Origin of the sequence: Paenibacillus ottowii (genome assembly GCF_050516475.1) — a bacterium.
Classification (GTDB): Bacteria; Bacillota; Bacilli; order Paenibacillales; family Paenibacillaceae; genus Paenibacillus; species Paenibacillus ottowii.
In genome coordinates this window covers 1,222,247-1,279,917 of sequence record NZ_CP191577.1, presented here as the reverse complement: position 1 = coordinate 1,279,917, position 57,671 = coordinate 1,222,247, and the positions used below count along the sequence as shown (strand labels likewise).

General features: G+C 45.6%; 47 protein-coding genes, 1 tRNA gene and 1 other annotated feature (2 of these 49 running past the window's edge). Of the genes, 31 read left to right on the top strand and 17 right to left on the bottom strand.

From position 1 onward, the window contains the following. The 3 genes in view from ACQQ6X_RS05985 to ACQQ6X_RS05975 are tightly spaced (at most 28 nt apart) and all read left to right on the top strand, a layout consistent with a single transcriptional unit that may run on beyond the window. On the top strand, positions 1 to 863 hold the 3' portion of the coding sequence (locus ACQQ6X_RS05985; protein ID WP_149033604.1) for a carbohydrate ABC transporter permease. Its footprint begins 16 nt before the window's first position; only the last 863 of its 879 coding nucleotides appear in the window; its start codon lies off the left edge, out of view; it ends in the stop codon at positions 861 to 863. 28 nt (positions 864 to 891) lie between these two features. After that, complete coding sequence (locus tag ACQQ6X_RS05980; protein ID WP_305164588.1) at positions 892 to 2,973, top strand: beta-galactosidase; 2,082 nt, start codon at positions 892 to 894, stop codon at positions 2,971 to 2,973. 10 nt (positions 2,974 to 2,983) lie between these two features. Then, positions 2,984 to 4,036, top strand: a complete 1,053-nt coding sequence (locus ACQQ6X_RS05975; RefSeq protein ID WP_305164587.1) for a glycoside hydrolase family 53 protein — start codon at positions 2,984 to 2,986, stop codon at positions 4,034 to 4,036. 93 nt (positions 4,037 to 4,129) lie between these two features. Here ACQQ6X_RS05975 and ACQQ6X_RS05970 read toward each other — a convergent pair whose 3' ends face one another. The 4 genes from ACQQ6X_RS05970 to ACQQ6X_RS05955 all read right to left on the bottom strand — a co-directional run bounded on the left by ACQQ6X_RS05970 (position 4,130) and on the right by ACQQ6X_RS05955 (position 10,584). After that, complete coding sequence (locus tag ACQQ6X_RS05970; RefSeq protein WP_305164586.1) at positions 4,130 to 5,893, bottom strand: methyl-accepting chemotaxis protein; 1,764 nt, start codon at positions 5,891 to 5,893, stop codon at positions 4,130 to 4,132. 364 nt (positions 5,894 to 6,257) lie between these two features. Continuing rightward, positions 6,258 to 7,217 (bottom strand): AEC family transporter, encoded by a 960-nt coding sequence (locus ACQQ6X_RS05965; RefSeq protein ID WP_305164585.1) that lies wholly within the window; start codon positions 7,215 to 7,217, stop codon positions 6,258 to 6,260. Between the two features lie 97 nt (positions 7,218 to 7,314). Continuing rightward, positions 7,315 to 9,033: an NAD-dependent malic enzyme gene (locus ACQQ6X_RS05960; protein ID WP_305164584.1), complete on the bottom strand. Its 1,719-nt coding sequence runs from the start codon at positions 9,031 to 9,033 to the stop codon at positions 7,315 to 7,317. Positions 9,034 to 9,366: 333 nt separating this feature from the next. Beyond that, positions 9,367 to 10,584, bottom strand: coding sequence for a nitrate/nitrite transporter (locus ACQQ6X_RS05955; RefSeq protein ID WP_305164583.1), 1,218 nt, complete (start codon positions 10,582 to 10,584; stop codon positions 9,367 to 9,369). 437 nt (positions 10,585 to 11,021) lie between these two features. Here ACQQ6X_RS05955 and nirB (ACQQ6X_RS05950) point away from each other — a divergent pair, with 437 nt between their 5' ends. Next, entirely contained in the window at positions 11,022 to 13,196 is a 2,175-nt protein-coding gene (nirB, locus tag ACQQ6X_RS05950; RefSeq protein WP_305165061.1) for a nitrite reductase large subunit NirB, read from the top strand. A 106-nt stretch (positions 13,197 to 13,302) separates the two neighbouring features. After that, complete coding sequence (gene nasC / locus ACQQ6X_RS05945) at positions 13,303 to 15,483, top strand: assimilatory nitrate reductase catalytic subunit NasC (RefSeq protein WP_305164582.1); 2,181 nt, start codon at positions 13,303 to 13,305, stop codon at positions 15,481 to 15,483. Between the two features lie 23 nt (positions 15,484 to 15,506). Here nasC and ACQQ6X_RS05940 read toward each other — a convergent pair whose 3' ends face one another. Both ACQQ6X_RS05940 and ACQQ6X_RS05935 read right to left on the bottom strand, forming a co-directional pair. Beyond that, complete coding sequence (locus ACQQ6X_RS05940) at positions 15,507 to 16,580, bottom strand: anthranilate phosphoribosyltransferase (RefSeq protein WP_305164581.1); 1,074 nt, start codon at positions 16,578 to 16,580, stop codon at positions 15,507 to 15,509. A 20-nt stretch (positions 16,581 to 16,600) separates the two neighbouring features. Then, positions 16,601 to 17,203: an ANTAR domain-containing response regulator gene (locus tag ACQQ6X_RS05935; protein ID WP_305164580.1), complete on the bottom strand. Its 603-nt coding sequence runs from the start codon at positions 17,201 to 17,203 to the stop codon at positions 16,601 to 16,603. Positions 17,204 to 17,649: 446 nt separating this feature from the next. Between ACQQ6X_RS05935 and nirB (ACQQ6X_RS05930) the strand changes: the two genes are divergently transcribed. Continuing rightward, positions 17,650 to 20,082 (top strand): nitrite reductase large subunit NirB, encoded by a 2,433-nt coding sequence (gene nirB, locus ACQQ6X_RS05930; RefSeq protein WP_305164579.1) that lies wholly within the window; start codon positions 17,650 to 17,652, stop codon positions 20,080 to 20,082. A 12-nt stretch (positions 20,083 to 20,094) separates the two neighbouring features. Then, on the top strand, positions 20,095 to 20,424 hold the full coding sequence (gene nirD, locus ACQQ6X_RS05925) for a nitrite reductase small subunit NirD (protein WP_305164578.1): 330 nt from the start codon (positions 20,095 to 20,097) through the stop codon (positions 20,422 to 20,424). A 276-nt stretch (positions 20,425 to 20,700) separates the two neighbouring features. Here nirD and ACQQ6X_RS05920 read toward each other — a convergent pair. Beyond that, positions 20,701 to 20,772: transfer RNA gene (locus ACQQ6X_RS05920), tRNA-Val, on the bottom strand. A 141-nt stretch (positions 20,773 to 20,913) separates the two neighbouring features. On the opposite strand from ACQQ6X_RS05920, the gene ACQQ6X_RS05915 reads away from it, so the two are divergent. Both ACQQ6X_RS05915 and ACQQ6X_RS05910 read left to right on the top strand, forming a co-directional pair. After that, positions 20,914 to 21,357: a GNAT family N-acetyltransferase gene (locus tag ACQQ6X_RS05915; protein ID WP_305164577.1), complete on the top strand. Its 444-nt coding sequence runs from the start codon at positions 20,914 to 20,916 to the stop codon at positions 21,355 to 21,357. An 85-nt stretch (positions 21,358 to 21,442) separates the two neighbouring features. Further along, the gene (locus tag ACQQ6X_RS05910; protein ID WP_063213667.1) at positions 21,443 to 21,679 is read left to right on the top strand and encodes a DUF3892 domain-containing protein; all 237 of its coding nucleotides are present in this window, start codon (positions 21,443 to 21,445) and stop codon (positions 21,677 to 21,679) included. Positions 21,680 to 21,794: 115 nt separating this feature from the next. On the opposite strand, the gene ACQQ6X_RS05905 is transcribed toward ACQQ6X_RS05910, so the two are convergent. Then, on the bottom strand, positions 21,795 to 22,553 hold the full coding sequence (locus ACQQ6X_RS05905) for an MBL fold metallo-hydrolase (RefSeq protein ID WP_305164576.1): 759 nt from the start codon (positions 22,551 to 22,553) through the stop codon (positions 21,795 to 21,797). Positions 22,554 to 22,754: 201 nt separating this feature from the next. Between ACQQ6X_RS05905 and ACQQ6X_RS05900 the strand changes: the two genes are divergently transcribed. Together ACQQ6X_RS05900 and ACQQ6X_RS05895 are read left to right on the top strand one after the other, a co-directional pair. After that, entirely contained in the window at positions 22,755 to 23,312 is a 558-nt protein-coding gene (locus ACQQ6X_RS05900) for a copper amine oxidase (RefSeq protein ID WP_149033591.1), read from the top strand. 79 nt (positions 23,313 to 23,391) lie between these two features. Then, positions 23,392 to 23,697, top strand: coding sequence for a DUF1292 domain-containing protein (locus ACQQ6X_RS05895; protein WP_007431055.1), 306 nt, complete (start codon positions 23,392 to 23,394; stop codon positions 23,695 to 23,697). 115 nt (positions 23,698 to 23,812) lie between these two features. Here ACQQ6X_RS05895 and ACQQ6X_RS05890 read toward each other — a convergent pair whose 3' ends face one another. Next, positions 23,813 to 25,288, bottom strand: coding sequence for an aminotransferase class I/II-fold pyridoxal phosphate-dependent enzyme (locus ACQQ6X_RS05890; RefSeq protein WP_063213665.1), 1,476 nt, complete (start codon positions 25,286 to 25,288; stop codon positions 23,813 to 23,815). A gap of 189 nt (positions 25,289 to 25,477) precedes the next feature. Here ACQQ6X_RS05890 and ACQQ6X_RS05885 point away from each other — a divergent pair, with 189 nt between their 5' ends. After that, positions 25,478 to 26,761, top strand: a complete 1,284-nt coding sequence (locus ACQQ6X_RS05885; protein ID WP_305164575.1) for an MFS transporter — start codon at positions 25,478 to 25,480, stop codon at positions 26,759 to 26,761. Between the two features lie 42 nt (positions 26,762 to 26,803). Here the strand turns inward: ACQQ6X_RS05885 and ACQQ6X_RS05880 are convergent, their stop codons facing one another. Continuing rightward, a complete protein-coding gene (locus ACQQ6X_RS05880; RefSeq protein WP_305164574.1) occupies positions 26,804 to 27,436 on the bottom strand; it encodes a YktB family protein in 633 nt (210 codons plus the stop codon). A gap of 278 nt (positions 27,437 to 27,714) precedes the next feature. On the opposite strand from ACQQ6X_RS05880, the gene ACQQ6X_RS05875 reads away from it, so the two are divergent. Next, positions 27,715 to 28,314 carry a hypothetical protein gene (locus ACQQ6X_RS05875; protein ID WP_305164573.1) on the top strand — a complete coding sequence of 200 codons (600 nt, stop codon included), beginning with the start codon at positions 27,715 to 27,717 and terminating at the stop codon, positions 28,312 to 28,314. A gap of 173 nt (positions 28,315 to 28,487) precedes the next feature. After that, positions 28,488 to 29,894, top strand: a complete 1,407-nt coding sequence (gndA, locus tag ACQQ6X_RS05870) for an NADP-dependent phosphogluconate dehydrogenase (RefSeq protein WP_305164572.1) — start codon at positions 28,488 to 28,490, stop codon at positions 29,892 to 29,894. Between the two features lie 239 nt (positions 29,895 to 30,133). Here the strand turns inward: gndA and ACQQ6X_RS05865 are convergent, their stop codons facing one another. Next, positions 30,134 to 30,448: a rhodanese-like domain-containing protein gene (locus tag ACQQ6X_RS05865; protein WP_149033587.1), complete on the bottom strand. Its 315-nt coding sequence runs from the start codon at positions 30,446 to 30,448 to the stop codon at positions 30,134 to 30,136. Positions 30,449 to 30,715: 267 nt separating this feature from the next. Here ACQQ6X_RS05865 and aroA point away from each other — a divergent pair, with 267 nt between their 5' ends. The 4 genes from aroA to ptsP all read left to right on the top strand — a co-directional run bounded on the left by aroA (position 30,716) and on the right by ptsP (position 36,401). After that, on the top strand, positions 30,716 to 32,008 hold the full coding sequence (gene aroA, locus ACQQ6X_RS05860) for a 3-phosphoshikimate 1-carboxyvinyltransferase (protein WP_305164571.1): 1,293 nt from the start codon (positions 30,716 to 30,718) through the stop codon (positions 32,006 to 32,008). 33 nt (positions 32,009 to 32,041) lie between these two features. Next, positions 32,042 to 32,476: a CoA-binding protein gene (locus ACQQ6X_RS05855; protein ID WP_305164570.1), complete on the top strand. Its 435-nt coding sequence runs from the start codon at positions 32,042 to 32,044 to the stop codon at positions 32,474 to 32,476. A 299-nt stretch (positions 32,477 to 32,775) separates the two neighbouring features. Further along, a complete protein-coding gene (locus ACQQ6X_RS05850) occupies positions 32,776 to 34,659 on the top strand; it encodes a glucose PTS transporter subunit IIA (RefSeq protein ID WP_063213658.1) in 1,884 nt (627 codons plus the stop codon). Continuing rightward, positions 34,656 to 36,401 carry a phosphoenolpyruvate--protein phosphotransferase gene (gene ptsP / locus ACQQ6X_RS05845; RefSeq protein WP_305164569.1) on the top strand — a complete coding sequence of 582 codons (1,746 nt, stop codon included), beginning with the start codon at positions 34,656 to 34,658 and terminating at the stop codon, positions 36,399 to 36,401. Before ACQQ6X_RS05850 ends, ptsP begins: the two co-directional genes overlap by 4 nt. A gap of 134 nt (positions 36,402 to 36,535) precedes the next feature. Here the strand turns inward: ptsP and ACQQ6X_RS05840 are convergent, their stop codons facing one another. Continuing rightward, the gene (locus tag ACQQ6X_RS05840; RefSeq protein WP_305164568.1) at positions 36,536 to 37,072 is read right to left on the bottom strand and encodes a type 1 glutamine amidotransferase domain-containing protein; all 537 of its coding nucleotides are present in this window, start codon (positions 37,070 to 37,072) and stop codon (positions 36,536 to 36,538) included. Positions 37,073 to 37,410: 338 nt separating this feature from the next. On the opposite strand from ACQQ6X_RS05840, the gene ACQQ6X_RS05835 reads away from it, so the two are divergent. The 4 genes from ACQQ6X_RS05835 (at position 37,411) to ACQQ6X_RS05820 (ending at position 40,227) form a co-directional block, all read left to right on the top strand. After that, positions 37,411 to 37,857 (top strand): hypothetical protein, encoded by a 447-nt coding sequence (locus tag ACQQ6X_RS05835; RefSeq protein WP_305164567.1) that lies wholly within the window; start codon positions 37,411 to 37,413, stop codon positions 37,855 to 37,857. Between the two features lie 101 nt (positions 37,858 to 37,958). Continuing rightward, positions 37,959 to 38,309 carry a bacillithiol system redox-active protein YtxJ gene (gene ytxJ, locus ACQQ6X_RS05830; RefSeq protein WP_305164566.1) on the top strand — a complete coding sequence of 117 codons (351 nt, stop codon included), beginning with the start codon at positions 37,959 to 37,961 and terminating at the stop codon, positions 38,307 to 38,309. 98 nt (positions 38,310 to 38,407) lie between these two features. Continuing rightward, positions 38,408 to 39,415, top strand: a complete 1,008-nt coding sequence (ccpA, locus tag ACQQ6X_RS05825) for a catabolite control protein A (RefSeq protein ID WP_063213653.1) — start codon at positions 38,408 to 38,410, stop codon at positions 39,413 to 39,415. A gap of 113 nt (positions 39,416 to 39,528) precedes the next feature. Then, positions 39,529 to 40,227, top strand: coding sequence for a 5'-methylthioadenosine/adenosylhomocysteine nucleosidase (locus ACQQ6X_RS05820; protein ID WP_305164565.1), 699 nt, complete (start codon positions 39,529 to 39,531; stop codon positions 40,225 to 40,227). Between the two features lie 12 nt (positions 40,228 to 40,239). On the opposite strand, the gene ACQQ6X_RS05815 is transcribed toward ACQQ6X_RS05820, so the two are convergent. Continuing rightward, entirely contained in the window at positions 40,240 to 40,872 is a 633-nt protein-coding gene (locus ACQQ6X_RS05815; protein WP_305164564.1) for a GNAT family N-acetyltransferase, read from the bottom strand. A gap of 247 nt (positions 40,873 to 41,119) precedes the next feature. Here ACQQ6X_RS05815 and acsA point away from each other — a divergent pair, with 247 nt between their 5' ends. After that, positions 41,120 to 42,835: an acetate--CoA ligase gene (gene acsA / locus ACQQ6X_RS05810; protein ID WP_305164563.1), complete on the top strand. Its 1,716-nt coding sequence runs from the start codon at positions 41,120 to 41,122 to the stop codon at positions 42,833 to 42,835. A 126-nt stretch (positions 42,836 to 42,961) separates the two neighbouring features. Here the strand turns inward: acsA and ACQQ6X_RS05805 are convergent, their stop codons facing one another. Beyond that, the gene (locus ACQQ6X_RS05805) at positions 42,962 to 45,985 is read right to left on the bottom strand and encodes a transglycosylase domain-containing protein (RefSeq protein ID WP_305164562.1); all 3,024 of its coding nucleotides are present in this window, start codon (positions 45,983 to 45,985) and stop codon (positions 42,962 to 42,964) included. A 135-nt stretch (positions 45,986 to 46,120) separates the two neighbouring features. Continuing rightward, positions 46,121 to 46,389: a binding site (T-box leader), on the top strand. 64 nt (positions 46,390 to 46,453) lie between these two features. Between ACQQ6X_RS05805 and tyrS the strand changes: the two genes are divergently transcribed. Together tyrS and ACQQ6X_RS05795 are read left to right on the top strand one after the other, a co-directional pair. After that, complete coding sequence (gene tyrS, locus ACQQ6X_RS05800; protein WP_305164561.1) at positions 46,454 to 47,707, top strand: tyrosine--tRNA ligase; 1,254 nt, start codon at positions 46,454 to 46,456, stop codon at positions 47,705 to 47,707. Between the two features lie 196 nt (positions 47,708 to 47,903). After that, positions 47,904 to 48,770 carry an AraC family transcriptional regulator gene (locus ACQQ6X_RS05795; RefSeq protein ID WP_305164560.1) on the top strand — a complete coding sequence of 289 codons (867 nt, stop codon included), beginning with the start codon at positions 47,904 to 47,906 and terminating at the stop codon, positions 48,768 to 48,770. 78 nt (positions 48,771 to 48,848) lie between these two features. Here the strand turns inward: ACQQ6X_RS05795 and rpsD are convergent, their stop codons facing one another. Further along, complete coding sequence (gene rpsD, locus ACQQ6X_RS05790) at positions 48,849 to 49,448, bottom strand: 30S ribosomal protein S4 (protein WP_013371873.1); 600 nt, start codon at positions 49,446 to 49,448, stop codon at positions 48,849 to 48,851. Between the two features lie 436 nt (positions 49,449 to 49,884). Here rpsD and ACQQ6X_RS05785 point away from each other — a divergent pair, with 436 nt between their 5' ends. From ACQQ6X_RS05785 to ACQQ6X_RS05765, 5 genes are all read left to right on the top strand, one after another. Beyond that, a complete protein-coding gene (locus tag ACQQ6X_RS05785; protein WP_305164559.1) occupies positions 49,885 to 51,870 on the top strand; it encodes a sensor domain-containing diguanylate cyclase in 1,986 nt (661 codons plus the stop codon). Positions 51,871 to 52,040: 170 nt separating this feature from the next. Continuing rightward, on the top strand, positions 52,041 to 52,868 hold the full coding sequence (locus tag ACQQ6X_RS05780; RefSeq protein WP_305165060.1) for a hypothetical protein: 828 nt from the start codon (positions 52,041 to 52,043) through the stop codon (positions 52,866 to 52,868). A 77-nt stretch (positions 52,869 to 52,945) separates the two neighbouring features. Beyond that, positions 52,946 to 54,061 carry an aminopeptidase gene (locus ACQQ6X_RS05775; RefSeq protein WP_064796298.1) on the top strand — a complete coding sequence of 372 codons (1,116 nt, stop codon included), beginning with the start codon at positions 52,946 to 52,948 and terminating at the stop codon, positions 54,059 to 54,061. Between the two features lie 91 nt (positions 54,062 to 54,152). Next, positions 54,153 to 54,395 (top strand): HPr family phosphocarrier protein, encoded by a 243-nt coding sequence (locus ACQQ6X_RS05770; protein WP_063213642.1) that lies wholly within the window; start codon positions 54,153 to 54,155, stop codon positions 54,393 to 54,395. Positions 54,396 to 54,535: 140 nt separating this feature from the next. Further along, on the top strand, positions 54,536 to 54,826 hold the full coding sequence (locus ACQQ6X_RS05765; protein WP_007431028.1) for a YlaN family protein: 291 nt from the start codon (positions 54,536 to 54,538) through the stop codon (positions 54,824 to 54,826). Between the two features lie 192 nt (positions 54,827 to 55,018). On the opposite strand, the gene cax is transcribed toward ACQQ6X_RS05765, so the two are convergent. Further along, positions 55,019 to 56,089 carry a calcium/proton exchanger gene (gene cax / locus ACQQ6X_RS05760; RefSeq protein WP_305164558.1) on the bottom strand — a complete coding sequence of 357 codons (1,071 nt, stop codon included), beginning with the start codon at positions 56,087 to 56,089 and terminating at the stop codon, positions 55,019 to 55,021. Between the two features lie 192 nt (positions 56,090 to 56,281). Between cax and ACQQ6X_RS05755 the strand changes: the two genes are divergently transcribed. Beyond that, entirely contained in the window at positions 56,282 to 56,647 is a 366-nt protein-coding gene (locus tag ACQQ6X_RS05755) for an Asp23/Gls24 family envelope stress response protein (protein WP_013310912.1), read from the top strand. 228 nt (positions 56,648 to 56,875) lie between these two features. Here the strand turns inward: ACQQ6X_RS05755 and ftsW are convergent, their stop codons facing one another. Further along, positions 56,876 to 57,671, bottom strand: the 3' portion of a protein-coding gene (gene ftsW, locus ACQQ6X_RS05750; protein ID WP_305164557.1) for a putative lipid II flippase FtsW. Its footprint extends 467 nt past the window's final position; the window shows 796 of its 1,263 coding nt (coding positions 468-1,263); the start codon falls outside the window, past its right edge; the stop codon is at positions 56,876 to 56,878.

The following is a 57,671-nucleotide window of genomic DNA, read 5'->3' as shown; positions in this document are numbered from 1 at the left end:
CGCCATATCGCATCTTTAATGTATTGAATATTTGCTTGCTTGTGATTTTGTCCATCATGTGTATCGTTCCGCTGATTCATGTGTTGGCAGTATCATTTAGTGCGAAATCCGCAGCAGATGCCAATCTGGTTGGACTGTGGCCAGTGCAGTTTTCATTGGAAGCCTATAAGAAGACGATGAACAATCCGATTTTTTTGCACTCCATCTGGATTTCTGTCTGTCGGACTGTGCTCGGGACCGGCTTGACGCTACTGATTACCTTTTTAGCCGCTTATCCGCTTTCAAAGGAAACAACCGTGTTCCGTAGTCGAAACGTGTATTCATGGCTATTCGTATTCAGCATGATTTTTAACGGTGGACTGGTTCCATTTTATATGGTGATTCAAAAGATCCATCTTATGGACAGTTTCTGGGTACTTGTTTTGCCAGGAGCGGTCAATACATTTCTGGTCATTCTTATGCTGAACTTTTTTAGAGGTATCCCCAAAGAGATGGAAGAGGCTGCATTGATCGACGGGGCAGGGCATTTTCGGACATTGTTTAGTATTTTCTTACCGGTATCCATGCCTTCTATCGCGACGATTGCGCTGTTTAGTATGGTATTTCATTGGAACTCATGGTTTGACGGTCTGCTCTATTTGAGCAACGCAAAGGATTATCCGCTGGCAACGTTCCTGCAAACTGTAATTATACAAAAGGACATGAGTTCGATGAGCATGAGTCCCAAAGAGATGGAATTACTTTCACAAACGACGGTTAACGCAGCACAAATTTTTATTGGTGCAGCGCCTATTCTTATTGTATATCCATTTTTACAAAAGTATTTTGTTAAAGGTATGACGCTAGGTTCCGTCAAAGAGTAATAGAACTAATCAAAGGAGATGATTTGCAATGACATATTCAAACATAACCAAGTATCCTCCCATTAGTGAGCGAGTTCCGCGTATGCTGCATGGAGCGGACTATAATCCGGAGCAATGGCAGCAATATCCAGAAGTGTTAGCGGAGGATATCCGCTTGATGAAATTAGCCAAATGTAACGTAATGTCTGTCGGCATTTTTTCATGGGTTTCATTGGAGCCTGAGGAGGGCGTATTTACGTTTGAATGGCTGGATCGTATTTTGGACTCCTTTGCTGAAAACGGAATCTATGCGTTTTTAGCTACTCCTAGCGGAGCAAGACCAGCCTGGATGTCGCAAAAATATCCTGAGGTGCTGCGAGTAGGGGCTAATCGTGTCCGTAACTTGCACGGTTTTCGGCATAACCACTGTTATACGTCGCCTGTCTATCGGGAAAAAGTACGTATCATGAATACGAAGCTGGCTGAGCGTTACGCTAATCATCCTGCTGTTATTGGCTGGCACATTTCCAATGAATTTGGTGGAGACTGTCACTGCGATCATTGTCAGGAGGCATTTCGCGCTTGGGTGCAGGACAAATATGGTACGCTGGACAAGCTTAACCATGCATGGTGGACGACCTTTTGGAGTCATACAGTTACGGATTGGAGTCAAGTGGAGTCTCCGGCACCTCACGGTGAAACTCAGGTTCATGCCATGAATTTGGACTGGAGACGGTTTGTAACCGATCAGACCGCTGACTTTATCAAACATGAGATTGTGCCGCTCAAGGCTGCAAATCCTGACATTCCAGTCACAACTAATTTAATGGAGTTTTTTGAAGGATTGAATTACTGGAAGTTTGCAGATCTGCTTGATGTAATATCCTGGGATAGTTACCCGACGTGGCATGACCGTGAAGGAGATGACAGCCGTCAGGCTGCGAGAGTGGCTATGATGCATGACATTATTCGTTCCATTAAAGGTGGGAAACCTTGGATGCTCATGGAAAGTACGCCAAGTTTAACGAATTGGCAAGATGTTAGCAAGCTGAAGCGGCCGGGTATGCATCTCCTATCGTCTTTACAGGCTGTAGCGCACGGCTCCGACACCGTTCAATATTTTCAATGGCGGAAAAGCCGCGGTTCGAGTGAAAAGCTGCATGGTGCGGTCGTCGATCATGTCGGTCATGAGCATACGCGGGTATTCGGGGATGTGACAGATGTTGGTCATGCGCTGGAAAAACTGGAGGAGGTGATTGGTACATCCGTACCGGCTGAGGCCGCAGTCATATTTGACTGGGAGAACCGTTGGGGAATCAATGATTCACAAGGGCCGCGGAACAAGGGTGTGAAATACGAGGAGACGGCTGAAGCACATTATTTCGCATTATGGGAGCAGGGAGTGCCGGTAGATGTCATTGATATGGATGCAGATTTCTCCAAATATAAGTTTCTGGTCGCTCCAATGTTGTATATGGTCCGCAGTGGCGTAGGAGAGCGCATACAGAAATTTGTTGAAAACGGGGGCATATTCGTAGCGACCTATTGGTCCGGCATTGTCGATGAACATGATTTGTGCTTCCTTGGAGGTTTTCCAGGTCCGCTTCGTAAGACACTGGGAATCTGGTCGGAAGAGATTGATGGATTGCATGACCATGATCGTAACTACATTATACCGGTTGAAGACAATGAGCTGAATCTACGGGAGGAGTATGAAGCAGTAGAATTGTGTGATCTTATTCATACGGAAGGTGCAGAGGTACTGGCTGAATACGGGACAGACTTTTATGCAGGCCGCCCGGCTTTGACGGTGAATCGTTTGGGGCAGGGAAAAGCTTATTACATCGCATCGCGCAACACTGGATCATTCCATAGTCATTTTTACAGAAGTTTAATTGATGATGCAGGTCTCAGTAAGGCACTCAATGTGCAGCTGCCACATGGAGTGAATACGGCAATTCGTACTGATGGAGTTCATGATTATATTTTTATAATGAATTTTACGCATAAGCCGCAAGAGATTACATTGGATGGACGAACTTATGCAGATATGCTTGAAAATCATGTGATAACAGACAGCAGCGTTCAATTGGGTGCCTATGCTGTTAAGGTTCTAAAGGCAGAGAGATAGGGGATGACTTATGAAAACAGGTAAACGTATGATGGTATTTGCGATGTTGATCTTGTTATCCAGCTTTTTGTACCCATTGGGCTCTGTGGGAGTGGGTGCGGCTTCGGCCGCCCCTGCTTTCGCCAAAGGAGCAGATATAAGCTGGGTTGCAGGGATGGAGGCCCAAGGTATGTCCTGGAAGGATAAAAAAGGGGTTCGCCGTGATGTGCTGCAAATTTTACGGGATGATTATCAGATCAATTCGGTTCGTATTCGTGTATGGGTGAACCCTGACATGAAGGATTATGCAAGCGGATACATGAATGCCGAGAAGGCGGCAGAACTTGCACAGCGAGCCAAAAAGTTAGGCATGAGCGTTATGCTGACCCTGCATTATAGTGATTCCTGGGCTGATCCGGGACAGCAGAATAAACCTTATGCATGGCGTAATTTTACATTTACACAGCTTATGGATGCGGTCTGGTCTCACACCGTCTATGTTATGAATACGATGAAAAGTAAGGGTGTGACACCGGACTGGGTGCAAATTGGCAATGAAACGAACAATGGAATGCTCTGGGATGACGGCAAAGCCTCGGTGAATATGAAAAACTATGCGTGGCTTGTCAATACGGGGAACAATGCTGTTAAATCAGTAAGCAGCAGCACGAGGACGATCGTACATTTAGCTAACGGGGATAACGATTCCGTTTTAAACTGGAATATTGGTGGATTGATTGAAAATGGAGCTCAGTTTGACCTTATTGGACTGTCTCTATATCCGTCTCCTTCTGACTGGCAGGGTAAGGTAGATCAAACGATTACCAATGCCAATAGTCTCATTGCAAAATACGGGAAAGGCATTGTCATTAGCGAAATTGGAATGGATTATAATGAACCTGCTGCTTCCAAGGCATTTATTTCTGCAATCAAAACGAAGGTTCGGAGTATTGGAGGCGGCAAAGGCGTGGGCGTATTTTACTGGGAGCCGGCTGCAACCCCAGGTTATAATCAAGGTTATAACAAAGGTGCTTGGCAGGCTGACGGTAAGCCAACCTCAGCGATGGAAGGCTTCTTAAACTAAAGAAGCATGTAAGAGCATAACAAAGAACCTCTAATGCGCATTCTATGCAGATTAGAGGTTCTTTATTGTTATGAGGATTGAATAATTATACTTTTAAACTTCCCGGTTTACTTTGAAAAATGAAATGAGCTCTTCCAACTCCTCGGACATCGATGTAAGCTTGTCCGAAGCTTGGACAATGGAAGCCATTGACTCCGTTTGTTCTCCAATGGTTTGCTCAATTTGTTTACTGCTGCTGACTGTTCTGCTAACGGTGGAGGACAGCTCGTCAGAGGTAGCTGACATTTCCTGCGTGCTGGCTGAGATTTGCTCAGTTGCGCTGGATACCTCCTGGATTTGTGACGACACTTTATTGGACGCTTCTAAAATCTCAGAGAACATTTGGCCTGTCTGCTTCGTAACTTCCAGTCCAACATGAACTTCTTTTGTGCCGAGACTAATGCCTTTTACGGTTTGTTCAATCTCTTTTTGAATTTCTTCAATAAGCTCTGCAATTTGTTTGGCGGACTCTTGAGACTGCTCAGCCAAATTACGCACTTCTCCCGCCACTACTGCAAAACCCTTGCCTTCTTCACCAACTCTGGCAGCTTCAATTGATGCGTTGAGGGCCAGCAGATTCGTTTGGCTGGCAATGCCGGTAATGATGCTTACAATACTACTGATTTCGTTAGAACGATTCTGCAGTGCATTCACGGAATCAACTGTACTTTCCATTGTAGTTGAGATGGAGTCCATTTGAGTGGATAGCTTTTGCGCTACCTGATTGCCCTCAACGGAGCGTTTTTCCATAGAATAAGCTTGATCCGCTACAGAAGAGGAGCTTTCAGCAATGGTTTGGATCACTGTAGACATTTCATTCATAGCCCTGGAGCTTTCAAGTGCTGCGTGATCTTGAGCTTCAAGTCCCTGAGTTATTTCCCGAATATTGCTGTTAATGATGTTTGTATTCGTACTGTTTTTCTCGCTAATGCTTAACAATTCCTGAGCTGATCCTGTTACTTCTTGCGTCGTATCCTGTACTTTCACCATCGTATCGTTAAGACGTTTAATCATCGAATTAAATTTTTGATTGATAATACCAAGATCGTCTAGGCCTGTCTTGATTTTTACATTCAGATTACCCTCGCTGACTTCCTCAATCCCCTTCATCAAGGAACGAATTGGGGAGAGAGTGCGTTTTACCAGCAAGTATTGAATTGTCAAGAAGATAGCCAGAAACAGAATGAGCAACGAAACACCATATAGAAGCAACTTATGAAGCCCCGCAGGGACAGAGTTCGCATCTACGTCAAAGAAAATTGCACTTGTGACTTTACCGCTTGCATCTGTAATCGGGTACACAATAGTAGTCCATGTGCCATATTCGTCTGTATAAAAGCTGCTCAATGCTGATTCATTGGATTGAAGCATTTTATTTACGGCTTCTACATTTTCGTTAGGAAGAGTGTACATGTCCCCGATATTCATCTTCGAGGTTTGGAAAGCTTGAACCAAATTAGTGGGAACGCCAATAATGGAGGTTTGATTTCCTTCTTTTAGTTCTGTCCCAAATATGTAAGCTTGGGCGACATTAGGATAAAATGTGTGAATAGAATCTAGAAATTTGCGTAATTCCTGTTGAACAGAACCGTTATAATCTTTTTCGCTTAATGCTTGTTCTACTTTTGTTTTGTCGACATCTTCTGCCCATTTTTTGGTCAATACTTTGACCTGGTCTTGCAGCTGCGTGGTGAGAATGTTCTTTTGAAGTATATAGCTAGATGTGATAAGAATAGCACCTATTAATACGATGTTAAGAAAAGATATTAATAGATTTTTACCAAAAAAGGACATAGTGCTCCACTTCAAGTTTTTCACAAGTTTCTTCTCCTTTAAATTTTATTTAATGCGACAGTACAGCTATCCCTTATATATTTCGTCAATTTCCTTTATAAATGTTAGCGATTTATTGCAATTGGGATATACTTACGGATTGATAATGGAAATTTTAATTAGAAACGACAAAATGTATGTAACCCACCAAACATAAAAAAACGGCAACCCACATTCAATAAATGTAGGTCACCGCTGGTTGGTAAAACGGGAAATAATGATGCTTTCGATTCACATTAAATTGCTTTATTGTTGTAACAATATTTAAAAAATAAGATAAATAAGGACGAACGGATGCCCTTCATTCTTTTTATACCAGTCTTTTGCTGAGTGTTAGAACTTTCTGTCATTATACAAGCAGTGAAATGAGCAGAGGAATCGTAATAAGCGATACTACAGAGCTTATAACAAATGCAGATGCTGCTTCGGTTTCCAGTGATTCATAGCGGGTCGCAATCATAGCGGCCACAGCGGAGCCGGGAAATGCGACAAGCAATACGGCTTTGGTCACATCCTCAGAGGATAGTCCGATCAGAATAGCAATACCGAGCATAACTACAGGCATCACGATGGCTTTCAGTACAGCGATACTAAGTGCTTTTGGACTGAACGTAATCTTTTTAATCCCAATAGTTACCCCGATGGCAAAAAGAGCTGTACCCGAAGTAATATTACCGATTTGATCAAACATGGATTGTAAAAGTTTCGGTGCTTGGAATCCGCATAAAGTGAGTACAACACCAATCAAGGGTACACAAGCTAGCGGCTCGCTGAGTCCATGTAAAACAGATTTTATAGTGAATTTAAATAAGTTGCCTTTATTATCGTCGGATTGTGTTGATTTACGCTGGCCAACCGTTCCCAAAATACTTGCAAGCGGATCGAGAATTGCATTAACAACAATACCGGTAATCGCAATAGGAATGGCGACAACTGCACTGCCGAACAAGCTTCCCAAAACTGGAATCCCCATGAATGCAAAAGAGGGCTGGGTTGAATTCAATGCGAACATGGAGGATTCTGTCAGGCCCTTTTTGAAGATTAAGCGATATAAGACGAGCAATACGATATAAAAGCCGATTATCCCAAGCAGCAAAGTAACAAGAAAGGGCCATTTTTGGATTAATGTCTCTCTTGGTGTCGTCGTAATACCAATAAACAAGTGTGCAGGTAAAGCAAATTTGGTTACCAGTGTATTCAATCCCTTAGAGGATGCTGGGTTAAAGGCCTTGAATAAACCTGCGAAATAACCAATTAAAATGACAAAGAAAATAGGAATTAAGATGATAAAGATATGACCTGTAGCCATGATGTCGCCTCCAATGAAGATGTCCGCCAAAAATGGCGGACATCAGTTAAATAATCACTTTGCTTACAGCATTAGATTTTGATGTTGTTCGCTATTTTTAAACCAGAACGGCTTCCTGTCCATACTGTTTGATGGGTTTATAGTTGCACTCCCACATGGAACCCCGAACCGCTTGTACGATATCGTCTGGGATATGACGCGCAACACCATCTTGAACTGCCGCCTTAGCAACTGCTACGGCAACAGCTTCAGATACTTCTCGCAGTTCGTTGATTTTTGGCAGCAAGGAAGCACCAGGCTGTGACAGATCAACCATTTGAGCGACTGCATGTGCAGCTGCTGCAAACATGCTATCTGTTATTATTTTGGATTTTACTACGATTGCTCCAAGACCAAGGCCCGGGAATACGAACGCATTGTTAGATTGCCCAATTTCAAACGAAATATTATTGTAAATTACTGGCTCAAAAGGACTTCCTGTTGCAATGAGCGCTTTTCCTTCCGTCCAGTGGATCAGATCATGAGGAGTAGCCTCCGCCAGTGGAGTCGGATTGGACATTGGCATAATAATAGGACGTTCTGTATGCTTGGCCATCTCTTTAACGATTTCCTCGCTAAATGCTCCCGCAACACCGGATGTTCCGATCAAAATCGTCGGTTTCACACGGCGGACGACTTCAAGCAGAGAAATTTTCCCATCTTCAGCATGCTCCCAGTCACGGCATTCGGCCGCATCACGCACATAAGGGACCTGGAACGGCAAAAGACCTTCTGTTTCATTCGTAAGCAGGCCGCGGTAATCATAAGCCCAGAAGTTACGTCTTGCTTCAGCTTCTGACAATCCTTCCAGCATCATGGCCGCACTAATTTGGTCAGCATTGCCGATTCCGGCAGCTCCTGGGCCAAATACGAGAACCCGATGCTTGCTCAGAGGGATTCCGGACAATTGAACACCAGACATCACACCTGCGAGCGTAACGGCGCCAGTACCCTGAATATCATCATTAAACGTTAAAATATTATTCCCGTACTTATTAATAATATTCCGAGCATTGACGTTACCCAGATCTTCCCAGTGAAGCAGTGCGTTCGGGAAAGAAGACAGTGCAGCTTGAACATAAGTATCAATAAATTGATCATATTGTTCTCCGCGTACACGTTTATGACGGTTCCCCATGTATAAAGGATCTTCTAACAGCTTTTCGTTATTTGTACCTGCATCAAGTACAACGGCCAACACCCGACTAGGATCAATACCAGCAGCGGCTGTATATACAGCAAGCTTACCAATAGAGATGTTAATACCGCCAACTCCCCAGTCCCCGATTCCCAAAATACTTTCAGAATCTGTGGCTACAATCAGGTCGATATCATCAGGACCCAAGTTGAGGTTCTTAAAAGCGTCTTTGATGCCAGCAAGATTATCAATAGATAAATACATACCGCCTGGTTTATGGTATTCATGACTGTATTCCTGAATAGCCTGACCGACTGTTGGGGTATAAACAATTGGGAGCATCTCGCTCAGATGTTCGGAAAGCAAACGATAATAGAGAACGGTATTGCGATTAAAAAGATCATTTAAGGCAACGTTTTTACGTAAATTATCTGGTTGGCTTTGAAATTGCTCGTACACCCGTTGAACCTGTTCCTCAATTGTTAATATGGTAGGAGGAAGAAGGCCGTCAAGTCCGAGCTGTTGACGTTCTTCCAGCGAAAAAGCCACTCCTTTGTTCAGCAGTGGGTTGGCCAGAAGATCTTTTCCGGTTAATTTGGTTTCGATCGTTCCGTCTTCCGTAACATGAAAAGCACGCATTTTCAATTCCTTCTTTCTAAAAAAATACATTTGGTAAATCCTTGAACAATTCGTGAACAAGTATACGCCTTATTTTAAACCAAGTGAACAAGTATGTTGTGTGAAAAATGGTTATATAAGTGTTTACATAAGAAAAAATATGAAAATGAAAGCGGTTTTCAATGATTTTCAACTGAAAAATTCATTAAATTTTCATAATATTTTCGGTAAATATTCATCAAATGTGACTTTTTTTATAGCTCTTATAATTTGAAAAGTATGTATGAGCGATAGCTTAACTTCATTTTCTATAAACGAAGTTAAGCTATATTTTATTGTAGGGATAATTAAGAATCAAACACTTTCATTAGCAACTGGAGTAGAGCGTCGCATCCAACTGTTACGCCATTTCAATTGCATGGTGATGACGAGGACAAGAGCACAGAATGTGATCAGGCTCAGGCAGATGAAGCCCGGCATGTAAGAGCCCGTTAATTTGTATAGATGGCCCAGAATCAGGGGAAGAAAGTACCCGCCTATGCCGCCAGCAGCACCGACGATACCGGTCATGAGTCCGATTTCGTTGCCGAATCGTTGCGGCACAAGCTGGAATACGGAGCCGTTGCCCGCACCAAGGCACATCATTCCTACGAACAGCAGAACTACAACCATGGCAAGTGGTGGTAAAAAAGCAATGCTGGCGAGCATAATCCCGGCACCGGCATACAAGTACATTAACATGCGTGAACCACCGATCCGGTCGGACAAAAAGCCGCCTACGGGGCGAAAAAAGCTGCCGGCAATGACACAAACGGTCGTAAAATCAGCGGCATGTACTGCGGAGAGACCGTATTGAGTATTAAAGAAAATGGTCAAATAATTAGACAGGCCGACGAATCCGCCGAACGTCACGCAATAAAAGGAGCAAAACACCCAGGCATCCCTCTGTTTGAGCACTGAGGCATATTGCGACAGACTTTTTGGTGCCGGGCGATGAGGGCTGTTGCGGGTAAAAATACTGAACAGAACAAAGACGATGAAAATTGGAATGATGGCCAAGCCAAAAACGATCTCCCAACTACCAAAATGCTGGGCAATGCGGTTGGCGAACAAAGTTGCGAGGACGGTTCCACTGTTGCCAGCACCAGCAATTCCCATGGCCAGCCCTTGATGCTCTTTGGGGTACCATTGGCCAGCCAATGGTAGTGCAGCTGCAAATGAAGCTCCAGCCACACCTAAAAGCAGGGCGACAACATACAACTGCTCCAGCGAATCAACCCACAGCCAGCCGAGCAGGAGTGGGATGATCGTGACAAGCATACCAATCTGCCCCGTGAGCTTCGGCCCCATATAATCCGACATGAATCCAAGCACGAGTCGCAGCAGGGAACCGCTAAGTATCGGTAGAGCGACAAGATTGGCTTTTTGTACAGGGTCCATTGGATAGTCATGAGCAATGACAACGACCAACGGTCCGATCATTCCCCATATCATAAAGCTAATATCAAAATACAGAAAGGAGCCAAATAGGGTGGGTTTGTGTCCGCTGTGCCAGAAACTTTTTTTCTTCATTCTCAATCTCTCCTCTTCTATTGTTGTTTGTAATGCCCAGGCCTCAGATTTCAGCCCAGTTGAACATAAAAAGCCGCAAATCGTCCCGCCATTGATATCTGGGAACGTTTTGCGGCTTCATTGCCGTGTTGGATACACCTCATTGTGCATCGTTTGGGTATGTTCACATGGTGGTGATTTTAATTCAAATTATAAAAAGGTATTTTATTTGTGTCAATATACATAACATTAAATTCGAAATAAATTAAAAAAAGATTGGAAGTATAGGTTTTATGTATTAAATGTTGACATAACACTCACAATCCAGTAATCTAAAGTGCATATCGGCACAACGAGGTGTCGACATTTACGGCAACGGTGCCCTTTTCCATAGATCATGGAGAAGGGCTTTTTCTGTCTTGTTTTGTTTCAATTCGGAGAATGGGGCTGGATTTATGATGATAAAAAGATTGGTCGTCATCGGTAATGGTATGGCAGGCATCAAATGTGTGGAGGAAATTCTTGGTCTGGAGCCGGAACGATTCCAAATCACCATATTTGGCGCAGAACCGCGACCCGGGTACAACCGTGTGCTCCTGTCCAAAATGCTTCAGGAGGAGAGTTCTTTCAATCATATCGTCACCCATAACTGGGACTGGTATGAAGAAAATGGAGTAAAGTTGCAAGCTGGTGAACGCGTGTGTCGTATTGATGTGAAAAGCGGTACGGTGGAAACAGAATCCGGCATTCAAGAGCCTTATGACATTCTCATACTAGCAACTGGCTCATTGCCTTTCATACCTCCCATCTCTGGAGTCCAAAAGGAGGGAGTCATCGCTTTTCGTGATGTGGATGACTGTGAAACCATGGCGAGATATGCCAAAACGTACCGCAAGGCCACCGTCATCGGAGGAGGGCTATTGGGGCTTGAGGCTGCTCAAAGCTTGCTGAATTTAGGAATGGAAACGGACGTTGTTCATAATGCGCAGTATTTAATGAATCGTCAGCTTGACCGTACTGCGGCTGTACTTTTACAACGGCGGTTGGAGCAACAGGGCATGCGGTTTCATTTGGCGAAGGATACGGTCCGTATTATCGGCCGTAACCGAGCACAAGGATTAATGTTTGCAGATGGGAACAGATTGGAAACGGATTTGGTCGTGCTGGCGGTTGGTATCCGGCCCCATATCGAATTAGCTCAGGACAGTGGTCTGAAGGTAAACCGTGCCATTGTCGTGGATGATTATATGCGCACGAGTATTCCTTGTATTTACGCAGCTGGCGAATGTGCTGAGCACCGCGGGATTTCATATGGGCTGGTGGCGCCGCTATATGAGCAGGCCAAAGTGCTGGCAAAAGTGATTTGTGATCATAAAACGGCTCCCTATGAAGGGACGGTCCCGTATGCACAGCTCAAGGTGGCGGGGATTCATGTATTTTCTGCCGGAGACATTCGTGAAGAGGGAAACGAGATCGCGATCATGGAGTATAACGGAATGCAGGAAATTTACAAAAAAGTGATGATGCGCGCCGGCGCTATCACTGGAGCTATTTTGTTCGGTGATACGGCGGAAAGTACCTCACTGCTCGGCATGGTACAGCGCGGCGCGCCAGTTACAGAGATTATATCCCAGGATAATATCAAAAACAAAGCGGAGGATGCAGCAGAAGCACTACCCGAAAGAGAGACGGTATGCGCGTGCAACGGCGTGAGCAAGGGAGATATTTTGCGGGCAATCGCCACGGATAAGCTGAAAACGGTAGAAGAGGTGAAGATCCGAACCAAAGCATCCAGTTCCTGCGGAGGCTGCCGACCGCTAGTGGCTGCACTGGTCAAAAATGGTTTGTCCCGAGTGACGGCTTCTGAACCTGTGGTTACTACGACTATCCAAGAAGTTGTTCCTGTGTGTGGTTGTACGCATTACGATCATGATTCGCTCAAGATCGCGATGGTGGATAAAGTCTGTCGAACTCCAGAGGAAGTGATCTCCCGTCTCGGTTGGACCAGACAGCAGGGGTGTGAATTATGTCGTCCGGCTGTCCTTTATTATCTGGAATCTCTAGGATTACAGGAGAGATTAGCGACAGAACAGCTGAGTGGAGGCATTGTGAATCGGCCCACTGTACCATACGAAGGGGAAGCAGGTCCTGTGAGCCTGAGTTTTACAAATTTGAATGCTGAACGTCAGGGGGGTGTTGGTCCTGCCCCAATGGATCAGGCTTTTGGTGGGGTGATCTGGCTAAGAGAGCGGCTGGCGGCAGTATGGGGAAGTCTTTCATTACCGTCACCGATTGAGATTGCTGTTAGTCCAGGTTCGGAGTATCCCGGCGGTGTGCTTGTCCATGACATGGGTATCTCCAGATCGCCAGCAGGTTGGGAGGTGTATGCCGGTGGACATGCGGAGCATCCGGTTCGTCAGGGGTTGCTGCTTGGACTAGAGGAGAATCCGGAAGAAGTGGTGCTGATGGTTGTAACCTGTTTGCAAATTTACAGGCATAGTGCGCGATACGGGGAGAAAATGTGGGAATGGATTGAACGGACTGGCATTCTAGCGCTGCGGGAAAGTGTACTCGATGTTGCTTTGCGCCATGAACTGACGGGTAGCCTGCGGTCCGATATGTTGACGGGTTAACGGATTCTGATATGTCGAGAGGTTCGCGGATGGAGTGGGAATTGTAGCGATAGATTCGTAGGCGAAGAAGATAACATTGCGGCGTATGGAGAGGAGGGCGAATTTTATGTGTCAGTCAAGAGATAACAAGCTGAAAGCCGGTCAATACGTCGCCCCTCTAGTGGAGACACAGTGTCCATTTTGCAGCGTGCAATGTAAGATGACCGTCAGTACGGAAACGGAGGCACTCGCAGGTATCGTTCGAACGGTGTATAAAGCGGAAGGAAAACCTAATGCAGCCTCGCAAGGCAGGTTGTGCATCAAGGGTATGAATGCCCATCAGCATGCAACTCATCCAGAAAGGCTGACACAGCCCTTGATGCGCAAAGAGGGCAGGCTTGTTCCGGTCCCGTGGGAAGAAGCGCTGGATGCTGTAGCTAGTAGTTTCTCTTCACTGCTGTCTAAGCAGGGTCCTGACGGAATTGGCATTTACGGCGGAGGCTCGCTATCGAACGAAACGGCTTATTTACTCGGGAAATTTGCCAGAGTGGCTATAGGTACGCGCTATATTGACTATAATGGGCGCTTTTGCATGTCGGCAGCAGCATCCGCTGGCAGCAAAGTGTTTGGTGTGGATCGCGGATTGACCTGCAGGCTGGCCGATATTCCGTTAGCTCGTTGTATTGTGCTTGCAGGCACGAATATCGCTGAATGTCAGCCGACGTTAATGCCTTATTTTCACCAAGCGAAGGAAAATGGTGCATTTATTATCATAATTGACCCGCGCGCTACACCTACAGCAGCAATCGCCGATCTGCACCTGCAAATCAGACCGGGTACGGATGCTGTGCTGGCGAATGCCATGCTAAAGGTCATCGTGGATGAGGGATTGGTAAATGAAGAATTTATCCGCAAGCGGACCAAGGGGTATGACCAACTATTGATTCATTTGAATGAACTGGATTTGAACGAAGCGGCTGCGCTGTGCGGAATTGAGGCAGACATGATCCGGCAGGCAGCACGTGCCTTTGGCAGTGTGGAGACGGGTATCGTTTTTACGGCCAGGGGGGTCGAACAGCAGATCGATGGACATATGGCGGTGCGTGCATTTCTTAATCTCGTGCTGGCCACCGGAAAGATTGGAAGGGAAGGATGCGGTTACGGGGCCATCACGGGTCAGGGAAACGGGCAAGGTGGGCGAGAACACGGTCAAAAGGCTGACCAGCTTCCTGGTTACAGATCGATTGAGAACGAAGAAGACCGCGCCTATGTGGCATCCGTATGGGGAGTAGACCCAAGTAGTTTGCCAAGTAAAGGAGTGTCCGCCTATGAGATGATGGAGCTTGTTCATCAGGGAGGAATTCAGGCTCTGTTCGTGATGGGCTCGAATCCGGTTGTATCTAACCCGAATGTCCGACTGGTGGAGGATGCGCTGAAAAAGCTGGATTTATTGGTTGTGGCCGATATGTTTCTCACTGAAACGGGGCGGCTGGCCGACGTTGTTTTGCCTGTGACGTCTTATTTGGAGAATACGGGGACGATGACTAATCTGGAAGGCCGCGTTTTACTAAGGGAAGCGGTTCGTCTAGCGCCGGGCGAGGCTAGAGATGACTGGAGCATTTTATGCCAGATAGCTGCAAGACTGAACAAGGGTGGCTACTTTGCCTATAAGGATACAGAGGATATCTTTGAAGAACTGCGTCTCGCTAGCCGGGGGGGTCTTGCTGATTATTACGGGATCACTTATGACAGGTTGCGTCGTGAGGAAGGGGTATATTGGCCATGCCCGTCTACGGATAAAGCTGGTATGGATATGATGTTTCGGGAAAGCTTTGCTCTTTCCGACCGAAGGGCTGTTTTTACAGTGGTTGAAAGCTGGGGAGCAGGAGAGGAAATATCCGAGGAATACCCGCTTACTTTAACGAATGGCCGTGTGCTGACTCACTATTTGACCGGTGCGCAAACACGCAGAAGCCCTTCGCTGGCCGCGCGTGAGATTGAGAATTATGTAGAAATTCATACGCGTACAGCGCGGCGCTGGTATATCAGGGATGGGGAGTGGGTGGAGATAACATCCCAGCGCGGCAGCTTTACTGTCCGAAGCCGGATCAGGCCGCATATTCGCGAAGATACGATTTTCGTACCTATGCATTGGGGCGGGACACAAAATGTAAATCAGGCGACCCGCCCCGACCTTGATCCGTTCTGCCGGATGCCCGGGTTCAAAACGGCTGCTGTGCGCATCCGGCCCCTTCGTCTAGCTGTATCTGCAAACAGGGGACATAACGAGGAGTGGTCCCAATTCTAGAGCACGACCGTATAATGCTGACTTTATAAACGTGAACGGGTTTCGGATGTGCCGACTCCCGTTTTTATTTCTTTACTCAACATAGCTTCACGCCAGCGGTAGTACAATTCCCAGGCGCGCCCGTTTTCTAGCAGCGGTTTGCAAGTGTACAAACCTTCCTCAATGGAGTCGACTCGCCCTGCGACGAACAGTCGGACCGCACCGTTGAGCAACACTTGATTCGAGAAGGCTATAGGGGCTGTGCCTTGCAGCACTTCTTCTGATATACGCAGCTGTTCAGCAGGAGTCCAGTTGTGTTCTGGCACTACCGAATCCAACCCGTACATTTCGGGATCTATAACCTGGAGTGACACCTCACCGTTAGCAAACAGGTAAGTCCGGGTTGGTCGATCAATGAACAGGTCCTCTGATCCTTCGCTTCCCTGGACGATCAGTGCCCTGCGATAATTCAGCTTCTGCATAACTTTCGCCGTCTTGTCGAACACGGTGTTGTGGAAAACGCCAAATACAATATACGGGGAAGAACCGTAATCCATTAGTTTCTCGGTTGTGTTCAGTACTGTGCGAAGCCCCAACTCTTCGCGAATAGGTCGCAGCTCTCGCAGGGGCGTGCACCATTGTTCAGAAACGACGAAAAGCACACCTGTCTGCTTCGCGGCATGAATGGCGGTTTCGTGGGTCATATCCGCAGATGTTACCCCCATCTCTTGTAACAAAAGTGGGAGTGTAACCCCCCATTTGGGAGGGAGAGGTGTACTGCCATGCATCGTTACAGGTATTCCGTTCGAGGCAAGTAGAAAGGCGGTTGCGAAGGTGGCCATAAAAGATGACTTCCTACCATCGTACGGACCCGCAAAATCAATGCCTCCCTGCATGGGAAAGCGGTGGGAGTATTTACGACAGACATTAACGAATGCTTCCAGCTCGTCAACACTCTCAATTTTGATGCGTTCCGCGGTAAAAAAGGCTCCCATTTGAGCAGGGGTTGCTGACCCGGTCATAATCAGTTCAGCAGCTGCCTCGGCCTCGGCGTAGTTCAGATCACGGGCGCCTCTTTTGCCGCGCCCAACTTCTTTTAATAGTTCAATCATATTCACGTGCAGGTCTCCTTTCAGATTTATGCTTTTAGCATTTGGTGTGCTTTCACGATGGCGATGGCCACATCAACGATTCGTTTGCGCTCATTCATCGCTTTTTTACGCAGCAGATCATAAGCCACCGCTTCTGGAATGCCGTTTACTTCGCCAAGGATCCCCTTCGCCATATCAATCCATTTGCGTTCTTCCAGCCGAGCGGTCAGTTGTTTTCGTTCACTTTGCCAGTGCTGGCGTTCAAAAAAGCGTTTGGCGCTAAAATGAAGAGCCCAATTCAGCTCATGGGCTACCATCGTAGGGAGTAGAATGCCGTCGACAGTCGCATCTGCTTCGCAAGCCTCCGTCGATGACTGCGCGGATATCGCGCTGCACCACCATAGCAACGGAATTGCTCTGGTTTGCTCTAACCTGCTGCTCCACATACTGATTGTGCCGACGGGTATGTTCAGTACTGCCGCATCTGCATTATGGATAAGCTGTTTGATTTCAGATTCATTGCGGCAGGGCAAAGGCAGGTATCCGTTGGACGCTAAAAGGTGCTCAGGTTCTGTTTGCCATGAGGGAATGGTGTCTGCCTGCTCGGATGCAGGGCCAGCATGTGAGTGAATTACCAACAAGGAACGCAAGCGGGCTCCTCCTCTCTTTAACATGAAGGGTAAGTTAAGCATGAGGATTGAAGATCTTGATAAGAAATGTGACATATGACTTTGTGAGATGATTTTACTTTTCCATCATAATGAAGTAGAAACGGACTTTTAAACCATTTTGGCGTGTTTTGAACTGAAAATCAATCCTAATTTTGTAGAAGAGTGATATTTTATACGTCATGAATATGTTACTTAGTGATAAAATATATTTTTTGTGAGATTATGCGTGAGGAATATTGACATACGATTTGAATCGTTATATATTGGCTACAGCACTTTTAAATTTCATACTCTGATGGATACAACGGTGTATTCGATGAAACGGCAATGGAGCCTGTTTTTACATGTGAGGGATGTTTTGCATCCTGTATGTAAAGCAGGCTTTTTTATGTTTTCAGGATAAACATGGGAGAGGGAGTGACCTAATGAGCTACATTCAAAAATTAGTACTGGTCGGTAACGGAATGGCGGGGATACGCACTCTCGAACATTTGCTGAAGATTGCACCAGGTGCTTATGAGATTACAGTATTCGGGGCCGAGCCCCATCCAAATTATAATCGGATCATGCTGTCCTCTGTTCTGGCCGGAGGAACTGGCTTGCAGGATATTATCATCAACGATTGGAGTTGGTATGAAGACAATAATATCCGATTATATACCGATGATCCTGTCACAGCGATCGATACGAAAAAACAGCAGGTGACATCACGCTCCGGTAGATGTGTCCCTTATGATTTATTGTTGTTGGCAACAGGCTCTAAAGCCTTCATCTTGCCGTTACCAGGAGCCGATAAGGATGGAGTGATCGGTTTCCGAGATATTCGGGACTGTGAGACGATGATGGAGACGGCGAAGATGCACAAAAAAGCAGCCGTCATCGGCGGTGGATTGCTTGGACTAGAGGCAGCCCGCGGACTGCTCAATTTGGGGATGGATGTTACCGTGATTCATATTAACGACTATATTATGGATCGGCAGCTGGATGAGGCCGCTTCCCTTATGCTACGACGCGAGCTGGAGGAACAGGGAATGACTTTTCTGGTCAATAAGCGGACGACAGCTATTACAGGGCGTCGCCGCGTAGAAGGATTGAAGTTTGCTGATGGCAGCGAACTGGAGGCGGATTTAATCGTCATGGCGGTAGGCATCAAACCAGATATTAAACTGGCGCTGTCGGCGGGAATCCCCGTAAACCGCGGCATCATCGTAAATGATCACATGGAAACGAATATCCCTGGCATATATGCCGTTGGAGAATGTGCAGAACACCGGGGAATCACATATGGTCTGGTTGCCCCATTATATGAGCAGGGGGGTGTACTGGCCCAGCGGCTCGCAGGAATAGAGACTCCCGGTTACAGTGGTTCCATCACCTCGACAAGATTGAAGGTATCGGGTGTCGATGTGTTTTCAGCAGGAAATTACAAGGATGAGCCAGAAACACGATCCCTGCGTTATCAGGATGATATTGGTGGCGTCTACAAAAAAATCGTCGTCAAGCAAGAAAAACTGATCGGAGCCGTCCTGTTTGGAGATACGTCTGACGGTGCCGTGTTGTTTTCTCTAATCAAAAGTGGCGAGTCGGTGGTTGGTCGAGAGAAAGAGTTGCTACTGGGCTTCAGCCCTGATCAAGCAGAAGGTAATAGCGTCATGACGCTAGAGCAGATGCCTGAAGACGAAATTGTATGCGGATGTAACGGTGTTTCCAAGCGTGACATCAGAGAAGCGATTGCGGCTGGGTGTGGGAGTCTCGGGGAAATTAAGGCCTGCACGAAGGCATCAGCATCATGCGGCGGCTGCAAGCCAGTAGTGGAGGGGATCTTACAGCTGTACGCAGGTGTAGAAACCGGAGAAGCGATGAAAGAGGGGATATGTGGTTGTACGACACTTGATCGGGAAGCGATTATTGATGGTATCCGGGACATGGGGTTGAAGAGCGTCAAAGAAGTGATGAACGTGCTGGACTGGAACGAACCTGAAGGATGCACCAAATGCCGTCCGGCCCTCAATTATTATCTGGGTATGCTGTGGCCCCTAGATTATGAGGATGAAAAGGAATCCAGATTCACAAATGAAAGGTACCATGCCAATGTCCAGAAAGATAGCACCTACTCTGTGGTGCCCCGCATTTATGGAGGAGTTACGTCACCTGCCGACCTGAAGAAGATTGCTGTTGTCGCGGAAAAATACAACGTGCCTCTGGTTAAATTTACGGGTGGCCAACGCCTTGATCTGCTTGGGGTAAAAAAGGAAGATTTACCGGGAATCTGGTCTGAGCTAGATATGCCGTCGGGATATGCATATGGAAAGACATTACGAACGGTCAAGACGTGTGTGGGTAACACTTTTTGCCGCTTCGGTACTCAGGATGCTATGGGCATGGGGATAAGGTTAGAAAAGGCATTTGAACGTCTGAATGCGCCATCCAAAGTCAAACTGGCTGTGTCAGGCTGTCCACGCAACTGCGCAGAAGCGACGATCAAGGATTTGGGTGTTGTCGCTATTGACGGTGGCTGGGGGATCTACATTGGAGGTAACGGCGGTATTAAGGTGCGCGCAGCAGAACTGCTTTGTACCGTTAAAACGGAAGATGAAGTGATGGAATGGACGGGTGCCTATCTGCAATATTATCGTGAGCAGGCGAATTGGAACGAGCGTACAGCTCATTGGGTGGAACGGGTAGGCGTGGATTCGATCAAACAGGTACTAGCAGATGCGGAGACGAGGCAGCAACTGGTAACCAGAATCGAGGAGACGTTAGGCACAACGACTGATCCGTGGCACGAAATCATTCATAACGAAGAGCTGCGCAAAAATTTTGTACAGCTGCCGGAGCTTAAGATAGTAACGGAATAGGGGGAGGACCAAATGGAAACCAATACGACAACCAATAGAATCAGGATAGCAGATCTGAACGAAATTGACCGACGTGGAGCAAGGACCGTTCGCATTCATAACACAGAGATAGCCGTATTCCGCCTCAGTGACGGTAGCGTGCGTGCGCTTGAGAACCGTTGTCCGCACAAAGGGGGACGGCTGTCCGAAGGAATGATATGTGGGTCGGTGGTCCATTGTCCGCTTCATGACTGGAAAGTCGACCTGCCTACCGGCCAAGTGCGAGAGCAGGATACTGGATGTGTGACCACTTACCCGACGGAGATTGACAGTGAGAGTGGAACTGTTTTTATCGTAATCTAGGGGCATCAGGTTTTTTGTGCTAGGAGGCTGGGCTTAGTTGTCCTTCTATATAATAGAAGAGATACGTATTGCCGAACAATTCTTTAGAATTCAATCTTAGTGAAAAAAAGAAATTGATGCTTAAGTGTAGCGGTAGAGTATATAAGAAAGTCAACCTTATTTCCGGTTGGCTTTTTTGTCGCTTAAATCTTAAACAGACCAGTTTCTCTTTTCAGCACAATTCGCTTTATCTCTAGAAAAACAAAAAAAGCCTTGAACATCAAGGCTTTTGACGAATAGGACGGATGGGGATCGAACCCATGACCCTTACCCTGTCAAGATAATGCTCTCCCGCTGAGCTACCGTCCTGTAGTTACTAGATAATATCATGTATTAGCCATATATGTAAAGTGAAAAAATAGAAATCAGCCTGTACTTCATGACTATTTATATATATAATTCAAATTTAGCGAGTTTACAATTTGAAGTTACTGATAGGAGGAACAGACGATGGCCGCAGAAATTATAACTGTAACAACAGAAGAGCAACTACAGCAGGCAATATTGATCCGTACCAAAGTGTTTGTCGAAGAGCAGAAGGTTCCTCTAGATCTTGAGATTGATCATTATGACAAGCTGGGAGATACCGTCCATCATTTGCTAATTTGTGAACATGGCGAAATGGTGGCTACGGGCCGGTTAACATATTATGATGAAGATACAGCTAAAATGCAACGTATTGCCGTTCTCAAGGAGCATCGTGCAGCAGGTTATGGACGTGTGCTACTGCTGGCACTGGAGGAACGTGCACGTGAACTTGGGCTGAGATACTCGTTGTTAGATGCCCAATGTCAAGCTGAGAAGTTTTACGAAAAGCTTGGCTATGAAACGATCTCCGATGAACCTTTTGACGATGCAGGAATACCGCACGTGCGTATGCGTAAAAAGTTGTAGTCAAGCACAGGGTGCATACAAAGCTGTACAATGCGCATGCTAGTAAAAGTTCCTCCACTATACTATGGATAAGGAGCGATGCAGCATGGCGAATACAGAACGAGAACACATTACAGCAGTGCGTAAAAATGGGGATGGCGATCTTACGTCGTTCCAGACATCTACTGGACGAATTTTGGATTATAGCCAAGCGTTGAACGAGATTGAGGCAGGCTCAATTGCAGGCGTCAACGTATTCAAGGCCAAGGATGGAAGCAAACGAATCCGAGGGGATGCCGATGGAGATCCTTCTAATAACCTGGATCAACTGCCGATGTTCTGACTTTGACGCTCAATATTAACGTGCCCAGCCTATTCAAAGAAATTCAGCAAGCCGCCAGGCTATCCTTTGTAGGAAAGTCAGGCGGCTTTTTAATTGTTCAAGTTCTCTTTATCAGTTACTCTGCACGTTCCAATTCCTTTAGTGAATATACTCGCTGCTGCTCCAGAAAGGACATCATTCCTGCCTTATCCCTGAATTGTTCCATATCATCACTATAATGCATCAGATGAACTTGCTCTTGAAGAGATTTTGGCAAGCTTAGCAGCTCATCTAACGTGGTATGGACTTCTCCAGCACCTAGTAATTGAACCTCATGTAAAATGCTGCGGCATCCCCGTTCATGCACCAAATGATGAAGTAGATCGGGATCAAAAACCATGTCTGCACTATAAAAAAGACGTTCGTTAATGAACAAGGAGTAACTAGGTTTACCAGGAATATGCCGTGTAGGAATTAGCTCTACTTGGATACCAGGTACTAATGTGGTGGGTACGCCAAGCGTAATGACATTTACCTCGAATACATCCTCAAGCTTGTCAATCATACCTTGCTGGGACATGCCGCCCTTGAGCGTATGCTCCCATAAAGGGTGAATTAATGGTTCGGCGATATAGAGCCGAGGTTTGCGACGATGAAGGATATTCATTTGAAAACCGAATTCTTCTAAGCCTCCGACATGATCTGCGTGAATATGTGTGATTAAAATAGCATCAATATCAGGCAAAGGGACACCCATCTGGTGTAATGCTAGAGATGCGGTTGTACCGCAATCGATCAGCAGCTTGCCCTCACCGCTATCCAGCAGTGCGTTGTTGTTGTAATAATGCTTGGCAAAGGCGCTGCCTGTACCAAGCATTTGTATCGTTAGACCCATTATGGTTTCACCCTCCAGACGATGTGTTATAAGACATCCTACAAATCGTATTTTAACATCTAGGCTACGGGAACTAAAGATATGGCTCCTTATGTAAAAACTTTGGACAATTTGTGAAGCACAGCGCAACTTGTGCGGCTGAGCTAGGTATAAATGTACGACAGATGGTTTTTAACAGATAACGATGGAGGGATATGTAGTATGAAATGGAGAAAAGTGATGGCCCTAATGATGGCCTTTTCAATAATGGGAGGGACCGTCATTTCGGCGGAGTCCGCCAAGGACCAAGTGCAGTTGATTATTAACGGAGAAGTGTCAAAAGATGGCGCAGTTGTCATTGATGGGAAAACTTATGTGCCTATCCGTGATTTTAACGGACTTGTAAATTTTGATCCTTCTGGTGGAAAGGTTGTTTTCGACCAGCCCAACGTGCATATGTTTCTGTTCAAGGGGGATACTGTGTTTGGTAACGTGAATAAAGGTAACAAAGTGAAGTTTAATGTGTTCAGTCAAATTGATACCCTGAAAACAGATATTTCTGGAGTAAAAGTAGCAATTACCGATCCTTCGGGCAACGTAAAGGATATTCAGTCCCAAGATATCAAAGGAGCGCAAAAGGATAACTTCTGGTTCCGTACTAACGACTTTACGTATGATTTCAAAACAGCAGGGAATTATCGTGTCGGTTTCTACATTAAAGAAAGTAAAGATGGCAGTTACACACTGGTGTCCGAAAAAGTCATTACAGCGATAAATTAGGCATACCACAAATTGACCTGCACTCTTGATCATGTTACGATACGAGGGAAAATAAAACAATTTGAAGGTAGGTATTTCCATGAGTGATCACAAACATGAACACGGTGAAGCCTGCAACCACGATCATGACCACGAACATGAAGAAATGGTTCTTACGCTAACTGATGAAAACGGCAAAGATGTAGAAATGGTGCTGGTAGAGACCTTTGACGTAGAAGATCACGTTTATGCTCTTTTGCTTGAGCGAGGCAATCCTGAAGCGGATGGCATCATTCTTCGTATGGAAGAAGAAAACGAAGAAATGGTGCTTTACAATATTGAGGACGAAGATGAGTGGAAGCGTGTAGAAGCTGCATACAGCGAGCTTGTTGCCCAATACGAATAGGATTGGATACAGCAGCTGTACTTGCTCTTCAAAACACTAGAAAAGCCCCCAAATGGGGGCTTTTTTTTATTGACTGCCAACATTTTTTTGCAAGGCAGGTGCTAACAGATCATAATTAAGAAATAGCGTCAGTTTCAACGATAACCTTCACCTGATGTACCGTTCGATCCTCAGGTCCTTTAACCGGCAGGCCTACTTCCACATGATCTACAATATAATCAATATTGTCCTGCGAAATAACTTCTCCTGGTAATAGGATCGGGATGCCTGGTGGATATACGTAAATGAATTCTGCAATGATGCGACCAGCAGATTCCTTAAAAGGCACAATTTCCGTATCTCCATAAAAAGCGTCTCTCGGGATGAGGGAAAGCTGCGGTATATCCGGTATCTTGACAACCAGTTCATGCTGCTGACCTGTGGAATAGTGTAGTGAAGCCAGCTCTCGCAAAGCTTTTAGTAAAATGTCAATTTCCTCTTTGGTATCACCAGGGGTCACCAAACAAAGAATATTGTACATATCGCTAAGCTCAACCTCGATATTGTAGTGATCTCTCAGCCAATTTTCCACATCATACCCGGTAAGGCCTAAATGGCGGATATGAACCGTAATTTTGGTCGGATCATAATCATAGGTAGCTTCTGTGCCAAGAATTTCGCTGCCGAAGCAATATAGTCCCTCAATTTTGTTAACCTCTGAGCGGCAATATTCAGCTAGTTCCAGAGCACGTTGGGCAATTTCATGACCGTTAAGGGCCAGATTGCGTCGGGATGTGTCCAACGAAGCCAGCAGGATATACGAAGTCGACGTCGTTGTTAGCATACTAAAAATAGTTTGTACACGCTGCGGATTAACAAATCCGTTTTTTGTATTTACATTCAGTATCGAGCTTTGAGTCAAGGAACCACCCAGCTTGTGAACGCTTGTAGCTGACATATCTGCCCCCGCCTCCATGGCGGACATCGGCAAATCAGTGTGAAAATGAATCAGTACTCCGTGAGCCTCATCGACCAGGACCGGCACATTATAGCTGTGAGCGAGATCTACAATTTCCTTCAAATCGGCGCACACACCGTAATATGTCGGGTTGATGACAAGGACGCCCTTGGCGTCAGGGTGGCGTTCCAATGCCCGGCGTACGGACTTGGTTGTAACCCCGTGGTGAATACCGAGATTCTCATCACTGACTGGAGAAATGAATACCGGCTTTGCACCAGCAAAGATAATGGCAGACATTATAGATTTGTGTATATTTCGGGGTACAATAATTTTATCACCCGGCATGCAAATGGACATAATCATGGTGATAATGGCTCCGCTTGTGCCCTGTACACTGTAATAAGTATAATCAGCTCCGAAGGCTTCTGCTGCAAGCTTTTGAGCTTCTTCAATGACGCCTGATGGCTGATGCAGATCGTCCAGTGGAGCGATGTTGATCATATCTATGGAAAAAGCATTATCCCCCATAAATTCGCGAAATTCCCGATCTGCCCCCACTCCCTTTTTATGACCTGGGATGTGAAATTGAACCGGGTTGCTCTGAGCATGCTTTTTCAAAGCAGTAAAAAGCGGGGTGGTGCTTTGATTCATTAGTGTTGTCACAACCTTTCATGCAGGATTTCAAATAATCCTGTGCAATTGATAATAGAACAAAATTGAGTATAGCAGTTTGAAGTAGGAATGCAAGCGATTGGGGACGCATTTATTTGCCAAAGAGCGGAGTAGGCGGAGAACCTGGAATGTATATACAATAAACGTAGGTAGAGGATGTGGAGATAGATGAAGCAAATAAGAAGAAAAAAAGCTTCGCAACGGCTGTGGACTCCCTTTTTTGCTAAATTGTGGATACTCGTATTTCTGGTCGAATTTATGAAGGGATCTCTTCTGGTATCCATTCTGCCGGTATATATGGGAGAAACGTTGGGGCTGTCGGCCGGGATCATCGGTTTGGCTTTTTCGCTGCAGTATTTTGGAGACAATGCATTCCGGGCGCCGGCCGGCTGGATGGCTGAACGGCTCGGTTACCGTGGAACAATGTCAACCGCGTTGTTGTTTACGCTTGTAGCGATCATTATGCTAAGCGCCCTGACAGCGCCTGTGTGGCTTGTCATCGCATGTCTGCTGCTAGGACTGGGGACATCTCCGCTCTGGCCTTGTGTGATGACTGGGACGACTGAAATGTCCGGACCTAATAACAATAACGGTGCGGCGATGGGGACACTAGAAATTGCGTCCATGGGTGGAACGGGCTTGGGTCCACTCCTTATGAACTTCGCCATATCCCACTACGGACACTCTTACAGTACGGTATTCATGATTTTGATAGGGTGCAGCATTGTATTGCTGCTGGTTGCTCTTATGCTGCCCGGAACGAACAGGTCTGCTGGCAAAGCTGAATCTGAACAGAGCGCTCTAATATCTTCGGGTGAGGACTCTAACCAGAAGCAGCAAGTGCTGAGAGGTATCCAGGAGACGATCCACACGCTCAAAACCAAGCTTAATGTGAATCCATTAATTTACCCTGCGCTGTTTTTGCAGTCCTTTGTCATTGGTTTGATCAGCCCTGTGCTAACGCTGTATGCGCGGACGGATCTCGGAATTTCGCCGAACCTGTATAGCATGCTTCTGATTGCTGGTGGTGGCGTGACTGTGCTGGCATTGATCCCTTGTGGCAAGCTGGTGGATCGCCTTGGAACCAAGTATTTTTTGCACATCGGTTTTTTGCTTGCCGGAACCACGCTATTTTTCTTTTCAACAGTACAGAGCATTCCGCTTGTGTTTGCATCCGTCGCCATCATTGGCTTGGGGTACGCGCTCATTTTGCCTGCATGGAACACGTTTCTTGCCCAACTGATTCCGGAAAGCGAGCGTGCAACAGTATGGGGCTTTTTTTTAACACTTCAAGGCTCTGGCATGGTTATCGGCCCACTCGTTTCAGGGGTGCTATGGGACCATGCCGGACACACAACACCTTTTATCATCAGTGGGATCGTGATGCTGCTCATGTTTAGCTGCCATCTGGTATTGGCGCGCCATCCGCGCAGGAAGAATGCAGAGGCCTGAACAGCATTCAAAAACGTGCTGGTGCTACTCCAACGTGCGGTACTACTCCTTTGGGAAAGCCATTCGATACAGCGGCAGCAAATGCTCAAAGGTGGAACGCACCGTCCGCAGCAACGCAGCTCCGTCACTGACGAGAGGGTCATTACGATCAATACGGAGCCCGCACATAACTTCGGCTTTTTTTACCTGCTGCAGCTTGTTAATCATGGTTTGAAACTCCTCAGTGTCCATTTGCTGCTGTTCTGTGCCTTCAGGAGCCATATGATCCATCGACCAGTAAAAATGGCCCGGCAGGTTAGAGCGCACATCGCTCAGGTTGGCTTCAAGGGCCTGGGCAAACGTGATTTTATTCGGACTTTCATAAATGACTGCGAATATAACGAAAATGTGGGAAGCGAACATCCCTACCTCAAAATGCGGCAAGGCCTTATACCCGCGCTTATTTGCCGCCCAGGCTACCCATGTATCGATCGGGGGATTGACTTTACGCCGTGCATGCTTGGCTACATGAACGTGCATAGGTTCTCCGCATAAGTCCGTCAAGAAGGGGGCCAGCTCCTCGCCAATCGCCTCCAACTTGGGTCGTACCTGCTGAACCAGCACCTCCATACGAGGCTCCAAGCCTGGTATTTCAAAAACATCAAAGTCCTCTGCAGTAAATCCACTGAATGTCATTCCTATTCCTCCTATATCTAGGCTAAGCCATATCGTTTGGCGTAATATGTCCGATTATAGCATAATGTCACGGGCTTGACCGACTTTAGACCGGGCTCGGTACAAGCATATAAGGCAAAAGTAGGATTGTGCGCTGTTACTCATAAAAATAGGTCAAATAACCAAGTACCCTTACATAAAATGAAGTATAAAATAGAGCAAGGGAAGATCAAGCGGGAAAGCCGCAGGCTTGCTGTAGCCGGACTTCTTGAATCGGACTTGAAAAAGGAGGGAATGCCGTGAACAAGGGCTGTGAGGTAGAATATTGCAATCTAGAGCTCCGGTTTAGCCGTCGGCATATCCATAATCTGATCAAGGATTTGATATCGGAAGGGTATTCGCTGTACTGGAGCGAGGATGAGTCGTATCTGGTTTTGTCGGTGAGAACCGGGCGCAAGCTGGTGAAGCTCCGTTTTCAACAATTGCGCACTGGACACTACAAGCTGGCTGGAGATTATGTAATCCGCGATGCCAAGCTGGCTGAGTGGTTGGAGAAGCTGATTGGAAGCACCCGAGGTCATGCCATTGTCAAAAGAGTCAAGGATCATCATATTTTGGTGGAAAATATTTTGTTCGGCGAGGTCATTCGTCTGGTCGAGGTTACTGGCTTTAAGCAGCGTGTCATTTATCAGAAGGGACCGGTGCTGTCCGCTCAGGAAATGGAGGATATGTACGCTTCCAATGAAGGGGAAACCCGGCTGCTGCTGCTTAAGATGGAGGTAGACGATGAATTGGAGAAGCTGTTCGCAGCGATGACGGAAAAAGATACGATTAAAATCGAGAGTTGCCATAAACGCCTGCAAACGCTATCTCACCAACTGTTGATGATGGAAGCGTAGTACATCGGAACACCTCATGCAAATGGGGTGTTTTGATCTGCGATTAGACAGGGGTTCACTTCTGACACTAAAAACGTTAAAATAGAAGTGCACGTGTTCCGATTCACATAAAGTGTAATGCGGTAAAGCGGCGATATAGAACACAAAATATGTTGCAAAGGATGAGGAACCAGATGGCAAAACAGCAAATTGGTGTGATCGGCCTGGCGGTAATGGGTAAAAACTTGGCCCTTAATATTGAGAGCAGAGGCTTCACCGTTTCGGTTTTTAACCGCTCTCTAGAAAAAACGCACGATCTTATCAAAGAAGCAGAAGGTAAAAAACTGACGGGTACTTTCTCCATTGAAGAATTTGTAAACTCACTGGAATCACCCCGTAAAATCCTGATCATGGTTCAAGCTGGTAAAGCTACAGATGCCACGATTGAACAGCTTGTGCCTCATCTGGACAAGGGCGACATTATTATAGACGGAGGCAATGCTTACTTCCCAGATACACAGCGCCGCAGCAAGGAGCTGGAGGCAAAAGGACTTCGCTTTATTGGTACAGGCGTATCCGGTGGGGAAGAAGGTGCCTTGAATGGTCCTGCCATTATGCCGGGTGGACAAGAAAGTGCCTATAAACTGGTAGAGCCGATTCTGACTGCAATCTCTGCTAAAGTGGACGGCGACCCATGCTGTACATATATTGGTCCCGACGGTGCTGGTCACTATGTAAAAATGGTGCACAACGGTATCGAGTACGGCGACATGCAATTAATTGGTGAAGCATATCACTTGCTGAAATCAGTTCTGAATGTGAGTGCGGAAGAGCTTCATGAAATCTTCACAGAATGGAATAAAGGTGAACTGGACAGCTACCTGATCGAAATTACTGCCGACATCTTCTCCCAATATGATGCTGAAACAGGCAAGCCTATGGTAGATGTGATTTTGGATGCAGCAGGTCAAAAAGGTACTGGTAAATGGACGAGCCAAAGCGCGCTGGATCTGGGCGTGCCATTGTCCATGATTACAGAGTCCGTATTCTCCCGTTTCTTGTCTGCTATGAAAGACGAGCGTATTGCGGCAAGCAAAGTGCTGAGCGGTCCTAAAGCTGAATCCTTCAGTGGCGACAAGAAAGAATTTATCGAAAGCGTACGTAAAGCATTGTTCGCAAGTAAAATTGTGTCTTATGCTCAAGGCTTCGCTCAAATGCGTGCAGCTTCCGATGAATATGATTGGGATTTGAAATACGGAAAAATTGCAATGATCTTCCGGGGTGGTTGCATTATCCGTTCGCAATTCCTGCAAAATATCAAGGATGCGTATGACCGTGATCCTGCCTTGAAAAATCTGTTGCTGGATTCTTACTTCAAAAATATAGTAGAAACGTATCAAGATGCTTGGCGTCAAGTGATTTCCGTGGCTGTATCCCAAGGTATTCCAGTGCCTGGCTTCTCCAGCGCGCTTGCTTACTATGACAGCTATCGCACTGAGCGTTTGCCAGCAAACCTGCTGCAAGCGCAACGCGACTACTTTGGTGCACATACGTTCAAGCGTGTGGACAAAGAAGGCGTATTCCATCATCAATGGTTCTAATAAACCGATGAATATGTAATGATGCAGTAGGTAACGCAAAAGGAAGCTTTTTTAGCCCTATGGGTAGAAAAAGCTTCCTTTTTTTGATTTGGTATGATAGACACAATTTTGAAGCCGGTAAAGGATTGTGTAATCTTTTGACGCTATGGTATGATAGAAACACAATATTTTAATGCTTTACCGCGTCTAAGCTTTGAGTGCAAATAAAAAAGACGGAAAGTTCCCGTCTCTTTTATAAACTAGCTGTTTGGTTGCTCCTGTGACCATTGAAGCATGCCGCCGGTCATGTTGGTGCAGCCTTCGTAACCTAGCTGCTGCAAATATTCGCAGGCACGTTCACTGCGATAACCGCTCCGGCAAATAAAAATGATTTCACCGGTGCGTTCGATTTCCTCAAGACGGCCCGGAATCTGTCCGAGCGGAATGTGCTTGGCACCTTCAATCATACCTTCCGCTACTTCTTCCGCCTCACGGACGTCGATCAATTGCAATTGTTCTCCTGCTTGCAGGCGTGCGCGAAGCTCAGAAGGTTCAATCAGAGCGATTTGCGTCATGGCTTGGACCTCTTTTCTAATGTAGTTGGGTACTACTAGTGTTGTTATCGTGTGAGAAACGTCACACTCTCTATGTATGATAGCGAACCGATCTCTAGGCTGTCAATTAGCCCAAATCTAATACTAAATAAAGATTAGGCAATCAGGTTGCTAAACCTCAAGAGGCCTAAATGATATTTCTTATTTTTTAGGTGGAGAAAAGAACGTTACAACTTGTATAATTAACGTAAACTAGGATGGTTTGAATCGAAAAGGAGCATGTATATTATGGATGTTATCGTTAGACCTACCCCTTCCTTACAAGGAGAAATTGGGGCTTTGTCCTCCAAAAACTACACGACTCGTTATCTGCTCACGGCTGCACTTGCCGAAGGACAAAGTACTATTTATTATCCAGCTCATAGTGAAGACAGTGATGCTATGCGCCGTTGTATCACCGATCTGGGAGCAGTGCTGGAAGAGGATGATGAAAAAATAGTGATTACAGGTTTTGGTAGCCATCCTCAAGCTGTGAAAGAATTGAATGTAGGTAATGCAGGTGCGGTGCTCCGCTTTTTGATGGGAATTGCGTCCCTATGTCCGGATGTTACATTTGTGAATACATATCCAGACTCCTTGGGGAAAAGGCCACATGATGATTTAATCGATGCATTAGGGCAGCTGGGGGTTAAGGTAGATCATCGTGAAGGCAAGTTGCCAATACGTATCCAGGGTGGTCAGCCGAAGGGCGGTAAAATTCAGGTATCCGGCTCGGTCAGCTCACAGTATTTGAGCGCTCTGCTGTTCCTTACACCTTTACTGGGGGAAGATAGTGAAATCGAAGTGCTGCATGATTTGAAATCCAAAGTGGTCATCGGGCAGACTTTGGAGGTATTGCAAGAGGCCGGTATTATCATTCATGCAAGTGATGACTACATGTCTTTTCGCGTCCCGGGTCGGCAATCCTACCAGCCACGTACGTATACTGTACAGGGGGATTACCCAGGGAGTGCTGCGGTGCTAGCGGCTGCTGCAGTAACGAATTCAGATGTTACGATCCATCGTCTTAAAGAGCAGAGCAAACAGGGAGAACGTGCAATTGTAGATGTACTGCGTATGATGGAAGTGCCACTGACACATGAGAACGATACCGTTGTCGTAAAAGGGAACGGTCGATTGAAAGCCATCGAGTTTGACGGTGATGCTGCGACAGACGCTGTGCTTGCCATGGTAGCTGCGGCTGTATTTGCCGAAGGTACATCCCGTTTTTATAACGTGGAAAATTTGCGGTATAAGGAATGTGACCGTATTACTGATTATTTGAATGAGTTGAGCAAGGCTGGCGCTCGCGTAGAAGAGCGTCAAGCGGAAATCATTGTACATGGCAGACCAGAGGGTGTCGAAGGTGGTGTGGAAATTAACGCGCATTTTGATCACCGTGTTATTATGGCATTGACGGTAGTAGGTTTGCGCGCGCAGAAGCCGTTAATGATTAAGGATGCGCATCATGTCGCCAAATCGTATCCACAGTATTTCGACCATCTGACGACGCTTGGTGCTTCTGTAGAATGGGTAAAATAAAGGTAAGTTATGATGCAGACAGGAGGAGATAAAATGGCTTTTGAAAATCCGTCCAGAGAAGAGATTAAGAACATTTTGGAACAAGTAGGCAATATTGCGGTTGTTGGTTTGTCTGATAAATCAGACCGCACCTCATACATGGTTTCTTATGCTATGCAAAAGCGGGGATACCGGATTATTCCGGTTAATCCTGTGGCTGCAGGGCAAACGATTCTTGGAGAAACTTGCTATGCCAGTCTTGCTGAGGTTCCCGAACCCGTAGAATTGGTTAATGTATTCCGCCGCAGTGAATACTGCGCAGAGGTTGCGCGTGAAGCCGCTGCTATTGGAGCTAAGATATTGTGGCTGCAACAGGGAATTATAAGTCAGGAAGCCGCTGACATTGCGCAGGAGCATGGCATGACGGTTATTATGGACCGCTGCATTAAGGTAGAGGATTCAGTGACCCAAGCTGTTCGTAAAGGATAATTACATCTCATACCCATACTGTATGCACATGAAGAAAACCTTCTTCCCTTGTTCTATAGGGTTGAAGGTTTTTGGTGTGAAATGAGAACTGTGGTACAGTATATTATACTTTCAGATATCCATATAATGTATGTATGCTTGAAATATGAGAGGGACTAAATGAATTCATAGGCTTATCGTTGATTAATAAGTTATCTGACCTGTAGAAGCGTAAATAAATATTTTTGGCTGACGTAACCATGGCTTTGACAAAAGTATTTATTCGGCTTACCATCAGGGATAGAAGGGAGAGGAATGCCATGAATTGGCTCGGATCCTTACAACAGCTTGGTCGTGCTGTCATGCTCCCGACGATGGTGCTGCCAGCAGCTGCGATATTGCTAAGTCTCGGCAGCCTTCCTTGGGCCACTTGGGGATTTCCTATGGTATCTGATATGGCAAATGCGGCGGGACACGGGATTTTTTATTTTTTGCCGTATTTGTTTGCGGTGGGTGTTGCACTAGGGATGTCGAATCAAGCAGGTCAGGCGGGACTGGCGGCATTGGCTGGTATGGCTATATATGACCAGGTCACATTGAGATTTGGAAACGGACTCATTCAGCCAGCGACGCTTATTGGCATCATTTTGGGGGTCATTTCAGGGTTGGCTTATAATCGCTTCAAAAGCATTAAGTTGCCCGAAGTGCTACAGTTTTTTGGGGGCACCCGATTTGTTCTGCTGCTTATTGGCCTGTTCTCTGCTGTATTTGCAGGGCTCATGTTGATTATTGCTCCGCTGATTCAGCGAGGGCTGGAATTTATAGTAGGCCTGGAATCGAGCCTGGGCGGCTTTGGACTGCTTATTTACGGCATTCTATATCGGCTGTTGGCCGCTTTTGGTCTTCATCATCTGCTTAACAATATATTTTGGTTTCAACTGGGTACATATAAAACGCCGTCTGGCAACGTTGTGCAGGGGGATTTGCCCCGGTTTTTTGCTGGCGATCCGACAGCGGGCTATTTCATGTCCGGGTTGTTTCCCATTATGATGTTTGCGATCCCTGCTATTGCGCTTGCAATCATTCAGGAAGCTCGTGAAGATTTGAAGCCAAAGGTGCAAAAAACGTTTCTCACAGCTGCATTGGTCTGCTTTTTTACCGGTGTGTCGGAACAGATTGAGTTTGCCTTTTTGTTTGCAGCTCCTTATTTGTTCCTCGTTCATGCGGTTATGTCTGGTCTAGCTATGTGGCTTACTTTTGAGCTAGACATTCATCATGGCTTTTCATATTCGGCGGGTTTTATAGATTATGTCCTTAATTTCCATCTGTCACACAATGCCTGGTTGTTAATTCCAGTCGGAGTGGCATACGGACTTGTGTACTATGTACTGTTTCGATGGGCAATCCGTCGGTTCCGTATTCCTACGCCCGGCCGCGAGGAAGGCTCGGTTCTGGAGGATTGGGCTGGTAATATTCCTTACAGTGCTCCGCTTATTCTGGAAGCACTCGGTGGGAAGGAGAATATTGTGCAGGTAGAGGCCTGCATCACCCGTTTGCGGCTGACCGTCCACAATGACAGGCTGATAGATACCGGAGCGATGAAGGCTTTGGGATCGGCCGGGCTTATTAATCTGGGCGGGGGTAATTTACAAGTCGTATTTGGAACCTATTCAGAACTGATTCGTGAGGAAATTGCGAAGCTGATGGAGCGTGATCTTCCTCAAATTTTGTTCAATGCTCCTGTACATGGAAAAATGTTACCGATTCATGAAGTGCCTGACAAAATTTTTGCGACAAAGCTGGTTGGGGACGGTGTTGCTTTTGTCCCTGAACGCGGTGAACTTGTGTCTCCGGTGTATGGAACGGTAATGCATTTGTATCCGACCATGCACGCTTTAGGCATCTCCACACGAGAAGGACTTGAGGTTCTGCTTCACATCGGGATTGATACTTCACAGCTAAAAGGGAATTTTACTGCTATGGTAGAAGCAGGCGATACGGTTGAGCCGGGGCAATTGCTGATCAAATTTGATTTGCAGGCGCTGCGAGAGCAAGCTCCATCGCTGGTGACTCCTATGGTCATCACGAATCCGGATCGCGTCAAGTCGTGGAGCTTTGCTCCGTTTAAAACAGTGAAAAAGGGTCAGGCCTCGGTAATGTCCGTTGTGCTGCATGACAGGAATGTTGGAGGGGTAGAAACATGATAGAAGGCATCGGCGCCGCAGCAGGTGTGGCCATCGGGAAGGCATTTGTCCTGCCGAGCTGGGAGTGGGATTTACCTGATCAAAAAATGGATACGGTAGATCTTGCGAAGGAATTTGAACGATTGTATGAAGGAATACGTACGTCCAAAAGTGAAATCCAGTTTATTAAGGATGAGTTTCGAGAGATGGTGGGAGTGGAGGAATCCAGCATTTTCGATGCTCATCTTGCGATATTGGAAGATCCGGAATTTATGAACGAAATTAGCGGCATTATTCAGCGTCAGTACAAGGCAGCCGAGGTGGCTGTGAAGGAAGCTATTGATCATTTTGTGACAATGTTTGATTTGCTGGATGATGAATATATGAAAGAGCGGGCAATCGACATTAAGGATGTGGGGAACCGACTGCTCAAGCATTTGCTGGGCGCACCGGAAGTAACTCTTCCCAAGGATACACAGCCCTATATCCTGGTAGCCAAGGAGCTCTCGCCATCTCAATCAGCCCACTTGAATCCTAGCTATGTGCTAGGGATTGTGACTATGAATGGTGGTAAAACATCGCACTCTGCGATTATGGCCCGCGCGCTTGGTATTCCACTCGTTTCTGGATTGGAGAGCAATTTGAATTTGCCCGTTCAAACCGGAGATATGATGGTTGTGGACGGAGACCTGGGTAGGGTGTATGTAAACCCAGAAAAATCCGTAACAGACCACTATATCATTTTGCGTGACGAGCAGCGACGCAGAAAGGAACAGCTTCAGGTGCTCGCTTCTGTAGAAGCTGTGACCAAGGATGGAACCACGCTGAAGCTGGCGGCCAATATTAGTTCTGTCAAAGAGCTGGAGGCCGCTTTGAAGCATGGAGCGCAAGGTGTAGGGCTGTTCCGCACGGAATTTTTATATATGGATCGTAAATCTGCTCCTGATGAAGAGGAGCAGTATCAAGTATATCGACTAATAGCCGAAAAGGCAGGGAATCATTCCGTGGTAATTCGTACATTGGATATCGGCGGTGATAAGCCGCTGGATTATCTTGAACTTCCAGAGGAAGAAAATCCTTTTTTAGGGTATCGTGCGATACGGATTAGTCTGGATTGGAAGGAACTGTTTAAAACGCAGTTGACTGCAATTTTGCGAGCCAGTGCAATGGGGAATATCAAGGTCATGTATCCGATGATCTCATCCGTGGAGGAGGTCCGCCAGGCAGATGATCTTTTGAAAGAGGCTATGGCGGATTTGGATGCAAGAGGGCTTGCCTATAATCCCAACATACAGCGAGGGATTATGATTGAGGTTCCGGCTGCGGCGATGATTGCAGATCTCTTGGCAGCTGAAACCGACTTTTTTAGTATCGGAACAAACGATCTTGTGCAGTATGTGCTGGCTGTGGACCGTATGAATGAGCAGATTGCACATATGTACCATCCATACCATCCAGCTGTACTTCGAATGCTGCGTATGATTGCACAAGCGGCACATCAAGCCGGAATTGATGTGAGTGTCTGTGGTGAGATGGCTGGGGATGAACGATCCGTTCCACTTTGGCTGGAACTGGGAATACATCAGCTCAGTATGTCCCCCCAATCTTTGTTGCGGGTCAAGCATCGAGTGCTGAATACGACTACATCTGAAGCAACGGCAATCGCTCGTGCTTGCTTCGGCATGTCCACTGGTGCGGCGATCGAAGACAAGCTGACTGCGGCTAATATCAGCTGTACTCCGGCCGGACCCGGGCGGCCCTAATATTTTAATATCCGCATTGCTTAGATCGCTCGGACGAAAAAGCACCTTCAAAACCATTTTATTCATGGTTTGAAGGTGCTTTTTTGATCTAGCCATACATAAGTTTACTCAAGTCCTGTGTCGGGTTACATATCTTATTTCTGAGTGTGATTAGCTAATACATCGCAGAACGCTTTTCCGTAAGGTGGAAGATCGGGCGGTCGACGAGCGGATACAATGTGTCCGTCTGTCACAACAGCTTCATCCTTCCAGATCGCTCCTGCATTTTCCATATCATCACGGATACCTGGCGTGGAGGTGACCGTGACACCATCCAATATTTTAGCTGAAATCAGTACCCAGCCTGCATGACAGATTTGTCCAATGGGTTTATGTGCGGCATGAAACTCCTGTACAAGTTGAATAACCTTGGGGTAGCGGCGCAGTTTATCAGGCGCCCAACCGCCAGGGACAAGAATACCGTCATAATCGCTACTATTCAGTTCTTCAAAGGCATATTCTGCTTCGGCAGGCACGCCGTATTTTCCAATATACTTTTTACCTTTTTCAGCACCGGCTAAATGTACCTCCGCGCCTTCTTCACGAACACGGTACACCGGGTACCATAATTCCAGATCCTCGAATTCCTCATCTACGAGAGCAATGACCTTTTTTCCGGTAAGTCTTGACATCTAACCATCCTTTCCTGCGCCACATCGGACACCCTTGTTCGTAGTCTGTACTTTTACATCTTAAGAAAAAGTAAGCCCAAAGTCCATTCCTTCGCAGTTTCTCAGGTTAGAAGTCGCTCTTTTACTACAATCACCGTCATTTTTTGACTCTCCAATGCCTTGGTAATTTGTTCATTGCTGCAATCTGTGGAAGGATTTGAGACCCCAAAGTCGAAATAAAAAAAGGTATGATAGATTTTATAGAGTTAACAAATATTTTATAGACTAGTAGATAGATATATCTGGATATCAGAAGAGATCCTTATATAGTTTGATCCTACGTAATGAGGTGGTTAAAAGTGCATAAGCAATGCCAATGCGGTGAACCGATGGGACTGGAATTGCGAAAGGTAATATATGCGAGTAAAGTTGAGATTTTGCATGTTCCTGTATTCTCATGCCCGTCATGCTTTTCCAGTGAGGTTCTGCAGCATGTGACGAAGGACATTAAGGAACTTTTACAAAGTCTAGGAAGCAAACCTGCGCCCCGGCGAATATCTTTTGCTCGCAACAATGAACTGGCAGAAATTATTCGCAAGCTTATACTGGAGGAAGCGGACAATCCCCATGTGGATTGGCAATCCGCTTTGGAGGAGCGAATGGAGCTTCGGATTAATCTCTTACTGGATCTTTATCGCTATGCGAGAAGCCTAGGAGATGAAGATTGGATGAGTGATGTAGAGAAAAGATTGCTTCAATTATCCGGTTTTACCAGTAAATCGGTATTAACGAATACAAAAAACTAAAAAATATGAAAATTTTCATGGTCACCATTGGATTTTACATGTTCTTTTTGTTACGATGTGAATAGGCCATACGACAAGACACAGAAAGGAATGTATATCCAATGGCGACGATGACGAAAATGACTACTATTCAACAATTAAATACGGCTCTGGAAGCGTCATCAGATAAACCGTTACTCCTCTTTAAGCATAGCACACGTTGTCCGATAAGTGCAGGCGCATATCAGGAAGTGGAATCTTATTTGGAAGGGGCTTCCGACGAAAATATTGAATACGGTATCATTTATGTAGTAGAAGATCGACCAGTGTCCAATGCCGCCGCGGACAAGCTTCAGGTGAAACATGAATCCCCGCAGGCCATTTTAATCAAGGACGGGGAGGCTGTCTGGCATACATCCCATTCGAATATTACAGCCCGTGCACTCCACGATCATCTCACTTATGTAGAATGAGTGCTGTCGTTGCATAAAGTAGTATTTTGTCGTATCATGGTTCTAATTAGTTGATCTAGGATTCGGTTGAAAATTTATTGGCAATGGAGAGAAGGAATGTGACGGTAACGATCTATGATGTAGCTCGCGAAGCTGGGGTCTCAATGGCGACAGTGTCCCGCGTAGTTAACAATAATCCTAATGTAAAACCTCAAACTCGCAAAAAGGTGTACGAAGCAATCGAACAATTGGGATATCGCCCAAATGCGGTAGCTAGAGGTTTGGCCAGCAAGAAGACAACAACTGTTGGCGTTGTTATTCCGGATATATCGAATTCAATTTTTGCAGAAATTGCGCGCGGTATTGAGGATATTGCAAATATGTATCACTATAACATCATTTTATGTAATGCCGACAAGCGGAAAGAAAAAGAAATCCGCGTTATCAATACGTTACTTGAAAAACAAGTCGATGGACTTCTGTTCATGGGCGGCACAGTAACGGACGAGCATATTCAGGCATTTCATACAGCTGCTGTCCCTATTGTTTTATGTGCAACGAGTGATGAAAAAGGTAGCTATCCTTCGGTTGATATTGACCATGAAGCCGCTGCGTTTGATGCAGTTAACACGTTGATCCGCCATGGACACCGTCAAATCGCAATGATCAGTGGCACGCTTCAAGACCCTGCAAATGGCTATGCACGTTTCCAAGGCTACAAGAGAGCGTTGGAAACAGCTGGAATTGATTATCAGGAAGATCTCGTGCGAATCGGGAACTATCGTTATGAATCCGGTGTTGAAGCTATGAAATACTTCCTCGGTCTGAAGAAGAAACCAACTGCTATTTTTGCCGCTACGGATGAAATGGCCATTGGTGCGATTCATAGCATTCAGGATGAGGGACTGAAAGTACCTGACGATTTTTCGGTCATCAGTGTTGACAATATTCGTATGGCCTCCATGGTTCGTCCTCAGCTGACAACTGTCGCGCAACCGATGTACGATTTGGGTGCGGTAGCGATGCGTTTGTTAACCAAGCTGATGAAAAAGGAAAACGTGGAGAACTCTCGCGTTATTTTGCCGCATGAAACCATTTTACGGTTATCAGTTAATTATTTAGACTAGGTATAGTGCCAAATAGGATACACCATCGATGAAAGCTCCTTTGACGGAGCTTTTTTCGTGGATACATAGCTTCTTGTGCTATCATCATCAAACTAAGAAACGAGGGAAACGTAATGAGCCGACTTTATGGATTAATGGGTGCAATGGATGAAGAAATTGAGTTGCTGCTCTTAGCGATGACGGAAGCAAACAAGACGACCAAGGCGGGGATCACCTACACTACCGGAATAATTCACGGGCATAGGGTAGTCGTCTGCAAGTCTGGTGTGGGCAAAGTTAATGCTGCAGTAACAACACAAATCCTGATTGATCATTTTGGCGTAGAACAAATTATATTCACTGGAGTGGCAGGGGCAGTGCACCCCGATTTAAACATTGGGGACATTGTCATCTCATCAACATGTATGCAGCATGACATGGATGTAACGCCTTTGGGTTATGCCAGAGGGGTCATTCCTTATCAAGATACCTCCGAGTTCGCGGCCGATCCCGCTCTAGTCCGCCTGGCTGAACAAGCCTGCAAATCGTTTGGTGATCGCTATATAGTCGGAAAAGTACTTTCCGGCGATCAATTTGTCGCAAATCGTGAGATAGTAACAGCATTACATCACGAAATGAACGGTGCTTGTACCGAAATGGAGGGCGCCGCAGTAGCTCAGACAGCTCATATGAACGCTGTGCCTTATGTGGTCCTACGATCTATGTCAGATAAGGCTGATGGATCAGCTCACGTAAATTATACTGAGTTTACGGTAGAAGCTTCGCATCGTTCGCACCGTATTGTGGAGTTCATGCTCAAGCATTTGGACTAATGATATGATTTTTTAATACATGAATCTTCGGACAAACCGGATACGGTCAAACTGTTCTCTTGATTCGAGGGGTACATCGTCTCCCATTCTTACCATCAGGCAGTTCGCCGGATGTGAGCATATTTCAGGATCATCCGTAGCGTACCATACCATATTTACGGTTTTCATCAGGCGTTCCATCATGCGGCGGTATTCCCATACGGAAAGACCGCTGCCTTTTAAATCCCAATGCCAATAGTATTCGGTCGTAAAAATAATATAGGATTCGAGCTGGCCGTCCTCAAAGGCAATCCGAATCATTCGGCTGCCCAGGCCCAGCCCTCGGTAGTCATCGGCTACCTCGACAGCTCCGAGTTCTAATAAATCCTTCATACCAGCTTCTGACCAGCGTTCCATCTCATCTGGATAGTGAAAAGTCACGTATCCCAGAAGAGTTTCTCCATCATGAGCAATGATGATTCTGCCTTCTGGCAGTTCTGAAATTTCCACTAGCGCGTTGAATTGCTCTTTGGGTTTACGAAAGGCGTCCAATTGCGTATGCATTTGAAATGACCGCAGTCGATCAGCGGATACCGGTCCTTCTACATGAATGGTTTGTCCGTTATGATCCAGTGTGTCCGAGTGGTACAGTTTTAAATGCTGCATGTGTGCGACCTCCTTGTTTGCCGTCAGTAGCTCTTCATACCCCCTACTTATAACAAAAAAACAAATAAATGAAAAGGATGGTCGTCACATCCTAAACTATGATATACTGATTTAGACACGAAATGTTCACAATTAAGTGCTTTTAAATCAATCCACAAATTAAAGGTGATCATTGGCATCATTAATTATGTAAGCGCTATTTTGTCCTGTGTAATTCTCATTATTCTATTGTGAGGAGGCTGAATGCATGAAGATCGATGAGCTCCAGGCTGTAGTTCCCACATCCAACATGGGCCCTTATGAACAAGCTTACAACAACTTTCAGTGGGAAGATGTAGAACGTCATTTTACGTGGTATGAAACAGGCAAAGTGAATATGGCACATGAAGCGATTGACCGACATGTTGAGGAAGGTCGGGGAGAGAAAGCAGCACTTTTGTATTGTGACGCAAACCGTCATGAAACCTATACTTTTTCTCAGCTCCGTGCCAGCTCCAACAGGTTCGGAAATGTGCTGCGCAAATACGGTATTGGTAAAGGAGAGCGTGTGTTTATATTTATGCCGCGTTCACCTGAGCTGGTCATTAGTATGCTAGGTGTTTTAAAGGTAGGGGCTGTTGTCGGTCCATTATTTGAGGCGTTTATGGAGACGGCGGTTAAGGATCGCTTGCAGGATAGCGGAGCGGTGGCATTAGTAACCACACCTGCGCTTCTTTCACGGGTAAAACGTGAGGAGCTTCCTGAGTTGCGGCATATTTTTGTGGTTGGTAACATGGACGAACGGGAACAGGGGATTATTGACTTTGAAACGGAAATGCTTATGTCCTCAGAAGAGCTTGAACCCGAATGGTTGAGTCGTGAAGATGGATTAATTATTCACTATACATCAGGCTCAACGGGCAAGCCCAAAGGCGTATATCATGTGCAAAATGCAATGATTCAGCATTATTATACAGGGAAAATGGTGCTGGATCTGCGGGAAGATGATGTGTATTGGTGTACTGCTGATCCTGGCTGGGTTACGGGAACGTCATATGGCATTTTTGCTCCTTGGTTAAATGGAGCGACGAATGTCATTCGTGGAGGCCGTTTCAGCCCAGAGGACTGGTATCGTACGATTGAACGTCACGAAGTGACGATTTGGTATAGTGCTCCTACGGCGTTTCGGATGCTGATGAGCGCAGGGGAGCAGGTTGTTGCCAATTATGATCTCAGCAGCTTGCGGCATGTATTATCCGTTGGGGAGCCACTTAATCCCGAAGTGGTGAGATGGGGGTGGCAAGTCTACGGACAGCGTATCCATGATACTTGGTGGATGACGGAGACAGGAGGACAGTTGATCTGTAATTACCCAGAGCTGCCGATTAAGCCGGGCTCGATGGGAAAGCCACTCCCAGGTATTCAGGCAGCTATTTTGGACGACAGAGGCCAGGTGCTGCCTCCTAATAGGATGGGACATTTGGCGATTCGTACACCATGGCCATCCATGATGAACCGTATATGGAACAATCCAGACAAGTTCCAGGAATATTTCCGTTTTCCCGATTGGTATGTATCCGGCGATTCGGCTTACATGGATGAGGATGGATACTTCTGGTTTCAGGGAAGAATTGATGATGTCATCAACTCCTCCGGAGAGCGCATCGGTCCTTTTGAGGTCGAAAGCAAGCTCCTGGAGCATCCTGCTATAGCCGAAGCTGGAGTCATTGGGAAACCAGACACTGTACGAGGAGAGATCATTAAAGCTTTTGTCGCCCTGCGTGACGGCTATACAGCGTCGGAAGCGTTACAACAGGATATTTACCGTTTCGTCAAGGAAGGGCTGTCTGCTCATGCTGCTCCGCGTGAAATTGAGTTTAAAGAAAAGTTACCCAAAACCCGTTCCGGTAAAATTATGAGACGTGTGCTGAAAGCCTGGGAACTTAACCTGCCTACAGGTGACTTGTCTACTATTGAGGATTGAATTACTGCATGTTTGCAATAAAAAGGGAGTCTCTATAGCCATTATAGCTATGGAGACTCCCTTTTTATTAGGGGAATTTCATTCATCTTCACCCAAAGTATCGTTTCCTGCTTTTGTCTTCCATTATTATGGGCGAACCGCTCCAGAAGGAGCCGATTCCCCTATGGCATTTATGGAAGTAACACGGAACCAGCCTTTGGGCTTGCTGCCCGCTTTATACTCAAAGCTGGTAGATGCGGTAGAGCCTATGTTTTTAAAAGGCTCCGCACCGCTTTCACTGTAATATACGTTATAGCCTGTTATAGCGTCCGCGGGCTTTCCTGCACTCCATTGGAGCGCTACAGACTTGCCTGCGGCTTTAGCTTGGGGCTGACCAGGAGCAGTAGGAACTTCCGTAGGCTGCACCTCTGTTCCATCTCCCACGCCCGGAGCGTCTGGTGACTCAGAATTCGCAGGGGGTACTACAGGCGCTGTGTCTGCTTTGCTGCTTGGTCCAGACTCATGTCCTCCCACATCAACGGCGGTCACATAGTAGCTTGCGCTGCTTCCCCCAGGGCTATCAGAGAAAACCTTGGAGTCGTCAGCCATGACAACCTTGCCAAGCCGTTGGAAGCTGCCCCCATCTGTGGAACGATACAGACGGTAACCTACAACATCGCTATTTCCGCTGGGGCTAAAGCTGATTATCGCCTTGCCGTCACTATAACTTACGCTGACACTAGAAGGAGCGTTAGGAGCTGCTCCATCGTCCTTGCGTGGGTCAATCTGAGTAGGAGCTTCTTTATCTGCATCTTGAGGCAGGTAGTAAGACAACGAGTTATGTCGTTTCATCACTGTAAAGGCTTGCTGAAGCTCTTTAATCAACTCTGAGATCGGTTTTTCCCGTTTTCTAACAGTCCGTTCATACAACATATCATCTGGCGTACCATCACGTGGAATGTAATTTACACCTTGATAGGTAATGTATTTCGCACGGGTAACACCATTTTCACTGTTTTTGGGTAGATATTTACTGTTATAAATGTCTGAACCATAAGCGGAGGCTGTACGGCTTACAATACCGTCAGGTCGCTTGAAGCTGTCTGTTTGGAACAACTGAGAATCTTTAGCCGTTACTTCATTCATGATTAGAGCCCACAGACGGCGAGCCCGCTCTTTTTGTGCTTTCGTTTCAAGCTTATTGACAGGTTGCTTGTAACCAACCCACACTCCCAGCGTAACGTCAGGCGTGAAACCCTCAAACCAAACATCGGTGTAGGATTGCGTAGTGCCTGTTTTTCCGGCAATTGGAATCTTGCCAGATTGGTTAAAGTTACGCTTCACCAGTTTGCCTGTGCCTTCCGATACGGCTGTACGCAACATATCCGTCATCAGGTAGGCGGTTTGTGGTGTGAAGGCCTGCACAGGGTTAGGCTGATGCTTATATACAATATTGCCCTGTGAATCTACGATCTTTTCGATCATATAGGCATCATTAAACACACCGCCATTTGGAATGGCTCCATATGCATTGGTGAGCTCCTCAACGGTTACCCCATGAGCTAAGCCGCCAAGTACCCCTGTTTGGGCGTTGTTATCACTTGGTTCCAAGGTGGTAATACCCAGTTTTTTAGCAAAAGCCCAGGCTTTACTGATCCCTACCTTTTCGTTAAACAGCTTGAGTGCTATCGTATTTAGCGATTGATTCAGTGCATAACGGGCTGTGACCAATCCTTGATAGCGGTTGTTGGCATTTTTCGGGATGTGATACCCATGACTGCCATCCTTCAAAATAATAGGAGCATCATCCACAATCGTACCAGGCTGTACGAGTCCGCTGTCCAAAGCAGGCAGATAAGCAGCAATCGGTTTCATGGCTGAACCCGGCTGGCGTACCATCTGGGTAGCATAGTTCATTTGCTCCTTTTGGAAGTCACGGCCTTCCATCATACCGAGAATGGCGCCTGTTTTATGCTGAATTAGAATGGCGGCCGCTTGCTCGTCACCCTTGGTTTTGCTTGTAGCAGAGAAGTTGTCCTTATTTTCTGCGATTTGACGCATGGATGTGTACACGCTCTTGTCAATGGTGGTATATACCATATAGCCGCCTGTGCGAAGCTGCTGTTCCGCTTCTTTGAGCATGTCGTTATCATCTTTGGTTTTGGTAGCTGCACTGGCATTAGCTGCTTGACTCGGATTGGTGACAGACATAAGTGCCTGCGCAGCTTGCCGCTCTGTTTCCATCATAAGATATGGATAGGTGTTATAAGCCTTAACCGTACGTGGGGCAAGAGATTTTTGGATATCAAAAGCCATTGCTTCATCATATTGGGCTTTATTGATTTTGTTCTCCTCCAGCATTCGGCTGAGAACTAGGTGCTGGCGGTTGATCGCTCTTTTAAAGCCAGCTTCATTAAACTCGCCTTTACCGTTAAAAGCAGAATAAGAAGAAGGGAGCTGCGGTAGACCTGCCAGATAGGCAGCTTGGGCTACATTAAGCTTGTTCAAATCATTCTCATTAAAAATACCTTTGGCCGCTGCTTTAATACCAAAGACGTTGTAACCGCTTGATCCGTTACCAAAAGGTACCTTATTGAGATAGGCCGTAATAATTTGCTGCTTGCTCAGGAAGCGCTCAAGGCGCAGAGATAGCAAAATTTCTTTGACCTTGCGGTCATCTGTGCGATCAAGATTCAAAAAGACACGACGCGCAAGCTGCTGGGTAAGCGTACTCCCTCCAGTTTGTACGGATTCATGGAGTGCCTTTTGCTTCACAGCACGCAGTGTTCCTGACAAATCGACACCTTTATGCTCGTAAAAATGGTTATCTTCAATGGCAATGACTGCGTCAATGACGAGTTGAGGAATCTCCTTAAACGTAACAGGTCTTCGATCTTCCTCGGTTCGGAGCTGCCCGATAGGAGAGCCATCATTGAAATAAGCGAAGCCTGTAATGGCATTCTTATCTACTTCCTGTAGAATCATAGATCTGGAACGCACGGGCTCGTTTTTTACAATAGAAGCAACATAGCCGGCGGCGGTTCCTCCTGCAAATAGTGCTCCCATAAAACCGATGATGACGACCCACTTTATGACACGGCCGAGCCTTCGCATGGTTCTCCGTAAGCGGGAAGGCTTTGGCTCTGATACATTGTTTTTTTCTTCAACCATTAAGTCTTCCTCCTTTATAACAGCCATTATTATAGCATAAAATTACAAAATGAACCCATATGCTAAAAAGCCTGTCTTTTGGTGTCGTTGACTACACAAAAACAGTGTGTTATAAATAGGTCAAAGTAAATATCGTGAAAAGCAGAGAAAGACTTCAGTAGAAGGCGGAATCACGTTGTACAGAGAGCCGATGGGTGGTGCAAATCGGTAGCGTCCCACCTTTGAATTACCGTCTGGAGCTGTCTGGATGAATGGAAAGCTTTTGCAGGTTTGCGAAGCTGCCTATAGTAATCCGGTACCGGGTGTAGACCCGTTATTAGAATGAAGTGAAAGAAGCGTCTGTATTTTGGCATACGTTTCTTTAATTAGGGTGGTAACGCGAGCAGCTCCTTCTCGTCCCTTGGGATGAAAGGGGCTTTTTGGTTTGTTTAATAGTAATTTTTGGATAAAATTTAGGGGGAATTCAGGATGAAATGGGAAGAATTGAAGCCTGAGCAACAGGCAGAGGTAGAACGACAGCTAGAGGTGATCCGCCGTGGAGTAGCGGAAATTGTACCTGAGGATGAGCTGAAGCGTAAGGTGATCAAATCGGTTGTTAGCGGCGAGCCGCTTAAAATTAAACTCGGTCTGGATCCGTCAGCGCCCGACATCCACATCGGACATACAGTTGTTATGCACAAACTGCGCCAGTTCCAGGAATTAGGTCATCAAGTGCAGTTGATTATCGGGGATTTTACAGGCAGAATTGGTGATCCGACAGGTAAATCGGAGACCCGCAAGCAACTGACTGAGGAAGATGTTCAGCGCAACGCACAAACGTACAAGGAGCAAATTTTTAAGATCCTCGATCCTGAAAAGACAAAGGTATACTACAATTCCGAGTGGTTAGGACCGATGTCTTTTGCGGATGTGGTAACCCTGTCTGCCAAAGTAACGGTTGCCCGTATGTTGGAACGAGATGATTTTACCAAACGGTACCAAAACGGCTTGCCGATCAGCATTCATGAGTTCTTTTACCCGCTGATGCAGGGCATGGACTCTGTGGCTCTCCAAAGCGATATAGAGTTGGGGGGGACAGATCAGAAGTTTAATCTGCTGATGGGTAGAACGCTGCAAAAAGAATACGGAGTGGAGCCGCAGGCGACTATTACGTTACCACTGCTTGAAGGTCTTGATGGCGTTCAAAAGATGAGTAAAAGTTTGGGGAACTACATTGGTGTGGATGAGGAGCCAAATGAAATTTACGGTAAATCCATGTCTGTTCCTGACGAGCTCATGCTGAAATATTTTGAACTTGCAACGGATATTACCAATGAGGAACTGGCAGAACTGGCGAAAGGTGTTAAGGAGGGTTCAGTACATCCGCGTGATGCCAAAATGAAGCTGGCCGGAACATTGGTGCGCATGTACCACGGTGAAGAGGCGGCGGAAGCAGCCAAGCAGCATTTTGTGACTGTATTCCAACAACGCGCGCTTCCTGATGATATTGAAGAATTCACTCTAACAGCAGATCAGTTGGATGAAGGCGGCATTCGTGTAATCCAGTTGCTGACTCATCTAGGCTTTGCAGCATCTAACGGTGAGGCCAAGCGCAGTATTCAGCAGGGTTCGGTCAAAATTAACGAAGAGAAGTGGACCGATGTGAACGAAGCATACAAGCCGCAGGAAGGCGACATTGTACAGGTAGGTAAACGGAAATTTGCTAAAATCAAGCTCGGATAATTAAAATACATTTAAAAGCAGCGTTGAGATTGATTTCGTATCTCAGTGCTGCTTTTTTTATTTCTACCAAGTGAAAAGCCATGGTAAACTTAGCACAAATAATCAAACAAGTAGGTAAAGAGTTTTACATAATGAATATGTGGGTTGCCCAATGTTAGGTGTAGGCTAGATAAATACAAGTACAGGGAAGGATTATATGGACTATTTTAAACGCATTCAGTGTGCGATTGAGTTTATCGAATTGAATCTTCGGGAAGATTTAAAAATTACGGAAATTGCTTCACAAGCCTACTTTTCAGCTTTTCATTTTCAACGGGTTTTTCAGGCCATTTCGGGTTTTACAGTTCAACAGTATATAAGAAGGAGAAGGTTGTCTGAAGCGGCTAAACGGCTAAAGCAATCCAATCACAAGGTATTGGACATTGCTATTGAGTATCAGTACAACTCACAAGAAGCTTTTACCCGTGCTTTTGAAAAAAGTTTTGGGATTACCCCTGGGAAATATCGTAACTGTGATATTGAGCTTTCTGGCCAAAGCAAAATCAATTTTCTGGATTATCAAAAAAATATAACGGGGGAATTAGATGTGAACAAGCCTGTGATACTGCAACTCGAAGCGACTAAAATTGTAGGATATGAATATAAAACAAATTTGAATAATGAGCAGCACTATAAAGAAATTCCAGGATTTTATGAACACTTTGGGGCAAATGAATATTTCATGTGTATTCCGAATAAAATCGCACCGGGAATGTCCTATGGGATTGCCTGCCGATTTGAAGACAACGGTGCTTTTTCATTTGTGGTGGGTGAGGCAGTTGAAAAAGAGTCGGAAGAACTGGAAGAGGGCTTCATATATATGGAGATTCCAGCAGGCAAGTATGCTGAGTTTGACGCTTCAGGTTCAAATGGACGTGTTCAAAATATACGAGACTTCATCTACGGCACATGGCTTCCTAATTCTAATTTTGAACGGAGGGAAGGGCCTGACTTTGAAATTACGGACGTCATGAATTCCTATCCTGATCATTTGAGTATGAAGGTATTTATCCCCATTGAGTAAACCCTCAGGCATGATGGTGAGGGAGATATAAAAAAGCACCCGAATGTATTCGGGTGCTTTTCAGTGCTAATCCAAGGATTAGCGGTTGTAGAATTCGACGATTTGTTTTTCATCGATATCTTGGGACAATTCTGCACGCTCAGGCAAACGGATGTATTTACCTTCCAGAGCTGCGTCGTTGTACTCCAGGTAAGCTACCAAGTGGTTACGGTTTTCCAAAGCTTCTTTGATGGAAGACAGGGAACGACTTCTTTCACGAAGACCGATCACGTCGCCAGGGCTTACTTGGTAAGAAGCGATGTCAACTTTTTTGCCGTTCACAGTAACGTGACCATGAGCTACCAATTGACGTGCGCCTGCACGGGAATTAGCAAAGCCAAGACGGAATACAAGGTTGTCCAGGCGGCTTTCCAGCAAGAACATAAAGTTTTCACCAGCGATACCGTGCATGTGTTGAGCTTTGTTGAACAGAGTACGGAATTGTTTTTCACCCAAACCGTACATGTGGCGCAGCTTTTGTTTTTCTTGAAGCTGCATACCGTAGTTACTGATTTTTCTCCGTTGGTTTGCACCATGTTGTCCCGGAGGGAAAGGGCGTTTCAATTCTTTACCTGTGCCGCTCAGGGAAATACCGAGACGACGGCTCAATTTAAATTTAGGACCAGTGTAACGTGCCATTATAGAGTTAACTCCTTCATAATTAAAATTTGAGTTGGGGCTCTCTTTGCGCTCCAATTTGTTCGGCGCTACCGAGTAAGGTAAGACGCACTACTGACAGAAAAGTTCAGCCGCTGTCCTGTCAGCAACAAATAAGATGAGGGTGACACAAACTGTTACGCCCAAAATTTAAGATCCGCACAGTAGATAGTTCTGCCGTACAGTCTTTTTCAATAATATATATTATATGTAATAGTGGGTCAATGTCAAGAAGAGAAAAAGAATGAAAACGTCAAAATTTGTCGATAGGGCTTTAGAACTAAAAAAGTGGGACGAATTTCTGAAAAATGGATGCAAATTTCTAAAGTTGAGAGTAAAATAGATCATATTATGAGCTATAGTGGTGTATAGCCGCTGTCTTGGTACAGCTAATTTTGCTGTGAAGGAGCGCCTTAATATGTCGGAATTTTCAACAACGGATCAGCAAACGCTTGACAGTAAAACAGTTCAGGCTAGCGGTGCTCCGCTGTTTGATGATAAAGGATATACGTCTTTTGCCTGGCTCCAGAACATGGATATGACACCCTATGATTACCCCTATATTAATCAGCTTCTCGTCCAAGGATATCGGAATTGGTTACAGCAGAGCAATGGTATATCCTGGATCAGCGAAGAATGTACAGCTGTTTTTAATTTTACAGGTGTTCGGGTTGCTGGTAGGGAAGAGGATGATGACGAAGATTTAGAATTGGTCGAGCGTTGTTGCATATCTAGAGAGATGGAGGTGAGCCAGCGTACACTTCGAGATGGGAGCCTTGCATTTGTATATATGGTCCCCATACTATGCCGCAATTACAAGAGAGAGCCCTTTGCTGCTCTTCGTTTTACACGGACTGCTCAACATTCTGTCTCAAATCAGGACGCATTGTTAGTGGCTTCTTTGCATTTTAGATCCTGTTTTTACTCGAAGTTTGAGTATATATTTATGGAAGATATCCTAGGCATGCAGAATCGGAGCGAACGTGAAGGTAGACGCCGCTCTATTTTATTTCAAATTGTAAAACGGATGCATGACAAGATTGATGTGGAAGGCGTGCTAGATGAAGTATTTGGAAGCATCGCCTATTTGTTTCCCCATGTGGATATTACGTTGTATATGAGTCAGGATCGTCACAGCCGAAATCCTCAGGTCAAGCCTTTGTTGCTGCATGAACGAGACGAGGATGTATGTGTCCGTGCATTTATGAAAGGGCAAATGGCTGTGAGTGAGCCTGCCGGTCCACATGATGAAATAACTGAAATTGGTATCCCGTTACGTGGCAAGCAGGGCGTATACGGTGTTTTCCATATGATTCTTCCGGCAGGTGCGGATAGTATGGAAAAAGTGGATGTAGAGCTGATTGCAATGATGGCAGATACAGCTGGCACCGCATTTGAAAATGCAAAGCTGTTGGAGCAATCGAATGTACTGATCCATGAATTGCGGCTCATTAATGAACTGGTTCAGCGTTTAAATCAGAGCCTAAAATTAAATGAAATATTTGAGTTTGCCGTGCAGGAGTTATTAAAAATGTTCATGGCCGACTTTTGTTGTATTGTGCAATTGGATCAGGATGAAAGCTGCTTTAAGGTTATGTCAAGCAATGTGGAAAGTTTAAAGCTGGAGAGTTACCCTCGTGAAGGTGGATTTGCTGGATTGATAAGCAAAACAGGAGAACCCGTCATTGTGTCAGATTATAGAAAGGATGGGAAGATATCCTCTCGGTTTATGGATACGACGGGTTCTCAGTCTTTGATGGCAGTGCCTATGAAGAACAGGGGCACCCCTAGAGGAGTTATATTATTGTCGAGTAAGCTTCCACACTTTTTTTCTTACGATAATTACAAGATGCTGCAAATGCTAGCTCCTCATATCGGGCTGGCTGTAACCAATGCTATGCTGCATGCGGAGGTGCGGCGTCTGGCGAATATGGACATGTTAACAGGTTTGTATGTACGTCATTATGTAGACCGCATCATTCAGGAACATCAGGAAAAGGATTTCTGTGGCTCTCTTATTTTGGTGGATATTGATCAATTCAAGCAGGTGAATGATACGTATGGCCATCAGACGGGTGACGAAATTTTAAAAAGCGTCAGCAATATTGTTCGTTCAGCGACCCGAGATGAGGATGTATGTGCCAGATGGGGTGGAGAGGAGCTTGCTATTTACCTGCCGCAGCTGGGGGTTCAGCAGGCATTGGAGTATGCAGAAATAATACGTTGCCGTGTGCAGCATGAAACGGATCCTCAGGTGACTGTTTCTTGCGGGATTGCCGAATGGAACTGGCTGGACGAGCAGATCAGTATCGAATCTTTATTTTATAGAGCTGATATGGCCTTGTATGAAGCGAAAAATGAAGGGCGTAATCGAATAGTTATTGATCATACAGACGATATGTAGAGAATATTCCTTAAGGAATGTTCTCTTTTTGTCTTGCATAACCGATTGTAGACAGGTAATCCTAAACGTAGCTATTACAGGAATGGTCTGAACAGAACATTTTACTCATGATGTATAGTCATGTTTAGGATAGGACGGATGATAGTATGCGTTGGAGAAAGCAATGGGTTATGCGAGGTTGCTGTGTGTTTCTAATCGTATGTGTGTTAAGCGGTTGTGCACTAGATCGACAATCTACTCCTGAGCAGATTTTTAGAAGAGCTGTTGCAGGAATGGCTGGCAAGGAGAAGGTAACGTTTACAGGACAAACTGGAATTAGAGCTGACGGTGGTCTGCCTACGACTAAACAATTTAAATATCGCGGGAAGCTACAAAATCACGATGAAATGATCATGCAGTGGGGATCGGCCGAGGCTTTCCGTAAGCAAGGCGACTATGTAGCCCTGAAAAAAGATAAGTCCGAGTCTGGTGTTACACATGAACGGTTTCTTCGTCAAAAGGGAAAATGGATTGTGCTGACATCTGGGGATGCTCCTATGGCTCAAAATGGGTTGTTGAATCGCTTCAATCCGATTCAGGAGCTTGAGGAATTAAACACACTGAATAAGAGCATTCGTATGGAAAAGGGAGCTGCCCGTGGAACTTGGGTGGTGAGGATTGAACCAGAACCTGCCTCGGCAAAGCGTTGGTTGAAGGAGCGTTTAATGGAAGAAATGAATACAATAAATCCTCAAATCGGGATATTAAAAATGCAGCATACAGAAACAAACCGAGAACTGCAACAAAAGCTGAGCCAAGTATGGAAGCAGAGTTGTGAGGATATGAACAACCAGTTGGAGCATTCCAGTGTGCAGGCTGTATACCATTTAACTATAGATCGTCAAACAGGTTTACCCTTAAAGCTGTCATCCGAATGCCGGATTTCCCGACAGGTTACGAGTGAAGAGTTGCATCAAGAGGCTCTGATCACTAGAGTTGTTTTTGAGGACTACAAGTAACGGAGCGGGCGTGATACAATGGAATTCGAATTAACCGTTGTTCAAAAAAGAGTGGAATAAAGAAGGAGAGACACTACATGAAGGATCCTAGAATACTTAAGCTGGCAGAAAATCTGGTAGGTTACTCTGTTGAAGTGCAGCCTGGAGAAAATGTATTGATCGAAATGATTGGCACAGAACGTGACTTGCTTAACGCCATTATTCATGAGGTTGGTAAAAAAGGCGGAAATGTTTTTGTTCAGCTTACAGACCGTAAGGTACAAAGCGCTATGCTTCGCAATGCGACAAAGGAAATGCTGGAGACTTGGGCTGAAATTGACCTCAACCGGATGAAGCAAATGCATTGTTACATCGGAATTCGTGCTGGCGAAAATGTAAATGATCTGTCAGACGTACCGGAAGATAAAATGAAAATGTATAATTCCATTTATCAGCATGCGGTACATAGCGAACAACGTGTGAAACACACAAAATGGGTAGTGCTGCGTTATCCAAATGATAGTATGGCTCAATTGGCCAACATCAGCACTGAGGCATTCGAAGATTTTTATTTCGATGTATGTAATCTGGATTACGCGAAAATGGACAGAGCTCAAGATGCATTGGCAGACCTGATGAACCGGACAGACAAAGTACGAATTAGTGGTCCAGGTACAGACCTGAGCTTCTCGATCAAGCAAATCGGAGCCGTTAAGTGTTCGGGTCAATGCAATATTCCGGATGGCGAGGTTTACACTGCGCCTGTACGCGATTCAGTTAATGGAACCATTAGCTATAATGCACAAACTCTGTATAATGGAATTACCTTCGAGAATGTTAAATTCCGTTTTGAAAATGGTAAAATCGTGGAAGCGACAAGCAACGATACCAAGCGGTTAAATGATATTCTCGATTCTGATGAGGGAGCACGCTACATTGGCGAGTTTGCTATCGGGTTTAACCCGCACATTTTACATCCCATGAAGGACATCCTGTTTGATGAGAAAATTGCTGGCAGCTTGCATTTTACACCAGGTCAAGCTTATGAAACCGCGGATAATGGTAACCGCTCTTCAATTCATTGGGATTTGGTATTGATTCAGCGTCCGGAATATGGTGGCGGTGAAATTTATTTTGATGATGTTTTGATCCGTAAGGATGGCATTTTTGTGCTGCCTGAGCTGGAGCCGTTAAATCCTGAAAACTTGAAATAACGATATCTGTTCTTGCTGAGAAAGCGATTTCAATGTATCATTATGAATGAGCATTAATACATGACAATCCAGTAAAGCGAGGGATCACACTATGTCCAACAATAATGCGGCGGTTGTTGAAATTGCACAGACGGCGAGCAAATTCACTTCTTCCATCGTCCTTCATTCCGAAAATAAGTATATTGATGTGAAAAGTATACTGGGCTTGTTTACGACCTTGGTCAGCAGTCACAGCTATGAACTGCACGTTCATGGGCCTGACGCCGAGGAAGCCAAAAAAGCGATTGTTGAGGTGTTCCAGAAGCACGGACTGCACATTTCAGTAGCCACCTAATTTATTGAGGAAGCAAAAGCATCCCTACCTGTAACTGTAGGGATGCTTTTTTTGTCAGGTTCTTGTATTAGCCTGCAATTTGGTCTAATATTAAGGTTAGGACGTCTTGTGCGACATTGAGACATAGGGGGGAAGAATCCATGACTTCATCTGATTTGCAGGAACAATTGAATATCAAGGCGATTAATCTGCTTCAGGAAGATGCAGATAAAATAAAGAAGCTTATTGAAGTACAGATGGAGAATCTGGCAACCCGTTATTGCCCTCTCTATGAGGAAGTGCTGGATACTCAGATGTACGGATTTTCCAAGGAAGTGGATTTTGCGGTTCGCGCCGGACTTCTTCCGGAAATGGTAGGTAAACAGCTGGTCAGTGAGCTGGAACGCAATCTGGCTATTCTATATGAGGCCATGAATAATAAGGCTAATTAGGAAGACGGTTTAATTGATGAGAGCATGCGAAGTTTGAGAGCATGCTTTTTTTGATGCCATTTTTTAATAAGGGGACGAGAGTCGCTTTACGTCACCTTTGCCCCTGAATTTTAAAAGCTTAAGGTGCTATATCGTTTAAAAATTCAAGGGCACAGTGATCAGAAATTAAATGAAACTTTTAACACTTGGAAGCTACACAAGGAAGAAAGATACCCCTAACAATACATACACCACCAGCAGCATGAGTCCCTCATACCAGTTGGTTGAGCCGTCCTGGGTGATGGATTTGGCAATAAATACAGCGACAGCAATCGCTACCAGTTCAATGGTGGTGAAAACGATATTCATCGTGTTTCCCATAAAGTAACTGACAAAAATCAGCACAGGGGCAACGAATAGGGCAATTTGCAAACTGCTGCCGACTGCAATCTCTACAGATGCACCGATTTTGTTCTTCATGGCCATTAAAATGGCAGCGCTATGTTCAGCCGCATTACCAATAATAGCAACAAGGAATGCACCTACGAACAATTCGCTGAGTCCATATTGGGCTGTGAATACTTCCAGTGTACCTACCAGCCATTCGCTGACAAAAGCGACCATAACGGTCGCGAGTACCAAATAGGCAATAGATTTATTTCTAGACCATACAGGAGCATGTTCATGCGGTAACTCCTGATCTTCCTGTTCGGTTACGTCAGCTAAATAGTCCTTATGCGTAATCATAGAAAAAATAAGCCACGCAATATACGCGACAATGAGCGTGCCTGCAACAATAAGGCTGAGTTTATCTGATTCGCTATCTGTGATCACGTGTGTGTTCAGAAAGACAGCGGGAACAAACAAGGCAATAACAGCCACAATCATCAGGGAGCCGCTTAAACCAGCTAGTGATATATTGAAATTTTGTACTTTGTATTTCAAACCGCCAGCAAACAGACTTGCTCCGAGCACCAGCAGTAGATTACCGATGATCGAACCAGTAAGGCTGGCCTTTACCATATCGTAAAGACCTTCTTTGACAAGAAAGATGGCGATGATTAGTTCGGCTGCGTTACCAAAGGTGGCATTTAAGAATCCGCCTAAACGTTGGCCAGCATAATGCGCGACACTTTCAGTTGCCCTACCGAGAAAACCGGCTACGAATACAACAGAAATCGAACAAATGAGAAATTGGGCTATGGCATTCCAATGTGTGTAATGAGCGATTGCGCTAAGAGCAAATGTCACTATAAGCAAAGCGGGAGACAACCATTTTTTCAATGAAGAGCACCTCGATATCAATAGTTGTGTACAAGTTTGGCGAATACTGTCACTTGTATGGATTTTCTAAATTAATATACCCAAAACGTTATAGGTTGTAAACGAACGATGTTTTTTATATGTAAGGTTTGCATTTGGTGTGGCTAAGGCTTTACAATACAAATAAAGGATGGATGAAGGGGGACATAGGTCATGGCAGAGCAAATTCAACAACTGGAAGCAGGAAACATCAAGATTTCCAACGATGTCGTAGGAAAAATTGCCGGGATGGCCGCATTAGAGACACCAGGCATTGCTGCAATGTCAGGCGGCTTATCGGAAGGCTGGGCGAAAAGGCTGAGCGGTAAAAATGTGCAAAAGGGCGTATCAGTGGAGGTTGGACAACTGGAAGCTGCCATTGATCTACGTATTATCGTGCTCTACGAAACACCTATTCATGAGGTGTCCCGAATTCTTCAGCAAAATGTGCGAGAAGCCGTCGAAAGCATGACGGGTTTGCGGGTCGTGGAAGTGAACGTAAAAGTGGAGGGTGTCGCCTTCAAGGACGACGCGGTGTAATTGACCACCATACGTAAATTTACATTTTTTAAACAATGGCGCAGGGGGCCCTGCGATAATCCGAATAAGAACACGAAAACTGGTGGTTATAAAACGCCAGTTTTCGTTTTATGAATCTGCTATATAACATTTTGCAGACGGACACGTAGTTATATACTTATACATATGCATAGACAAAAAAAGAACTTCCAATGCCACCGTATTAGTGGTCAGATGGAAGTTCTTTTTTTAGCGATAACGGTTGGTTCTACGAGCTTGAAAGCGATTGGGAACTTCATTACGGACAGCTACCCCTGTAGTGCGTTCCTGCACAGCTTGTTTGGTGTTCTCACGAGAAATACTGAGCATGATGCCCATGGAAAACATCATGACAAGCAGGGAGGAGCCACCAAAGCTAATAAACGGAAGCGTTACACCTGTGATTGGAATGGTTTGGGTTACCCCGCCGATATTAATGAAGGCCTGAATGGCGATCAAACCCATGATACCAGTGCCCACCAACGTTCCGAACGGATCATGACAACGTAGAGCAATGATCATGCCTCGCCAAATGAAATACAAATATAGCATCAGAAAAATAGCTGTTCCGATAAATCCAAACTCTTCACCAATGACAGAAAAGATAAAATCATTAAACGAATTGGGCAGATAATGAAGCTTGATAATGCCTTTCCCAAATCCTGATCCGCTTATGCCGCCCTCGCCAATAGCTTGCAAGGACTGTACCAGATTGTATCCCGTTCCTTGTCTGTACTTTTCAGGATTAAGAAAAGCTTGAAAGCGTCCAATTTTATAATCTTGTTTGGCAGCAGTGGCTTGCCCATTTGCGCTGTCGGAATCTCCTCCAAACAATGATCCAATACCAAATACGATGGAAGCACCTAGCACAAGCAGGATGATGGATGCCGTAATGTGCTTGACGCTGGCTCCCCCGGAATAAATAATCAGGCCACTGGTGGCTACCAAAATAAAGCAGGAGCCTAAATCCGGTTGAAGCATGATGAGTCCTGCAACAAAGCCTACA

Bases quoted from the DNA above. Each gene is read 5' to 3' on its own strand.
- ACQQ6X_RS05770 (WP_063213642.1), top strand. From the start codon at position 54,153: ATGTCCAACAATAATGCGGCGGTTGTTGAAATTGCACAGACGGCGAGC.
- ACQQ6X_RS05975 (WP_305164587.1), top strand. From the start codon at position 2,984: ATGAAAACAGGTAAACGTATGATGGTATTTGCGATGTTGATCTTGTTA.
- ACQQ6X_RS05960 (WP_305164584.1), bottom strand. From the start codon at position 9,033: ATGCGTGCTTTTCATGTTACGGAAGACGGAACGATCGAAACCAAATTA.
- ACQQ6X_RS05980 (WP_305164588.1), top strand. From the start codon at position 892: ATGACATATTCAAACATAACCAAGTATCCTCCCATTAGTGAGCGAGTT.
- aroA (WP_305164571.1), top strand. From the start codon at position 30,716: ATGGATGTTATCGTTAGACCTACCCCTTCCTTACAAGGAGAAATTGGG.
- nirB (WP_305164579.1), top strand. From the start codon at position 17,650: ATGAGCTACATTCAAAAATTAGTACTGGTCGGTAACGGAATGGCGGGG.
- rpsD (WP_013371873.1), bottom strand. From the start codon at position 49,448: ATGGCACGTTACACTGGTCCTAAATTTAAATTGAGCCGTCGTCTCGGT.
- ACQQ6X_RS05785 (WP_305164559.1), top strand. From the start codon at position 49,885: ATGTCGGAATTTTCAACAACGGATCAGCAAACGCTTGACAGTAAAACA.
- nasC (WP_305164582.1), top strand. From the start codon at position 13,303: ATGTGTCAGTCAAGAGATAACAAGCTGAAAGCCGGTCAATACGTCGCC.
- ACQQ6X_RS05850 (WP_063213658.1), top strand. From the start codon at position 32,776: ATGAATTGGCTCGGATCCTTACAACAGCTTGGTCGTGCTGTCATGCTC.
- ptsP (WP_305164569.1), top strand. From the start codon at position 34,656: ATGATAGAAGGCATCGGCGCCGCAGCAGGTGTGGCCATCGGGAAGGCA.
- ACQQ6X_RS05765 (WP_007431028.1), top strand. From the start codon at position 54,536: ATGACTTCATCTGATTTGCAGGAACAATTGAATATCAAGGCGATTAAT.
- acsA (WP_305164563.1), top strand. From the start codon at position 41,120: ATGAAGATCGATGAGCTCCAGGCTGTAGTTCCCACATCCAACATGGGC.
- ACQQ6X_RS05955 (WP_305164583.1), bottom strand. From the start codon at position 10,584: ATGAAGAAAAAAAGTTTCTGGCACAGCGGACACAAACCCACCCTATTT.
- ACQQ6X_RS05820 (WP_305164565.1), top strand. From the start codon at position 39,529: ATGAGCCGACTTTATGGATTAATGGGTGCAATGGATGAAGAAATTGAG.
- ACQQ6X_RS05815 (WP_305164564.1), bottom strand. From the start codon at position 40,872: ATGCAGCATTTAAAACTGTACCACTCGGACACACTGGATCATAACGGA.
- ACQQ6X_RS05840 (WP_305164568.1), bottom strand. From the start codon at position 37,072: ATGTCAAGACTTACCGGAAAAAAGGTCATTGCTCTCGTAGATGAGGAA.
- ACQQ6X_RS05915 (WP_305164577.1), top strand. From the start codon at position 20,914: ATGGCCGCAGAAATTATAACTGTAACAACAGAAGAGCAACTACAGCAG.
- ACQQ6X_RS05880 (WP_305164574.1), bottom strand. From the start codon at position 27,436: ATGACATTCAGTGGATTTACTGCAGAGGACTTTGATGTTTTTGAAATA.
- ACQQ6X_RS05755 (WP_013310912.1), top strand. From the start codon at position 56,282: ATGGCAGAGCAAATTCAACAACTGGAAGCAGGAAACATCAAGATTTCC.
- ACQQ6X_RS05895 (WP_007431055.1), top strand. From the start codon at position 23,392: ATGAGTGATCACAAACATGAACACGGTGAAGCCTGCAACCACGATCAT.
- ytxJ (WP_305164566.1), top strand. From the start codon at position 37,959: ATGGCGACGATGACGAAAATGACTACTATTCAACAATTAAATACGGCT.
- ACQQ6X_RS05900 (WP_149033591.1), top strand. From the start codon at position 22,755: ATGAAATGGAGAAAAGTGATGGCCCTAATGATGGCCTTTTCAATAATG.
- ACQQ6X_RS05965 (WP_305164585.1), bottom strand. From the start codon at position 7,217: ATGGCTACAGGTCATATCTTTATCATCTTAATTCCTATTTTCTTTGTC.
- ACQQ6X_RS05780 (WP_305165060.1), top strand. From the start codon at position 52,041: ATGCGAGGTTGCTGTGTGTTTCTAATCGTATGTGTGTTAAGCGGTTGT.
- ACQQ6X_RS05910 (WP_063213667.1), top strand. From the start codon at position 21,443: ATGGCGAATACAGAACGAGAACACATTACAGCAGTGCGTAAAAATGGG.
- ACQQ6X_RS05890 (WP_063213665.1), bottom strand. From the start codon at position 25,288: ATGAATCAAAGCACCACCCCGCTTTTTACTGCTTTGAAAAAGCATGCT.
- ACQQ6X_RS05865 (WP_149033587.1), bottom strand. From the start codon at position 30,448: ATGACGCAAATCGCTCTGATTGAACCTTCTGAGCTTCGCGCACGCCTG.
- ACQQ6X_RS05805 (WP_305164562.1), bottom strand. From the start codon at position 45,985: ATGGTTGAAGAAAAAAACAATGTATCAGAGCCAAAGCCTTCCCGCTTA.
- ACQQ6X_RS05855 (WP_305164570.1), top strand. From the start codon at position 32,042: ATGGCTTTTGAAAATCCGTCCAGAGAAGAGATTAAGAACATTTTGGAA.
- ACQQ6X_RS05775 (WP_064796298.1), top strand. From the start codon at position 52,946: ATGAAGGATCCTAGAATACTTAAGCTGGCAGAAAATCTGGTAGGTTAC.
- tyrS (WP_305164561.1), top strand. From the start codon at position 46,454: ATGAAATGGGAAGAATTGAAGCCTGAGCAACAGGCAGAGGTAGAACGA.
- ACQQ6X_RS05905 (WP_305164576.1), bottom strand. From the start codon at position 22,553: ATGGGTCTAACGATACAAATGCTTGGTACAGGCAGCGCCTTTGCCAAG.
- nirD (WP_305164578.1), top strand. From the start codon at position 20,095: ATGGAAACCAATACGACAACCAATAGAATCAGGATAGCAGATCTGAAC.
- ACQQ6X_RS05885 (WP_305164575.1), top strand. From the start codon at position 25,478: ATGAAGCAAATAAGAAGAAAAAAAGCTTCGCAACGGCTGTGGACTCCC.
- ACQQ6X_RS05795 (WP_305164560.1), top strand. From the start codon at position 47,904: ATGGACTATTTTAAACGCATTCAGTGTGCGATTGAGTTTATCGAATTG.
- gndA (WP_305164572.1), top strand. From the start codon at position 28,488: ATGGCAAAACAGCAAATTGGTGTGATCGGCCTGGCGGTAATGGGTAAA.
- nirB (WP_305165061.1), top strand. From the start codon at position 11,022: ATGATAAAAAGATTGGTCGTCATCGGTAATGGTATGGCAGGCATCAAA.